At 63.8% G+C, this 56,306-nt stretch carries 51 protein-coding genes (2 of these 51 cut by a window edge); 22 read left to right on the top strand and 29 right to left on the bottom strand.

The features are described from left to right. Positions 1–1,317: the 5' portion of a nitrogenase cofactor biosynthesis protein NifB gene (nifB, locus tag HFRIS_RS09405; protein WP_006463072.1), read on the bottom strand. Its footprint begins 261 nt before the window's first position; only the first 1,317 of its 1,578 coding nucleotides appear in the window; its start codon is at positions 1,315–1,317; its stop codon lies beyond the left edge, outside the window. 23 nt (positions 1,318–1,340) lie between these two features. Between nifB and HFRIS_RS25220 the strand changes: the two genes are divergently transcribed. Further along, positions 1,341–1,754: a hypothetical protein gene (locus HFRIS_RS25220; protein WP_152486672.1), complete on the top strand. Its 414-nt coding sequence runs from the start codon at positions 1,341–1,343 to the stop codon at positions 1,752–1,754. Here the strand turns inward: HFRIS_RS25220 and nifA are convergent. After that, positions 1,712–3,340: a nif-specific transcriptional activator NifA gene (gene nifA, locus HFRIS_RS09400; protein WP_006463071.1), complete on the bottom strand. Its 1,629-nt coding sequence runs from the start codon at positions 3,338–3,340 to the stop codon at positions 1,712–1,714. The two genes, HFRIS_RS25220 and nifA, sit on opposite strands and share 43 nt — an antisense overlap. Before the next feature lie 18 nt (positions 3,341–3,358). Between nifA and HFRIS_RS26005 the strand changes: the two genes are divergently transcribed. The 3 genes from HFRIS_RS26005 to HFRIS_RS09385 all read left to right on the top strand — a co-directional run bounded on the left by HFRIS_RS26005 (position 3,359) and on the right by HFRIS_RS09385 (position 6,350). Next, positions 3,359–4,453 (top strand): globin family protein, encoded by a 1,095-nt coding sequence (locus tag HFRIS_RS26005; protein ID WP_338033733.1) that lies wholly within the window; start codon positions 3,359–3,361, stop codon positions 4,451–4,453. Between the two features lie 89 nt (positions 4,454–4,542). Beyond that, on the top strand, positions 4,543–5,544 hold the full coding sequence (locus HFRIS_RS09390; RefSeq protein ID WP_039875113.1) for an LLM class flavin-dependent oxidoreductase: 1,002 nt from the start codon (positions 4,543–4,545) through the stop codon (positions 5,542–5,544). After that, entirely contained in the window at positions 5,541–6,350 is an 810-nt protein-coding gene (locus HFRIS_RS09385; RefSeq protein WP_006463068.1) for a TOBE domain-containing protein, read from the top strand. The genes HFRIS_RS09390 and HFRIS_RS09385 overlap by 4 nt, the downstream gene beginning before the upstream one ends. Before the next feature lie 89 nt (positions 6,351–6,439). Here HFRIS_RS09385 and HFRIS_RS09380 read toward each other — a convergent pair whose 3' ends face one another. Genes HFRIS_RS09380 through HFRIS_RS09365 form a run of 4 tightly spaced genes read right to left on the bottom strand, consistent with a single transcriptional unit; the run spans position 6,440 to position 9,591 of the window. Continuing rightward, positions 6,440–6,898, bottom strand: coding sequence for a cupin domain-containing protein (locus HFRIS_RS09380; RefSeq protein WP_139347033.1), 459 nt, complete (start codon positions 6,896–6,898; stop codon positions 6,440–6,442). A gap of 23 nt (positions 6,899–6,921) precedes the next feature. After that, the gene (locus HFRIS_RS09375; RefSeq protein WP_006463066.1) at positions 6,922–7,770 is read right to left on the bottom strand and encodes an MBL fold metallo-hydrolase; all 849 of its coding nucleotides are present in this window, start codon (positions 7,768–7,770) and stop codon (positions 6,922–6,924) included. Between the two features lie 29 nt (positions 7,771–7,799). After that, positions 7,800–8,261, bottom strand: coding sequence for a RidA family protein (locus HFRIS_RS09370; protein WP_006463065.1), 462 nt, complete (start codon positions 8,259–8,261; stop codon positions 7,800–7,802). 13 nt (positions 8,262–8,274) lie between these two features. Further along, the gene (locus HFRIS_RS09365) at positions 8,275–9,591 is read right to left on the bottom strand and encodes an MFS transporter (RefSeq protein WP_006463064.1); all 1,317 of its coding nucleotides are present in this window, start codon (positions 9,589–9,591) and stop codon (positions 8,275–8,277) included. A 261-nt stretch (positions 9,592–9,852) separates the two neighbouring features. Here HFRIS_RS09365 and HFRIS_RS09360 point away from each other — a divergent pair, with 261 nt between their 5' ends. Both HFRIS_RS09360 and HFRIS_RS09355 read left to right on the top strand, forming a co-directional pair. Beyond that, positions 9,853–10,485: a DJ-1/PfpI family protein gene (locus HFRIS_RS09360; RefSeq protein WP_006463063.1), complete on the top strand. Its 633-nt coding sequence runs from the start codon at positions 9,853–9,855 to the stop codon at positions 10,483–10,485. Beyond that, positions 10,478–11,110, top strand: a complete 633-nt coding sequence (locus tag HFRIS_RS09355) for a helix-turn-helix domain-containing protein (RefSeq protein WP_006463062.1) — start codon at positions 10,478–10,480, stop codon at positions 11,108–11,110. The genes HFRIS_RS09360 and HFRIS_RS09355 overlap by 8 nt, the downstream gene beginning before the upstream one ends. A gap of 133 nt (positions 11,111–11,243) precedes the next feature. Here HFRIS_RS09355 and lpdA read toward each other — a convergent pair whose 3' ends face one another. From lpdA to HFRIS_RS09315, 8 genes are all read right to left on the bottom strand, one after another. Next, positions 11,244–12,668, bottom strand: a complete 1,425-nt coding sequence (gene lpdA, locus HFRIS_RS09350) for a dihydrolipoyl dehydrogenase (protein ID WP_006463061.1) — start codon at positions 12,666–12,668, stop codon at positions 11,244–11,246. A gap of 11 nt (positions 12,669–12,679) precedes the next feature. Then, positions 12,680–13,984, bottom strand: a complete 1,305-nt coding sequence (locus HFRIS_RS09345) for a pyruvate dehydrogenase complex dihydrolipoamide acetyltransferase (RefSeq protein ID WP_006463060.1) — start codon at positions 13,982–13,984, stop codon at positions 12,680–12,682. Between the two features lies 1 nt (position 13,985). After that, complete coding sequence (locus HFRIS_RS09340; protein WP_006463059.1) at positions 13,986–14,471, bottom strand: VOC family protein; 486 nt, start codon at positions 14,469–14,471, stop codon at positions 13,986–13,988. Positions 14,472–14,500: 29 nt separating this feature from the next. After that, positions 14,501–16,699 carry an alpha-ketoacid dehydrogenase subunit alpha/beta gene (locus HFRIS_RS09335; RefSeq protein WP_006463058.1) on the bottom strand — a complete coding sequence of 733 codons (2,199 nt, stop codon included), beginning with the start codon at positions 16,697–16,699 and terminating at the stop codon, positions 14,501–14,503. A 70-nt stretch (positions 16,700–16,769) separates the two neighbouring features. After that, positions 16,770–17,597 carry an SDR family NAD(P)-dependent oxidoreductase gene (locus tag HFRIS_RS09330; protein ID WP_006463057.1) on the bottom strand — a complete coding sequence of 276 codons (828 nt, stop codon included), beginning with the start codon at positions 17,595–17,597 and terminating at the stop codon, positions 16,770–16,772. 31 nt (positions 17,598–17,628) lie between these two features. Continuing rightward, complete coding sequence (locus HFRIS_RS09325) at positions 17,629–18,363, bottom strand: ABC transporter ATP-binding protein (RefSeq protein WP_006463056.1); 735 nt, start codon at positions 18,361–18,363, stop codon at positions 17,629–17,631. Then, positions 18,360–19,148: an ABC transporter ATP-binding protein gene (locus HFRIS_RS09320; RefSeq protein ID WP_006463055.1), complete on the bottom strand. Its 789-nt coding sequence runs from the start codon at positions 19,146–19,148 to the stop codon at positions 18,360–18,362. The genes HFRIS_RS09325 and HFRIS_RS09320 overlap by 4 nt, the downstream gene beginning before the upstream one ends. Continuing rightward, a complete protein-coding gene (locus HFRIS_RS09315; RefSeq protein WP_006463054.1) occupies positions 19,145–20,350 on the bottom strand; it encodes a branched-chain amino acid ABC transporter permease in 1,206 nt (401 codons plus the stop codon). The genes HFRIS_RS09320 and HFRIS_RS09315 overlap by 4 nt, the downstream gene beginning before the upstream one ends. Between HFRIS_RS09315 and HFRIS_RS25545 the strand changes: the two genes are divergently transcribed. Beyond that, entirely contained in the window at positions 20,268–20,504 is a 237-nt protein-coding gene (locus tag HFRIS_RS25545) for a hypothetical protein (RefSeq protein WP_167331820.1), read from the top strand. The two genes, HFRIS_RS09315 and HFRIS_RS25545, sit on opposite strands and share 83 nt — an antisense overlap. Before the next feature lies 1 nt (position 20,505). On the opposite strand, the gene HFRIS_RS09310 is transcribed toward HFRIS_RS25545, so the two are convergent. The 3 genes from HFRIS_RS09310 to HFRIS_RS09300 form a co-directional block, all read right to left on the bottom strand. Then, a complete protein-coding gene (locus HFRIS_RS09310; protein ID WP_039875110.1) occupies positions 20,506–21,447 on the bottom strand; it encodes a branched-chain amino acid ABC transporter permease in 942 nt (313 codons plus the stop codon). A gap of 106 nt (positions 21,448–21,553) precedes the next feature. After that, the gene (locus HFRIS_RS09305) at positions 21,554–22,834 is read right to left on the bottom strand and encodes a branched-chain amino acid ABC transporter substrate-binding protein (protein WP_006463052.1); all 1,281 of its coding nucleotides are present in this window, start codon (positions 22,832–22,834) and stop codon (positions 21,554–21,556) included. 110 nt (positions 22,835–22,944) lie between these two features. Beyond that, positions 22,945–23,820, bottom strand: coding sequence for a shikimate dehydrogenase family protein (locus HFRIS_RS09300; RefSeq protein ID WP_006463051.1), 876 nt, complete (start codon positions 23,818–23,820; stop codon positions 22,945–22,947). A 272-nt stretch (positions 23,821–24,092) separates the two neighbouring features. Between HFRIS_RS09300 and HFRIS_RS09295 the strand changes: the two genes are divergently transcribed. The 3 genes from HFRIS_RS09295 (at position 24,093) to HFRIS_RS09280 (ending at position 26,644) form a co-directional block, all read left to right on the top strand. Next, positions 24,093–24,836, top strand: a complete 744-nt coding sequence (locus tag HFRIS_RS09295) for an SDR family NAD(P)-dependent oxidoreductase (RefSeq protein WP_006463050.1) — start codon at positions 24,093–24,095, stop codon at positions 24,834–24,836. Between the two features lie 18 nt (positions 24,837–24,854). After that, positions 24,855–25,568, top strand: coding sequence for a FadR/GntR family transcriptional regulator (locus HFRIS_RS09290; RefSeq protein ID WP_006463049.1), 714 nt, complete (start codon positions 24,855–24,857; stop codon positions 25,566–25,568). 407 nt (positions 25,569–25,975) lie between these two features. After that, positions 25,976–26,644, top strand: coding sequence for a response regulator transcription factor (locus HFRIS_RS09280; protein ID WP_006463047.1), 669 nt, complete (start codon positions 25,976–25,978; stop codon positions 26,642–26,644). Positions 26,645–26,720: 76 nt separating this feature from the next. On the opposite strand, the gene HFRIS_RS09275 is transcribed toward HFRIS_RS09280, so the two are convergent. Beyond that, positions 26,721–27,656, bottom strand: coding sequence for a LysR family transcriptional regulator (locus tag HFRIS_RS09275; RefSeq protein WP_006463046.1), 936 nt, complete (start codon positions 27,654–27,656; stop codon positions 26,721–26,723). Between the two features lie 120 nt (positions 27,657–27,776). On the opposite strand from HFRIS_RS09275, the gene HFRIS_RS09270 reads away from it, so the two are divergent. The 7 genes from HFRIS_RS09270 to HFRIS_RS09240 all read left to right on the top strand — a co-directional run bounded on the left by HFRIS_RS09270 (position 27,777) and on the right by HFRIS_RS09240 (position 36,078). Next, positions 27,777–29,216, top strand: a complete 1,440-nt coding sequence (locus HFRIS_RS09270; protein ID WP_006463045.1) for an NAD-dependent succinate-semialdehyde dehydrogenase — start codon at positions 27,777–27,779, stop codon at positions 29,214–29,216. Positions 29,217–29,266: 50 nt separating this feature from the next. After that, on the top strand, positions 29,267–29,605 hold the full coding sequence (locus tag HFRIS_RS09265; RefSeq protein WP_006463044.1) for a carboxymuconolactone decarboxylase family protein: 339 nt from the start codon (positions 29,267–29,269) through the stop codon (positions 29,603–29,605). 77 nt (positions 29,606–29,682) lie between these two features. After that, complete coding sequence (locus HFRIS_RS09260) at positions 29,683–30,663, top strand: NAD(P)H-quinone oxidoreductase (RefSeq protein ID WP_006463043.1); 981 nt, start codon at positions 29,683–29,685, stop codon at positions 30,661–30,663. Between the two features lie 183 nt (positions 30,664–30,846). Next, positions 30,847–31,353 carry a (2Fe-2S)-binding protein gene (locus HFRIS_RS09255; protein ID WP_006463042.1) on the top strand — a complete coding sequence of 169 codons (507 nt, stop codon included), beginning with the start codon at positions 30,847–30,849 and terminating at the stop codon, positions 31,351–31,353. After that, a complete protein-coding gene (locus tag HFRIS_RS09250) occupies positions 31,350–33,614 on the top strand; it encodes a xanthine dehydrogenase family protein molybdopterin-binding subunit (RefSeq protein ID WP_006463041.1) in 2,265 nt (754 codons plus the stop codon). Before HFRIS_RS09255 ends, HFRIS_RS09250 begins: the two co-directional genes overlap by 4 nt. After that, positions 33,611–34,915: a c-type cytochrome gene (locus HFRIS_RS09245; protein ID WP_039875106.1), complete on the top strand. Its 1,305-nt coding sequence runs from the start codon at positions 33,611–33,613 to the stop codon at positions 34,913–34,915. The genes HFRIS_RS09250 and HFRIS_RS09245 overlap by 4 nt, the downstream gene beginning before the upstream one ends. Before the next feature lie 224 nt (positions 34,916–35,139). After that, positions 35,140–36,078 (top strand): LysR family transcriptional regulator, encoded by a 939-nt coding sequence (locus HFRIS_RS09240; protein ID WP_006463039.1) that lies wholly within the window; start codon positions 35,140–35,142, stop codon positions 36,076–36,078. A gap of 111 nt (positions 36,079–36,189) precedes the next feature. Here the strand turns inward: HFRIS_RS09240 and HFRIS_RS09235 are convergent, their stop codons facing one another. Further along, positions 36,190–36,708, bottom strand: coding sequence for a hypothetical protein (locus tag HFRIS_RS09235; protein WP_006463038.1), 519 nt, complete (start codon positions 36,706–36,708; stop codon positions 36,190–36,192). Between the two features lie 546 nt (positions 36,709–37,254). Between HFRIS_RS09235 and HFRIS_RS09230 the strand changes: the two genes are divergently transcribed. After that, a complete protein-coding gene (locus HFRIS_RS09230; RefSeq protein WP_006463037.1) occupies positions 37,255–37,659 on the top strand; it encodes a response regulator in 405 nt (134 codons plus the stop codon). A 3-nt stretch (positions 37,660–37,662) separates the two neighbouring features. On the opposite strand, the gene HFRIS_RS09225 is transcribed toward HFRIS_RS09230, so the two are convergent. Further along, on the bottom strand, positions 37,663–38,595 hold the full coding sequence (locus tag HFRIS_RS09225) for a LysR family transcriptional regulator (RefSeq protein WP_006463036.1): 933 nt from the start codon (positions 38,593–38,595) through the stop codon (positions 37,663–37,665). 112 nt (positions 38,596–38,707) lie between these two features. Here HFRIS_RS09225 and HFRIS_RS09220 point away from each other — a divergent pair, with 112 nt between their 5' ends. The 3 genes from HFRIS_RS09220 to HFRIS_RS09210 all read left to right on the top strand — a co-directional run bounded on the left by HFRIS_RS09220 (position 38,708) and on the right by HFRIS_RS09210 (position 44,257). Next, positions 38,708–39,826, top strand: coding sequence for an alkene reductase (locus HFRIS_RS09220; RefSeq protein ID WP_006463035.1), 1,119 nt, complete (start codon positions 38,708–38,710; stop codon positions 39,824–39,826). 85 nt (positions 39,827–39,911) lie between these two features. After that, positions 39,912–42,482 carry a putative bifunctional diguanylate cyclase/phosphodiesterase gene (locus HFRIS_RS09215; RefSeq protein ID WP_006463034.1) on the top strand — a complete coding sequence of 857 codons (2,571 nt, stop codon included), beginning with the start codon at positions 39,912–39,914 and terminating at the stop codon, positions 42,480–42,482. Positions 42,483–42,592: 110 nt separating this feature from the next. Further along, positions 42,593–44,257: a methyl-accepting chemotaxis protein gene (locus tag HFRIS_RS09210; protein WP_006463033.1), complete on the top strand. Its 1,665-nt coding sequence runs from the start codon at positions 42,593–42,595 to the stop codon at positions 44,255–44,257. 16 nt (positions 44,258–44,273) lie between these two features. On the opposite strand, the gene HFRIS_RS09205 is transcribed toward HFRIS_RS09210, so the two are convergent. From HFRIS_RS09205 to HFRIS_RS09180, 6 genes are all read right to left on the bottom strand, one after another. After that, positions 44,274–45,242: a LysR family transcriptional regulator gene (locus tag HFRIS_RS09205; protein WP_006463032.1), complete on the bottom strand. Its 969-nt coding sequence runs from the start codon at positions 45,240–45,242 to the stop codon at positions 44,274–44,276. Positions 45,243–45,455: 213 nt separating this feature from the next. Next, positions 45,456–46,643: an FAD binding domain-containing protein gene (locus tag HFRIS_RS09200; protein WP_244436281.1), complete on the bottom strand. Its 1,188-nt coding sequence runs from the start codon at positions 46,641–46,643 to the stop codon at positions 45,456–45,458. Between the two features lie 104 nt (positions 46,644–46,747). Then, positions 46,748–47,713 carry an XdhC family protein gene (locus HFRIS_RS09195; RefSeq protein ID WP_039875143.1) on the bottom strand — a complete coding sequence of 322 codons (966 nt, stop codon included), beginning with the start codon at positions 47,711–47,713 and terminating at the stop codon, positions 46,748–46,750. 11 nt (positions 47,714–47,724) lie between these two features. Beyond that, positions 47,725–48,279, bottom strand: a complete 555-nt coding sequence (locus tag HFRIS_RS09190) for a hypothetical protein (protein ID WP_006463029.1) — start codon at positions 48,277–48,279, stop codon at positions 47,725–47,727. Further along, entirely contained in the window at positions 48,276–48,731 is a 456-nt protein-coding gene (locus HFRIS_RS09185; protein WP_006463028.1) for a (2Fe-2S)-binding protein, read from the bottom strand. Before HFRIS_RS09185 ends, HFRIS_RS09190 begins: the two co-directional genes overlap by 4 nt. 11 nt (positions 48,732–48,742) lie before the next feature. Next, positions 48,743–50,896 carry a xanthine dehydrogenase family protein molybdopterin-binding subunit gene (locus HFRIS_RS09180; RefSeq protein WP_006463027.1) on the bottom strand — a complete coding sequence of 718 codons (2,154 nt, stop codon included), beginning with the start codon at positions 50,894–50,896 and terminating at the stop codon, positions 48,743–48,745. Between the two features lie 561 nt (positions 50,897–51,457). Between HFRIS_RS09180 and HFRIS_RS09175 the strand changes: the two genes are divergently transcribed. Further along, on the top strand, positions 51,458–52,402 hold the full coding sequence (locus HFRIS_RS09175) for a GlxA family transcriptional regulator (RefSeq protein ID WP_039875103.1): 945 nt from the start codon (positions 51,458–51,460) through the stop codon (positions 52,400–52,402). Between the two features lie 43 nt (positions 52,403–52,445). Here the strand turns inward: HFRIS_RS09175 and HFRIS_RS09170 are convergent, their stop codons facing one another. The 3 genes from HFRIS_RS09170 to HFRIS_RS09160 form a co-directional block, all read right to left on the bottom strand. Then, on the bottom strand, positions 52,446–53,387 hold the full coding sequence (locus HFRIS_RS09170; protein WP_006463025.1) for a GlxA family transcriptional regulator: 942 nt from the start codon (positions 53,385–53,387) through the stop codon (positions 52,446–52,448). A 70-nt stretch (positions 53,388–53,457) separates the two neighbouring features. Further along, complete coding sequence (locus HFRIS_RS09165) at positions 53,458–55,482, bottom strand: AMP-binding protein (protein WP_006463024.1); 2,025 nt, start codon at positions 55,480–55,482, stop codon at positions 53,458–53,460. Between the two features lie 17 nt (positions 55,483–55,499). Beyond that, on the bottom strand, positions 55,500–56,306 hold the 3' portion of the coding sequence (locus HFRIS_RS09160) for an MSMEG_0569 family flavin-dependent oxidoreductase (protein ID WP_006463023.1). Its footprint extends 495 nt past the window's final position; 807 of the gene's 1,302 nt are visible here — the last part of the coding sequence; its start codon lies off the right edge, out of view; its stop codon occupies positions 55,500–55,502.

Below are 56,306 nucleotides of genomic sequence, written 5' to 3'. Positions count from 1 at the left end.
CTCCAGCGCATCCTCCTCGCCATAGCCGCCCTGGCAGTACTGGTCCACGCGCCGGTGTCCGACGAACTTGCTGCCGGCGCTGCTGACTTCATAGATCTGGAATTCGCTGACGTGTCCGAAGTGTTCGTTGACGCGTCCCTGCCCCTTCGTCGCCACCGCCACCAGCAAGGACAGGCCGCTCTGGTCTGCCATCTGCGCCAGCTCCTGCTGCTCGGCGGCCTTGGCGGCCGATTTCGCTTGACGCTCCTGTTCCACCAGCTCCTGGTATGCCTTGCGGGTAGCGCCGTCATAGGCCACTTCCATCGCTTCGATCTTCTCGGTGGTGAATTCGGCGCTGCGGTCTTCACCCAACAGGCCGACCGCATCGGCGCGGCACTGGCGGCAGTGGCGCATCATGTTCATCTCGCCTTCACAGGCATCCTGCAAGGCCTTGAGCTCCTGGGCGCTGGGGCCGCGCTGGCCATTCAGGCCAAACACGGTGCCATGCTCGGGTGCCGAAATGAGCGGCATGATGTTGTGGAGGAAGGCACCGCGTGACTTGACCGCACGATTGACTTCCACCAGATGCTGGTCATTGATGCCCGGGATCATCACCGAGTTGACCTTGCACAGGATGCCGCGCGCAGTGAGCATCTCCAGTCCCAGCATCTGCCGTTCGTGCAGGATGCGGGCAGCATCGATACCGGTCCAGCGCTTGTTCTGGTAATAGATCCAGGGATAGATGTGCTGCCCGATCTCGGGATCGACCATATTGATGGTGATGGTGACGTGATCGACGTTGAAGGCGGCGATGGTGTCGATGTGGTCAGGCAAGGCCAGGCCATTGGTCGACAGGCACAGCTTGATATCGGGCGCGGTCTGCGAGATCAGCTCGAAGGTCTTGAAGGTCTTGGCCGGATTGGCCAGCGGGTCGCCAGGGCCGGCAATGCCCAGCACCGTCATCTGGGGAATGGTCGATGCCACCGCAAAGACCTTCTTGGCCGCCTGCTCGGGCGTGAGCTTTTCGCTGACCACGCCGGGACGCGACTCGTTGGCGCAATCGTATTTCCGGTTGCAGTAGTTGCACTGGATGTTGCAGGCTGGCGCCACCGCCACGTGCATACGCGCGTAGTGGTGGTGGGCCTCTTCGCTGTAGCACGGATGGTTCTTGACCTTCTCCCAAACCTCGGGGGCCATGTCGGCGGGACCATCGGATGAACCGCAACTGGCCTTGCCGCCTTCACTGCTGGTGCCACAGCCTTTGTGTTCGGCTACCTTGTCCAGCAAGGTGCCTAGCGATTTGATGTCCTGGATACCGACGTACTGTGTGGGCTGCATGGATAGTCCCTTTCAGGAAAGTGATGCCTGGACCTTCTCCTGAGGACATAGCCAAAACCGTGCCAGAGAAAATAATCAATAAATTCAATGGCATAGCGTTAAATCGCGTCACGTGGCGATGTGAGGATAGCGACAATCGGCAATACATTTTGGGTGGCGCTTGTCATGAACACGACAATGCAGCGCAGGCCGGCGCTTGGGATCGGCCAAGCCGCAATGAGGCTGACGCAGTGGGGGAGAAGGAGAAGGAGAATGCGAGGGCGTACCAGCCGGGGAATCCATCAGAACAACCGGCTGGAGCGACGCCGAGGAAACCTCGCACGCCGGACGAGGACGGTAATGAGAAAAAGACTTTTGATCTGGCAGCGTATTACGTCACGCTCGCTGACGAGTTTCAGAACTTCTTGACCTCGATATTGAATTTCTGCAGCGCATAGCCCATCTGGCGCGGCGAGATGTTGAGCGCACGGGCTGCCTTGGCCTGCACCCAGCCACATTGCTCCATGGCCCAGATCAGGCGTTCGCGTTCGGAAGTCGGCGGCGCACCGGCCAATGACTTGTCCTTGTCCATCCCGCTCGGCGAAGATGGCACCGTATGCGTGGCGATGCGCTCCAGCGGCACGACCACGACTGCTTGCTGCTCACCGGGTTCATGCAAGACCTTGGTCAGGCATTTGTTCTGCTGACAGGAGAAATGAACCTCGCTGATCAGATCGCCGCGCATCATGGTGGCAGTGCGCTCGACACAATTTTCCAGTTCCCGCACATTGCCCGGCCAGTAGCAATTCATCATGACCTTCATGGCCTGCGGCGACATGGCCACCATCGCACGCTGGTTCTCGATACGGAATTTTTCCAGGAAGTGTTCCACCAGGTAGGGAATGTCCTCACGCCGTTCACGCAGCGGCGGAATGAAAATGCTGACCACATTGATGCGGTAATACAGGTCGGCCCGGAACTCGCCCTTGGCCACGGCTTTCTCCAGGTCGCGGTTGGTGGCAGTGACCAGACGCACGTCCACCTTGATGGAGCGCGACCCGCCGACCCGTTCGAATTCACGCTCCTGCAATACCCGCAGCAGCTTGGCCTGGAATGCCGGCGAGATCTCGCCGATCTCGTCGAGGAACAAGGTGCCGCCATGGGCGAGTTCGAAACGCCCCTTGCGTTCGCCCTGGGCCCCGGTGAAGGCGCCCTTCTCGTGGCCAAACAATTCGGATTCCAGCAAGGTTTCCGACAAGGCCGCACAGTTGACCTTGATGAAGGGCCCATCCTTGCGCGGACTGAGATAGTGGATGGCACGCGCAATGACTTCCTTGCCGGTGCCGCTCTCGCCGCGCAGCAGCATGGTCGAGCGCGAGGGTGCAGACTGGTGTACCTGGGCGAAAACTTCCTGCATCGCCTTGGAAATGCCGATCACGTTATCAAGCTTGTACTTGCCCTGGAGTTGCCGGGACAGCTGGCGCTTTTCTTCCTGCAGTTGCTGGCGCTCGGCGGCCACGTTGCGATACAGCCGGACGGTTTGTCCGATCAGGTTGGCCACCATGGTCAGCAGCCGCACCTCATGATCGACGCTGCGCGAGGGCGACAGGCCTTCCCGGAACACACACAGCACGCCCAGTATTTCGCGGGCGGCCTTGATCGGCACGCCAACGAAGGAAACGACGCCGCCGTCTTGCGATTCACGCGGGCTGGTGCGGGCCAGGAACAAGGGCTCCTGGGCCAGATCGCGTACGACGATGGGAGTTTCAGTCTGGAAGATCGTACCGGTAATGCCCTCGCCGACCCGGTATCGGCCGCTCTGGAATTCCTCGTAGCTCAAACCGATGGCGCTGACCAGTTGCAGCTCGCCAGAGTCCTGCATCAGGCTCAACAAGACCCGTCGGGTTTCCAGGTGCGCAGAGAGGACGTTGAGGACTTCGCGCAAGGTCTTTGACAGATCCAGCGACGAACCCAAGATCTTGCTGATCTCGTAGATCGTGACGAGTTCCAAATTCACACTGCGGTCGTCAAGAATAGTGGCCATCGGACTCTCCATAGATGAATGCTGGAACCCAATGCGCTGCCTGAGAGCGCTCAAACCGACTGCGGACTCTGCCGTGAAGTTGAGATCCAGAAAATCGACAGAAAAAGCGCCGTGTCGTTACCGAATAGATACTGTGCCAGGCAAGCAAACTTCATGCCCAAGCATGTGGGCGAATCACGCTTGCCAAGCATGCCGCACAAGGACTGTCTTACCTTCACATCGCTTTGGCGGGTTGATGACAATCGTGTCGTCTTTGTCGGTTTTGCGACAAGCGTCGAAACAGCCACAACTGCCGTGAATATTCGCCATCTCTTTGATTTAAATGAGAATTCCGGTGTGGCACGGTTTTGGCTATCGAGGCAGGTCATGGCCATCGCCGGTTGGCATGAAGGATGGAGCAGCGCAAGCCGGCAGCCCAGCCAGCGTTATGTAGCGAGCTATACAAACCTCAGTCATCCACCATCGCTGATCATGAATCTGCCCTCAACCTCCGAGCCTGGTGCACCAAGCGCGTGCTGGACGCCCTGCTCTCAGGCCTGCTATCTGACCCTGAACTGGCCGGTCGCTGGCGCGGCCATGCTGCGTGGCCCGCAGCAGGCGATATGCGATCCGCCAGTGGTACCGCAACCGGCGCACCGGCTGCTTGCACTGTGCGAAGAATCCGGCTTGCGCAGACTGGTGCTACATCACATGCGGCGCCTGCGTCATTCCCCCCTGTTCGCACGTTCGCACCATTGCTTTGATTGCGTCACCTCGCGGACCGCCGACTTCGTGGTGGAGTCTTGCGGCGGCCCACTCTATTACAGCCGGCGCCATGCCCATCTGCAGGCGGGCGCCGGCTTGCCGTTGCTGTTGGATGAAGCGGGGCGCGAATTGTGGCTGGTACAGCTTTGGCACACCTTTGACGATATCGGTTTTCCGCCCGCGCTGCGTGCCGACTTCTGGGCCTGGGCCGAACCCTTGTCGCTTCATCTGCTGGTACGTCATGCGCTCATCGAACCGCCACGGCGCTACCCCTATGAGCTGGTACGCAGCTGGTTCCACTCGCCCGCCACCGATATGCTGCCGCCGATAGCGGATCTGATCCGGCCATCGGGAAGGTCCGAACCATGAACTGCTCCATCGGACATCGCTTCGCCCGCACTGGCTTCTCGATGAGGCCGGTCTGAGTGATGTCCAACTCTTTTTCCTGTGAACCCGCCATGCCGGAATATCAGCAACGATACGGTGTCTTCCTCAACGTCGAAAATCCCCACGGCAACGCGCGCGAAGCGCTGTTGCAAACCGTTGATCATGCCGTCGCAGCAGAGGCCCTGGGCTATCACGATGTCTGGGTCGCCGAGCATCATTACAGCAGCTTTGCCATCGGTAGCGCCTTGATGGTGCTGCTGGCCCAGATCGCCGCACGCACTTCGCGCATCCGCCTCGGTACGGGCGCGTCGTTGCTGGCAATCAATGATCCCTTGCGGGTTGCCGAGGACGTCGCCACGCTGGACCTGCTCAGCAATGGCCGGATGGAATTCGGCGTGGCACGCGGCGGTCCATTTCCCGAGCAATATCGTCACGCCGGCTTGAGCGGCGCCGATCAGGCACGCGCGCGCATGATTGAGGCGCTGGAGGTCATCCAGCGCACATGGCAAGGCGTGCCATTCAGTACCGAGGGACGATTTTTTCACTACGACAGGGTGCAGTTGCAACCGCAGCCGCTGCAACGGCCCATTCCGGTGTGGCTGGCCAGCATGAGCGGGGATTCGCTTGATCTGGCCGCGCGCCGTGGTTATGGACTGATGGCCACGCCGTCCGCCGACCTCGGGCAGGTGGTCACGCGCGTGGCTGCACAGCGCGCGCAGCGCGGCCCCTTCCCGTTTGCCATCGCCCGTTTTTTCCATTGCGAACCGGAGGCACACAAGGCGCTGGCGCACGGCCTGGTGGGCGTGCGCGCGTATCCGCGCATGATGCAAGTGCAATTCGCAGCCGGCGGCACCCCGCCCATGTTCCAGGCCGATGCCTCCGACCAGGTCATCCTGGCCAACGCCATCATCGGCGATCCGGCGCAATGCGTGGCACGCATTGGCCAGCTGCAAGAAAAACTGGGGCCACATCGCCTGCTACTCAAGCCTGCCAGCCATGATCCCCAGCAGGCGCGCGCAGCCCTGAGCTTGCTGGCGGGCGCGCTGGGACTGCAGCCATCGGCAAGGACATGAATACCTTGCCTGCCACCGATACCACCTTGTTGAGCAGCGAACTGAAACTGGTGCATCGCCTGGACCAGCGCTTCTTTGCCCTGCTCGACGCCATCGCGCAAACCGGCTCGATCAATCGCGCGGCCAGTACGGCGGGCTACAGCTACAAGGGCGCATGGATGCTGCTGGAGTCAGCCGGCAACCTGGTCAATGGCGCATTGATTGAAACCGTCACCGGCGGCAAAGGCGGCGGCGGCACCCGGCTCACGCCAGCCGCGGTCGAACTGCTGGCCGTGTGGCGCGAGCTGCAACGGCGCAATCTCGAATTCCTGCATCGGCAGGAGACATGGCTTAATCAACTGCCAGCTTTGGCTGGCCTGCTTCGGAGAATGGCAATGAAAACCAGCGCACGTAATCAGTTCGCCGGCGTCATCAGTGCGATCGATACCGGCCCTGTCACTACGCAAGTCACCGTCACCATCGCCGGCGCGCAAGAGATCGTGGCCACCATGACGACGACCGCCGCCAACCGGCTCAAACTCAGGATCGGCAGCAATGCGATTGCACTGATCAAGTCCTCGGCGGTGGTGCTGGTCACCGATTTTGCCGGCTTTGCCCTCTCGGCACGCAATCAATTCGAAGGCACAGTCTCGCGCCTGGAGCGTGGCGCGGTATCGTCGCTTGTGGTGCTGACCTTGCCTGGCGGCGCCTCTATGACCGCCAGCCTGACCAATGACGCCATCGAAGCGCTGTCGCTGGCGGTGGGGCAGACCGCTACCGCCGTCTTCAAGGCGTATGCAGTGATGGTGGCCGTGCAGCAGGATTGATTACATACTGCGGTCATGCTTCCTTCTGGGTCGCTGACGCTCATTGAGACTCAACAGCATGTCGGCACCCCAAGGGGGCCGACATTGCTTCATCGCGCCTGATGCGTACGCGGGGCGTGGTCCGTTGCAATACGTTGTTTGGCGGCAGCATCAAACCCGGCACTATTGCGGAAGATATTCGGTTTCCGGTAGATGGCCAGAATAGTGCAGCCTTCCGCGCTATGCGTTTCATGCAAGGAACCAGGCTTGCGCCAGACGAATTCGCCTGCGCGGCAAATGCCATCATGGTCCGAGAAGGAGCCTTCGATGACATAGCTTTGCTCGATCTCGGGATGCTTGTGAAACGGCAAGGTAGTACCTGGCTGCCATCGCAGCAGGCAAGTCATCTCGCCGATTTCCTTGTTCTCATAGAGCACTTTGATCTCGATGCCCTCAAATTGCGAGGGCTTCCAGTCCATTTCCTCGGGTTTCATATATACCGACCCACCTGGGGTCGGTTGAAGTTCACCACTCAGGCGATCATCAAAGCTCTTGTCCATTGCACCCATTTTTTCATCTCCTCTCGACGACATTAAGCAGCTTGATCCAGAACCGAGGTTACCAGGTTCTGGGGCACTTCCAGTTCAAAGCCCGGCTCGGCCACGTGGACGCGAATATGCGGGAAGCGACTTCTTACCGCGTCAGCGAATTCACTCCAGGGGCGGGAACTCACCTCCATCATTTCGTGGAACTTCTCATGAGGTGGATACAAGACCACCACCTGCGGCTTGAGCGCAGCCACGCCGCGAACCACATCCTGAATGAAATCAAGCTGCATGCCGGCCAGCAGGATGTCGGTCTTGAAGCGACGGCCCAGTGCTTCAATTTCAGCATCCGTCATCTTGCTGTTGAAGCCTTCGTTGTAATTCAGGATCGTGGTGCCGTCTGGCAGCTCGACATGAAATCCCGTGTAGGGAGAATAGAACGGAGCATTCGTGGCACTACTCCATGCCCAGGCCAGTTGCGTGGTGTTTCCCTTGAAGACTGCCTTGGTCAGCGCCTTGTACAAATTGATGTCGCGATGCTGCCAAGGCAGCGCCGTAATCTTGAATCCCGGTACGGAGACGCTATCGAAGGAAGCCGGCTCGATGGCACGCAGCTGCGCGGGCGTAAACTTGTGACGCCGCTGCATGAAGCGGGTCAGCGACGGCGCGCCGATCACGCAGGCGCCCGTTGCCTTTGCCACTTCCGGCACGTCCAGAAAATGCTCTTCGTGGCCATGCGTCACGCAGATGTACTTGGCATGCATGAAATCGTCCAGATGGAACCACTCGGCGCCACAATAGGGACGATAGAAAGGGTCAAAGAACAGCGCTCCGTGCGACGTCTCCAGAGCAATACTGGACCACCCGTAATACTTCAGCTTGGCTGCTACATTCATGATTTTCCTCTTTGGTTCAGGCAATAATTTCAGGCAATAATTTCGACAACTGCTTCGATCTCTACCGCAACATTCACGGGCAGCGAACTGACCCCAACCGCAGCTCTGGCATGGGCGCCAGCGGCGCCGAACAAACTTACGAACAGGTCAGATGCGCCGTTGACGACCTTGGGGGCATCAGCGAAGTCGGGAGTGCAACGTACGAAGCCACCAAGGCGGACCACCTGTACAACGCGGTCCCAGCGGCCATCGATCGCGGCCTTGATCTGCGCCAGCACATTGAGTGCGCATTGTTGTGCAGCCTCGTAACCCTGTTCCAAAGTCACGTCCTCACCCAGACGGCCGACCAAGGTGGGCCGGCCATCCTTCAATGGCAACTGACCAGAGATGAACAGGAGATTCCCGCTCTTCTTGTAGCCGACAAAACTTCCTGCCGCCGCACCCAGTTCCGGTAGTGCCAAATTCATCTCCGCGAGCCTGCTTTCCAACATGTCTGTCCTTTCGTTATTTAAGAAGTGCTTCGTTCTTGGTCTCACGCGCAAACATTGCTGCAACCAAGGTAATGAGCGCCAGCACGATGAGCATCACCGACACGCCGGCCGTTCCTCCCATATAGCCGGCCAATGCCGTTGCCAGCACCGGTGCGAAACCACCGCCCAGGGCTGCCGCCACCTGGAATCCAAACGATGCGCCGCTATAGCGCACATTGGCCCCGAACAGCTCCGGGAAATAGGTCGATTCGGGGGCAAACATCAGGCCATGCCCCAGACTCATCGCAACAACAATGGTGAGCATGACAATCTCGGGCGTCCTCATTTCCAATAGCCAGAACAGAGGAAATGCAAAGGCCAGGGTAAAGATCGCGCCAATGAAATACAGTGGACGGCGACCAATTCGGTCTGACAAAAATCCAAACAGAGGAATGGTGATGAGCTCGACCGCCGCCGCCACGAGGATGGCGTCCAGAATCATGGATTTGGGTAGCTTCAGCGTGCCTGTCGCGTAGACCACGACAAAGACCGTCAACATGTAGACCCAGGAAACTTCCGATATCTTCAAGCCGACAGCGACCAGGAAGCTCCTGGGATGCTTGAAGATGGCCTCTTTTACGGGATTGCTCACAATCTCCCGACGCGCCTTCATCTCCTCAAACACAGGCGACTCGCTCACGTTACTGCGGATGAACATGCCCAACAGGATCAACACGGCGCTGATCAGGAAGGGCACCCGCCATCCCCAGGCCAGGATGTCAGCCTCCGGCATTTTGGCGATCACGCCGAAGACCAGTGTTGCCACCACCAGACCGATGGGGAAGCCCACTTGCACCAGGCTGCCATAAAGCCCTCGATGCTCTTTTGGCGCGTGCTCCAGCACCATGACCGAGGCCCCGCCCCATTCTCCTCCCAGGCCAATGCCTTGAATGAAGCGCAAGGAGATCAGCAAGATGGGCGCCCAGATACCGATCTGGGCGTAGGTCGGCAGCACACCGATCAGGAAGGTGCCCAAGCCCATCATGACCAGCGTGAGCATCAGGATGGATTTTCGTCCCAGCCGATCGCCGAAGTATCCAAAAATCGCACCCCCTAATGGCCTGGCCAGAAAACCGACCGCATAGCTTCCTAACGCGGCCAACGTCCCCAGCAAAGGATCGATGCTTGGGAAGAACAGTTTGTTGAACACGAGTGCGGCGGCCATACCGTAGATCAGAAAGTCGTACCACTCGATGATAGTGCCGATCGTGCTGGCGAAAACCACGGAACGCAGGCTGCGCTGACTGCCTGCATCGTGCGCACGGGCGTGCAAGTCGTAACTGGTTGTCATGCTGATGTCCTTTCGAAAACGATGTTCGTTGAACTTCCGGGAAACCGCCGCCCACCAAAAATGGTCACATTAGGAAACCTTATTCACCATTTTGGAACGTCCCGCACAAGCATGAAACCCACCAAATCCTCAATATCATGCATAAATATGCGATTCAGGCCAGCTGAAGTCAAGCCTTGCATATTTCATGCCATGAAACATTTATCGTCAAAGTTTCATATAATGACCATACCCCCCCACATTCATCACGAAGAGGAAATCATGAAATTTGGCGTGTTTATCTATGAAGGGGTCGAACCAATTGACCTGGCCACCATCGGCGTGCTGTCCATGGCGCGTCGCATCGCGCCTGAGATCAGCTTTTGGACAGTAGCGGCAGCGGCGGGGCCGGTTCGGCTTGCCAATGGCTTGACGGTGATCGCCGACTACGGATTTGATGAATTGCCGCCCATCAATACGCTGATCGTCACGGGCGGCCCCGGATGGCAGCAATGCTGCGCAGACCAGGCTGCGCTGACGTTCTTGCAGAAGATGGCCGGACGCGCCACGCTGGCATCCGTTTGCACCGGCGCCATGATCCTGGCTGCTGCGGGCCTGCTGGAAGGTCAGGTCGCGACAACGAAGGTGGAGGTCGCAACCGGTGAACAAGTCCCATTGGAGATCATGAGATCGCAATACCCGGGGATTGACGTCAAGGCAGCCTTGCTGACTGATAATGGCAGTATCATTACGGGCGGCGGCGTGTCCAGATGCATCGACGCCACCCTCTACTTGCTGGAAAAATACTTGGGAAGTGACGTAGCGGACCAGACCGCCCGCATCATGGAGTACACCCATGCGCGTGCGGCCAACCTGGCGGCGGCCCCCATTATCAACAATGCGGCAAATGAATAGCGAAGAATATCCAGTCAAAGAAGAAAGCCCCACGGCCATCGAGCTGCAGCTCGGCAAGCGCATTTCAAAACTGCGCGCGGCCAGGGGGTTCACGCAGGATCAGCTGGCGGCGGCCACCGGCTTCACAAAGGGATATCTCTCTAAAATAGAGAACTCCAAGGTCATCCCTCCCATCGGCACCCTGATCAAAATTGCCCAGGTCCTGGAGACGGATGTGGCTGATCTGCTGGAGCCAGAAGAAGTTGACGATCAAAGCGACGCACTTTGCGTGGTTCGCTCCTGGCAGCGGGAGTCCGTCATCAAAGGTGGCAGCTCATTCGGCTACGATTACACCGCCCTGGCCCACAAGCGACACCACAAGCAGATGGAACCCTTCATCATGGTGTTTCCATCCAAGGTGGACCGCGATATCCGCTTTGAACACGAAGGTGAAGAATTCATGTTCATTCTGGAAGGAGAAGTCGAATTCGAAGCCACCATCGATAGCCGCAATAAAACCTGGCTACTCTCTCCTGGCGACAGCATCTACTTCGATTCGCGCATTCCTCATCGTGGGCGCAGCTTGAACGGCGAGGCACGTGCACTGGTCGTCATCTATCGCTCGCAAAGCAAAATCATCCCGTAGGACAAAAAGCTCGCTCATCCAAGAAACAGCGGCTGTTGAGTGACTCGACGGTCGCCCCTCTCGGCATTCGACCTGGCTTTCATTGCCTGCCGAAGGGGTCGGCTATCCAAACCCGCCACGCCATCCCGGCCGATCACCCATGCAAGCCCCGCTGATAAGCCGCCAACACCGCCTCATGCATCACCTCCGACTGCGTCGGATGAGGAAACACGGTCGCCATCAGTTCAGCCTCGCTGCTCTCCAGCTCACGCGCAATGGCATAGCCCTGGATCATTTCGGTGACTTCCTCGCCCACCATGTGAGCGCCCAGCAGTTCGCCGCTGCCTTCATCAAAAATCACCTTGGCAAAGCCCCCGGTAGCGCCCAGCGCAATGGCCTTGCCATTGACCGCAAACGGAAACTGTCCCACCCGGATACGGCGTCCAGCCTGGCGCGCAGCGGCTTCCGTCAGACCGACGCTGGCGACCTGCGGATGGCTGTACGTGCAAGCCGGGATCTTTGACGGGTCCAGTGCATGCGGATCGAGGCCGGCGATCTTCTCGACGCAGGCCACGCCTTCGTGACTTGCCTTGTGGGCCAGCCACGGCGGACCGGCAACATCACCGATGGCGTACACGCCCGGTTCGCCGGTGCGACCAAAGGCATCGGTCACGATGTGGCTGCGCTCCACCTTGACCGCCGTGCTCTCCAGGCCCAGGTCCTCGACGTTTCCGACGATGCCGGCTGCCACCAGGACCACGTCGGCCACCAGCGTGTCGGTATGCCGGCCTTCGAGCGTCACCTGCCACTCGACACCGGTGCTGGTAGCGCCATCACGCTTGACCGTCGAGGCGATGCGCGCGCCGGTGTAGAGGCGCATGCCGTCCTTGCGCAGCGCGTCGGCGACGTGGGCACTGATGTCTTCGTCCTCCACTGGCAGGATGCGCTCGGCTATCTCCACCACGCTGACCTCGGCACCCAGTGCGCGATAGAAGCTGGCGAACTCGATGCCGATCGCGCCTGCGCCGATCACCAGCAGGCGGCGCGGTGTCTGGCGCGGCATCAACGCTTCGCGATAGGACCAGACGCTCTCGCCATCGGGCTGCAGCCCCGGCAGCACCCGTGCACGCGCCCCCGTGGCCAGGATGATGTTGCTTGCCGTGATGACGGACTTCCCCTGCTTGCCGTCCTTGCCCTCGACCTCCAGGCGTCCGCGCCCGGCCAGGCGGGCCCTGCCCTCGACGACGGTGATCTTGTTCTTCTTCATCAGGTAGGCCACGCCCTTGGTCAGATGCGCGGCTACCGAACGCGAACGCGCCACCATGGTCTGCAGGTCGGTCTCGGGCTCGCCGACCTGCACGCCGAACCTGGCGGCGTCACGCACCAGGCGCAAGACATCGGCCGAGCGCAGCAGCGCCTTGGTGGGAATACATCCCCAGTTCAGGCAGACACCACCCAACTGGGCCTTCTCCACCAGGACGGTCTTCATGCCCAGCTGGGCGGCACGGATCGCCGCCACATAACCGCCCGGGCCGCCGCCAACGACGGCCAGGTCGAAATCAGTTTGCGCTGCCTTCATCACGTATCACCTCAAATCAATGCACTCAGGGGGTTCTCGATGCAACGCTGGAAGGCCGCCAGCCATTGCGCGGCCAGTGCACCATCCACGGCGCGGTGATCCACCGACAGCGTGACCTTCATGACCTGCGCCACGGCGAGTTGCCCATCGACCACGACCGGCTGCGACAGCGTGGCGCCCACGGCCAGGATCGCCGCCTGTGGGGGGTTGATGATGGCCGAGAATTCGCGCACACCGAACATGCCCAGATTGCTGACCGTAAAGCTGCCGCCCTGGTACTCGTTAGGCGCCAGCGCACCGGATCGCGCCCGCGCCGCAAGGTCCACTATCTCGCGACTGATGGCCGACAGGGTCTTGCCGCCCGCATTGCGCACCACCGGCGTGATCAGGCCGCCCTCGGTGGACACGGCCACCGAGATATCGGCCTGCTGGTACTTGCGCAGCGCGGCCTCGGTCCAGCTGACGTTCATGTCGGGCACGCTCTGCAGCGCCGCTGCCACTGCCTTGACGATGAAATCGTTGACCGAGATCTTGCGCGTGCCGGCAGCATTGATTTCCGCGCGCAGGGCCAGCAGCCTGTCCATGCGGCAGTCGGCACTGAGATAGAAGTGGGGAATGCTGGCCTTGCTCTCGCTGAGACGGCGTGCGATGGTGCGTCGCATGCCACTGTGAGGGATGTCGGTGAAGGCAGCACTGCCTTGCGCAGCGCTGGCGCTGGGGATGGCGATGGCTGGCGGCGTCGCATCGCTACCGGCAGCGGCCGTAGCATCAGCAGCCGTCGCAGGGGCAGCTTGCGCAGCCGCTTCCACGTCGCGCCTGACGATACGACCATGCGGCCCGCTGCCCGTCATTCCTGCCAGTTCCAGGCCACGCTCCTGCGCCAGGCGACGTGCCAGCGGGCTGGCAAAGATGCGCCCCGACGCCGCTGCGTCGGGTTCACATTCAGGTTCGGCTGCCCCCGTAGTTGTTGCTGCAGAGGCGCTGGCGGTGGCCGATGCAGTCGTGCCAGCGCCCGCTGGCGGCTCCACGGCAACGCCGGCCGCCGCCAGCAGTGCGGCAATATCGACCTCGGTTTCGCCCTCTTCGAACAGCACGGCGATCGGTGCGCCGACTTCCACCTCCTGGCCCGCCGCGGCCAGGATCTTGCCCAGCACGCAATTGCTGTCGGCGTCGTATTCGATGACGGCCTTGTCGGTTTCGATCTCTGCGAGGCACTCGCCGGCCTTGATGGCTTCGCCTTCCTTCCGGGACCACTGGACGATCACCGCCGAGGTCGCATTTGCGGCGATTTCCGGCATCTTGATCAGCTTTGCCATGTCATTGCCCCTCTTTCTTGAGATCGGGTCGATAGGCAGCGATGTCGCTGTACTGGACCAGTTCCAGCACATTGCCTTCCGGGTCGCGGCAGAACGCCAGATACACCCCGGGACGGGCCTCCACACGCTGCGCACCGGTCATGAACTCGATACCGGCAGCGCGCAGGGTGGCGATGGCGGCATCGATGTCGGCCACGATGAAGGTGAGATAGGCGGCGTTGGGGCGGTCCAGGATGTAGGCGGGAGGCGTCTCGGCGCGCAGTGGCGTGCGGGGTGCCAGCAGCTTGATCCGTTCGCCATAGGGGGTCTGCAGACGGACCACGGTGTAGCCGTCGGCAGACAGACCGGAGGCTGCCGACTTCTCGGCAGGGACGGTGATTTCACTCACAAAGCTGAAACCCATGATGGTTTCATAGAAGCGCCGCAGCGCCGGCAGGTCACGACAGGCGATGCCCACTTCCAGGGGGACGATCATCTCGATGCTCATGGCAAATCCTTTCGGTAATCAGGCGGTATTCAGCGAACCTCGGGGCGGGCGCCCTTGTCGCGCATCACCTGCTGCAGACCGGCGACGGTCTCCTCGGTGCGGGCGGCGGCGGCACGTTCCAACACCTTGGAGATGCTGGGCGAGGCCTCGCCACCTACCACCCGCTGCACCGGCTGGTCCAGCCAGTCAAAGAAGCGGCGCTGGATCTCGTCGGCCAGCCAGCCGCCATAGGAAGTACCCTGCGCGCCCTGCTCCACGATCAGTACATTGTTGGTCTTGCGGATGCTCTGGCCGATGGTGTCCCAGTCGAGGCTGGCGCGGTCCAGCCAGCGCAGGTCGATCACTTCGGCGTCGATGCCGGTCTGCTGTACGGCTTCCAGGGCATGCGCCACCATGGATAGATAGGTCAGCACCGTCATCTCCTGGCCGGCACGTCGCACAGCGGCGCGCCCGAAGGGCGTCTGGTAGTCGAAGTCGTCTACGGGCGCAGGACCGCTGCTGTTGTAGAGGTCCACATGTTCGATCACCAGTACCGGGTCCTTCAGCGCCAGCGCCGCGTTCATCAGGCCGACATAGTCGAAAGGCGTGGACGGCGCCACGATGCGCCATCCCGGGCTGGTGGCGAAGATGCCCGCCGGGTCCATGGAGTGCTGCGAACCATAGCCGGTCCCCATCGCCACCTTGGTACGGAGGACGAAAGGCACCTCGATATCGCCGCCGAACATGTGACGTGCCTTGCCGATCTGGTTGAACACCTGATCGGCCGCCACCCACATGAAGTCCGGGTACATGAACTCGACCACGGGACGGAAGCGGCCGTCCATGGCGATGCCGCCGCCCAGTCCGCAGAAGGCGTTTTCGCTGATGGGTGTGCCCAGCGTGCGCTCGGGATATTTGTCTTTCAGGCCACGGGTTGCGCCATTGGTGCCGCCCTTGAGGCGATGCACGTCTTCGCCCATGACCACCACCCGCTCGTCCACGGCCATGCGACGATCCATCACATCAGCCACCACGTCGATAAACTTGCGCTGCGCCAGCTTGCCGCCGAATCCGGCTTCTTCCTCGGTGCGCGCTCCCTCCAGTTCCGACAGATCGCCACGGATACCGACATCACGAAAATCCGGGCTGGGCCAGAGTTCCGGGCGGATGCGCTTCTTGCCGGCCCGGGCCGGATCGTCTTCCGTCAGCGCCTGTACCGCCCGCGCCATGGCGGCCTTGATGCGATTGCGCAGTGCCAGGATGCCGGCCTCGTCGATCAGGCCGCGTTCGCGCATGCGCTGGCCGACCAGGTCCAGCGGGTCCCGCTGACGCCAGCTCTGCTCTTCTTCCTTGCTGCGATAGCCGAAAGCACTACCGGGGAAGCCGCCGTTCTGGTGGAAGAAACGATAGACATCGGCCTCGATGATGGTCGGCCCCTTGCCGGCCCGCATGTGCTGCAAGGCCTCGCTCATGGCCAGGTGCACCGCCAGCGGGTCCATGCCGTTGACCTTCCAGCTGGGGATGTTGAAGGCGGCGCCGCGTGCCGACAGACGCGGTTCGGCCGTGGCCTCGTCCACCGTGGTGGAGACGGCGTAGCCATTGTTCTCGATGAAGAAGCAGAGCGGCAGCTTCCAGGCGGCGGCGATATTCATGGTCTCCAGCACCGAGCCGATGTTGACTGCACCATCGCCGAAATAGGTCACGGCGACATGCTCGGTTCCGGCATGCTTGTGCGCCCAGGCTGCACCCGCTGCCAGCGGCACCCCACCGCCGACGATGGCGTTGGTCCCCAGTACGCCCGCCTCTGCCCAGCGCAGGTGCATGGAGCCGCCACGTCCCTGGCAGAAGCCTTGCGCCAGGCCAAGGATTTCGGCCAGCGTCCGCTGCAGCAGCTGCTCGACCGCCGGGCTCAGTTCGGCCGTGGGCGCGATGCCCTCCGGCATGAGATAGGCCAATGCCTTGGCCAGGAAATGATGGTGCCCCCGGTGCGAGCCATTGACCTGGTCTGCCGCCAGCAGGGGCAGGATGGAACCGGCCGCCCCGCCCTCCTGACCGACGCTGGAATGGGCAGGGCCATGCACCAGGCCATCCATGGCCAGTTCCAGCACGGATTCTTCGAAGGCGCGGATGATATGCATGTGCGCCAGCAGGGAGCCCAGCAAGCCGGGATCGGCGGCATTCCAGTCGGCGTCGGTGGTGCGCAGTTCGACCCAGGGCGCGGCCGGGGCGAGTGCAATATGGTCAGACATGGGCTTACTCTCCAGAGAAGAAACTGATTCGGTGATAGCGGCCGCACCATCGGGGCGGCCGGAGAAAAGATCAGATATAGCTATAGGCCGACCAGCCGCCATCGGCCACGATGGCCTGGCCGTTGATGAAGGCGGCATGTTCGGAGGCCAGGAACAAGGCCAGGGTGGCGATCTCGTGCGGCTCACCCAGGCGACCGGCGGGCGTACGCTTCTTCAAGGCCGCCAGGTCCATGCGGCCGGTACTGACCAGTTCCTGCACCAGGGCCGTATGTACGTAGCCCGGCGCAAGCGCATTCACGCGCAGCCCCTTGGGCGCCCACTCCACCGCCAATACCTTGGTCAGCATCACCACCGCCGCCTTGCTGGCGCAGTAGGCCGCGCGCTCGGGCGCGGCCACCGTGCCATACATCGACGCGGTGTTGAGGATCACCCCGTGCCCCTGGGCCACCATGTGCCGGGCCACTGCCTGGGCGCAAAAGAAGACCCCGTTCAGATTGACGTCGATGGCATGGCGCCACTGCTGTGCAGGCAGTTCCAGGGTCGGCCGGTTGGCCGAGATGCCGGCATTGTTGAGCAGGATGTCGATGCGGCCGAAACGTGCATGGACGGCCGCCGTTGCCGCCTCCACCGCTGTTTCGTCGACGATGGAAGCGACCAGGCATTCGACTTCGATCTGCGGGAAGGTCCGGTGCAGTTCCGCCCGGGCACGCTCCAGCGATTCGATGTTGACATCCAGCAGGGCCAGATGGGTGCCATTGGCCGCGAAGGCATCGGCCATGGCACGGCCGATGCCGCTGCCGGCCCCAGTGATGAAGGCGACCTGGTTGGCCAGATCGGGAAACTGCTTGTATTTGGCGGTGGCATGCAGTGCATGCGCATCGATAGTCTGATCGCTCATGGTTTCTCTTGAAGTGAAGTCGCTTGCCGGCTCATACCGCCAGCCAATCCTTGAGCAACTGGGGATTCTCCCCAAGCTCGTCGGGCGTGCCGCTGAAGACGATCTGGCCATGACCGAGCAGGCAGACCCCGGTGGAAATCTTCATGGCGATGGTCAGCTTTTGCTCGATCAGGATCACGGATACGCCACGCCGATGGATTTCCTGGATGGCCTCGCCCACCACGGTCACGATCTTGGGCGCCAGGCCCTCGGTGGGCTCATCGATCAGGATCAGGCGCGGATTGCCCAGCAGCGAGCGGCAGATGGTCAGCATCTGTTGCTCACCCCCGGAAAGATTGCCGGCCCGGGTGTTGCGCCGCTCCTTCAGGCGCGGGAAGAAATCGAACATCTGCTCTACCGTCCATTGGGGCGCATCGTTGCGTGCGCGTTGCATGCCCATCTGCAGGTTCTCGTCGACGCTGAGGTTGGCGAAGACTTCGCGCTCCTCCGGGACGAAGGCGATCCCTGCCCGCGAAACCGCGAAGGGACGTTGCCCGGCCAGATCACGACCGTCCAGCAAGACCTGGCCGCCGGTGGGCGGTACCAGGCCCATGATCGCGCGGGCCGTGGTGGAGCGCCCCGAACCGTTGCGCCCCAGCAGACTGATCACGGCGTTGTGACCGACCTCGAAATTGACACCCTGCAGGATATGGCTCTTGCCGTAGTGCGCGTGCAGGTCGCGTACCTGCAGCAGCGGCGCCTGTGCCGGTGTGGCTGCTGTGCTCATGCTGCGACCTCCTTGCCCAGATAGGCTTCCTGTACTTGCGCATTGTTGCGAATCTCCTCGGGGGTGCCGGTTGCGACCACCTGGCCATAGACCAGGACACTGATGCGGTCGCACAGCGAAAACACCACATCCATGTCGTGCTCCACGATCATCAGGCTGCGGCCCACCGAAAGCTCGCGCAGGAGCTCGGCGGTGTAGTCGGTTTCTTCCCGCGACATGCCGGCCATGGGTTCATCCAGCAGCAAGACCTTGGGGTCGGAGGCCAGGGTCATGCCGATCTCCAGCGAACGTTGTTCCGAATAGGAAAGCTCCCCGCCCAGCGTGTCACGATGGCGGACCAGCCGGACCTGCTCCAGCAACTGCTCCGCCAATGCAGTGACCTTGCGATACTGCGAGATCGGGCGCCACAGCGTGTATTGCATGCCGAAGCGCTGCATCACGCCCAGACGCAGGTTCTCGAACACCGACAGGCGCGGGAAGATATTGGTGATCTGGAAGGAACGCGCCAGTCCCATGCGGTTGATGCGTTCCGGACTGAGCCCGCCGATGGGCAGTTCGCCCAGCAGGATATCCCCTGCGCTGGGCTTGAAGTTGCCCGAGATGAGATGGAACAGCGTCGACTTCCCCGCCCCATTGGGACCAATGAAGGCATGACGCTCGCCGCGCTGCAGTTCCAGGTCGACACCCCGGATGATGTGCGCCTCGCCGAAGGACTTGCTGACGTTGCGCAGGGTCAGTGCCGCCGGGCTGGTCCTGACGGGATGGATGGAGTTGACGGCGCTCATGCGGCCTCCTCTTCATTGAGTGCGTCCCAGGCACGCGTGACCCGGTTCAAGATCAGGCCACCGGCCACCAGCAGCAGCAGAGGCAACAGCCATGTGCTCACCGCGCCGGGTAGCCAGACACGGCCAAACAGGGTGATCGCCGGCCATGGCTGGGCATCCACCAGTTGCGACTGGTAATCCGAGCCCAGGGCGCGCTGCAACAGCTCCACCGAAAACACCACCGCCGCCGCACACGCCAGGGCGCCCAGTGACCAGCCCGCCGCATAGCGCGCCAGCACCGCGCTGCTACGCTGACTGCGCTGCCACCACAGCACCACGCCCGACAGGCCATTGGGCATGAACATCATCACCACCACGAAAATGAGACCCTGGTACAGCAACCAGGAGCGCGTCAGGTCCGAGACCGCATACCCGAAGAAGGTCATCACCGCCGCGCCCAGGGCCGGGCCGAAGAACACTCCGGTACCGCCGATGTAGGCATTGAGCACCACCTCGGAAGACAGGCGCACATCGAAGAGCACGTAGTTGCCGGCTTCATTGTTCATCGCCAGCAGACCACCGGCCACGCCCGCAAAGCTGGCCGAGATCATGAACACCATCACCCGGGCGGCATGCACGTCATAGCCCAGGAACTTCAGGCGCATGGCGTTTTCGCGCAGACCCAGCGTGAGCCGCCCCAGAGGGGTACGGGTGAAGAAGAACAAGGCGCCCAGCGAAGCCAGCACCCAGGCCAGGGTCAGGTAATAGACATGCATCGGCTCGCCAAAGGACAGGCCCCAGGCCGGCATGCGCATCGATGACACCCCTGCCTCGCCACCGAAGACGCTGGTCAGGTGCGGTGCCAGCGCGTGCAACAGTTCGGCCAGGGCCAGGGTGATCATCGAGAAATAGACACCGCTACGCTGCGTCGAAAACCAGCCCGCCACCAGGCCCAGCAGACAGCCGCCCAGTGCCCCGAATATCGGCAGCAGCGGCGTGGGCAGGAGCCCCGCACCGCCCAGCGCATTCATCGCATGCAGGGTGGCAAATGCACCGATACCGAAATAGGCCGCGTGGCCGAAGGAGAGCATGCCACCCTGCCCCGCCAGCACATTGAAGGCCGTTGCAAACAGTGCCGCGATGAGCATCTGGATAGCCGCATTCACCAGCGCCTGGGGCAAAACGAAGGGAGCGATGAGCAGTAACAGCAGCACCGACACCATCAGCAGACGCGAGGCCAGCGATACTGCAGCTGGCGATCGCAGTGACGTGGCTGGGGACGCGGTTGCGGACACGGTTGGTGACACGTCTGGTGGCATTTTTGCGGCCGACCCGGGCAGGCCTGGCAAGACCTTGTTTGTGGATTCGTTCATGTGACTCACTCCTTCTCACCCATCAGCCCGGAGGGGCGAACCAGCAATACCAGCAACATCAGCGCAAACGGAATGGTGGCGGCCAGCGACGAGACCTTCAGCGTCATCAAGCCCCCCAGGTCACGCGCCCATTGTCCTGCCCCGACATAGTCCAGCGCATCGGCCAGGCTGACATCCACGCCGACGGCAAAGGACGAGATCAGGCCGATCAGGATCGATGACAGCATTGCGCCCTCCAGCGAACCCAGGCCCCCGATGACCACCACCACGAAGACCAGCACACCCAGCTCCAGGGCCATGTTCGGATTGGTGGTATAGAACGCGCCGGCGATGGCGCCGGCCAGGCCGGCCAGCGCGGCCCCCACCCCGAAGACACCCATGAAGACCAGTGGCACGTTGTGGCCCAGGGTCTCCGCCATGGCCGGGCGATAGATCGCCGAGCGCACGACGATGCCGATGCGGGTGCGCGAGAGAAGCAGGTAGATCAGGCCGAACATGAGCAGCGAGACCAGGCCCATCATCAGGCGATAGAAGGGATAGTCCGTACCGAACAGGCGAAACGCGGCAAACGAGAGCGAAGCCGGCACCTGGTAGTTGACCGGGTAATTGCCGAAGAAGAGCTTGATGATCTCGGCAATGATGAAGGACAGGCCAAAGGTCAGCAGCAGTTCATGCGCATGACCGTAGCGATGCACGCGCCGCAGGAACCAGCGTTCCACGACCACGCCCAGCAGACCCACGATCAGGGGCGCAATGATCACGGCAGGCCAGAAGCCGATGAACTTCTGCAAGGTATAGGCCAGGTAGGCACCCACCATGTAGAAGGAGGTATGCGCGAAGTTGAGCACCCCCATCATGCCGAAGATGAGCGTCAACCCGGCCGAGACCATGAACAGCAACAGGCCGTAGATGGTGCCGTTGATCAGCGATACGGTAAAGAATTCCATAGCGTCTTCCAAGAAAACGGGACGACCGTCCCCCGCACGGGACGGCAAGGCCGCCCATGTCGATTCGGCGCCGTGCACAGGCACGGCGCCCGCTCAGCGAGTCAGATCAGGAGGGACGCTGCATCTTGCAGCTGGTCTGGACCGGGTTCACGGCGTCTTCGCCGCTGAACTTCTTGATGACCTTGAAGCCCATGTCGGTATCGTCGACCTTGTACTTGACGTTCTTTTCCACGCGGGACACGACGATGGGCAGCACCACCTGGTGGTCGGCGGCGCGAATCGAGGTCTCGCCCATCGGCGTCTCGATCCTGACCTTTTCCAGTGCCTTGGCCAGCTCGGTGACATTGATCTTGTCGCCGCTGGGCTTGACCTGCTTGAGGGCCTCGCCCAGCATCTGCATGCCGAACACGGTCTGCGGCTCGATGAAGGTCGGGAAGTGACCGGTCTTGGCCTTGTAGTCGGTGGCAAATTCCTCGGTGGCCTTGTTGGTCTCGATATTGAAGGCGTGCGAGATGAAGTGTCCCAGGGCCGTGTCGCCGGCATTGCCGATGTTGCCCGGCTGGTCCAGGAAGACGGTGCCGAAGCGGACCTTCAGGCCGGCAGCCCGTGTGGCCTTCATCAGTAACAGCAGATCGTTGGACCAGTTGCCGGTGAGGACTGTATCGGCCCCGCTGGCCTTGATCTTGGCGACATAGGGAGAGAAATCCTGGATCTTGTTGACATCGTGGAGGGTGCTCTCGACCACGGTGTAGCCACCGGCGGCGGCATCGTCCTTGATGGCCTTGTCCATGTCCATGCCCCAGGAATAGTTCTGGTTCATCGCATAGACCTTGCTCCCCAGTTCCTTGGCTTCCTTCATGGCCGGCACCAGCGTCTTGACGCGGATCACGGCGTTGGTGGTGAAGCGGAAATGATAGAAGTGGCACTTGTCGCCGGTCAACTCCAGCGCCTCGCCGCCCATGTTCATGAACAGGACTTCCTTGCCGGCATTGCGCAGGTTGTGCTTGCGCACGTCTTCGGTGATCTGGCCGGAGACAGCAGACGAAGAACCCTGGATGATGATCTGCGCACCGGCGGCAATGGCAGCCTTGACCTTGTCGGAAGCGCCGGCAGGTCCGCCCTGGTTGTCATACTCGGCCAGCTGCACGGCTTGCCCGTTCCATCCGCCGGCGGCGTTGATGCGATCCATCTCGTACTTCACTGCAGCGCGATAGAGCAGCCCGGTCGAGGCTTGCGGGCCGGACAGGGTTTCCACCAGCGCGATCTTCAGGGGCGCGGCGGCCTGGGCGGGACATGCGATGGCGGCCAGGACCAGGGCCGACAATGATGTCAGCGAGGACAGTGACGACAGCGACGACAGGGGCACTCCGATGTAATTCTTGCTCATACCTCATCTCCGTTATATTTGTAGGATTCCAGGTCTTGCACTGCCGGCGCCCGGGCTTCCGTGCGAGAGCCGCGCCGGTGCGGCTCCCTTCTCAAGGGGTGGCACGCCTCTCAGCGCAGCCCAAGGAACTGTTTCATGCTTTCAAGCTGGGCCTGCATCATGTAGCGGCCAAAGTGCAGCGCCAGTCCGCGCCTCTGGGCTGCCGCCAGTAACGGGGTCAACTCCACCTTCATGACCGCCTCCGCCACCAGCGCATCAGTGGGCAGGCCTTCCACGGCGAATGGCAAGGCATCGTCCGCGTTCAGCCCCAGCGAGGTGGAATTGATGGCCAGGGTGTAATGAGCGGGATGCGCCGTCGCCACGTGGGCATCCAGTTGCGGGTAGTAGCGACGCAGTTCGGCCACCAGATGTCCGGCACGTTCCGCACTGCGGTTGTACACGCCGATGGCACCCGAGCCGTGCGCCGCGAGGGCATGTGCAATGGCCTTACCGGCACCACCGGCACCGGCAAGATAGACCCGCCGCCCCACCAGCGCATGCCCCTGGGCCAGCAAGCCACCGACGAATCCCTCGCCATCCAGATTGCTGCCGACCAGGCGCATGCCTGCTTCGCCAGAGGCCTCTGCCTGTCCCGCCTCCGCCGCATCAAACCGCACGATGTTGACCGCACCGACCTGGCGCGCTGCATCGGTCAGTTCATGGCAGAGGGAGAGGATGCTTTCCTTGTGGGGAATGGTGACGATCAGGCCGGCCATGCTCCTGACCCTGGCCAGCGCTGCCACGACCGATGCAAGATCGTCTGGCGCCACCTGCAGCGGCACCACCACGGCATTGATTGCCTTGCTCGCCATCAGGGCATTGAAAGCCTGCGGGGTCCGCACATGGCCGATCGGATCGGCCAGGATACCGATGACCCGGGTATGTCCATTGATGATGGGGGACGCCATCTCCTGCGCACTGCGCTCCCCGGCTCCAGCCAGACTCACGGTATCTCCTTCGCAAGTGGCGCCTCGCAGCGCTCTTCTTTTCCGTCATCCCGCATTTTTTGCGGTGACATGATAGGTTTTTATGCACTTGTCTGATAAACTTTTAAGCCTGTCTGACAAGTTGTGCAGCGATTCTACAGAGCGGATTTTGTGATGTCAACAACCCCCGCCTCTGCATCCCGGACAGGTGAGCGACTTTGCATTACGCCTGGAAAGCCCCTCCCAGCAAGGCTTACAGGACGAAGCGCCAACACAGAACAACAGGAGACCCCATGATTGCATTCACCGACAAGACCTTTTTCATTACCGGTGCCGGCGGCGGCATCGCCCGTGCAACCGCCTTGCTGACTGCCCGGCATGGCGCCAACCTGGCCCTGGCCGACATCGACCTCCAGGCCCTGGCTTCGCTCAAGGAAGAGATTCTTGGCATCGCCCCCAGTGCGCAGATCAGCCTGCACCAGCTGGACGTGGCCGACGCCCAGGCCTGCCGCCAGGCGGCCGATGCCTGCGCCCGCACCCATGGCGGGATCGACCACCTGATCCACTCGGCCGGCATCTATCCCGAAAAGCGCGTGGCGGAAATGACAGAAGAAGAATGGCGGCGCCTCATGGCGATCAACCTGGACGGCACTTTCCATATCTGCCAGGCCGTCATCGCCCACCTGCGCGAGGACAGCTCGATCGTCAACCTCGCTTCGCTGGCCGCGCAGCGCGGCAGCTACGCGCATGCGCACTACGCGGCGGCCAAGGGCGCGGTGATCAGCTTCTCACGCAGCCTGGCGCTGGAGCTGGCCCCCAAAACCCGGGTCAACGCGGTATCTCCGGGTATCATTGCCACTCCGATGACCCGGGAACTGCTGGCCAGCAAGGGGCCGATGCTGCTGCAAAACACGCCCCTCGGCCGCCTGGGAACTGCGGAAGAAGTGGCCGGCTCGATTGCCTTCCTGTGCTCTCCCCTGGCCTCATTCATCACCGGAGAGACACTGCAGGTCAACGGCGGTCTGTACATCAATTAATCCAGCTGCAATCCACCCATGAAAACCGCGACACAGCGCTTGCCCACGCAATCCCTCACCGAAGAGATTGTTGAATGGATTAATGAAGAAATCCGCGAGCAGCGGCTCAAACCGGGCGACAAGCTGCCCAGCGAAAAACAGCTGGGCGAGCAATTCTCGGTGAGCCGCTCGGTCGTGCGCGAAGCCCTGTCCCAGCTGAAATCGGAAGGCATCGTCAATGCCCAGCAGGGACGCGGCGCCTTCGTCAACGAGCGCGGCTCACGCCAGGCCTTCCGCTTCGAGGCGGCGGCCCTCAACGATGCGGAGGGACTGGAACACGTCATCGAGCTGCTGGTGACGCTGGAGACCGCAGCCGCCCGCTATGCGGCCATCCGCCGCACGCCGGAAGACCTCAAGAAAATCAAGAAGGCCCTGGTCGGCATGGAGTACGCCATCATCAATGACAAGCTGGGGGACGAGGAGGATTTTGCGTTCCACCAGGCCATCGTCGACTCGACCAAGAATCCGCACTTCTGCATGCTCAACGAGTATCTGGAACAGCACGTCAGAAGACTGATCCGCCAGGCCCGCAGCAACACCGCGACGAACTACAACAATCTGATCCAGGCCGTGCAGGACGAGCACAAGGCCATCCTCCAGGCCATCGAAGACAAGGACCCGGTCGCCGCGGCAATCGCCGCCGAGACGCACCTGCGCAATGCGGCAAAGCGGCTGAATAAGTACCTGAGCTGAACCGGTTGGAAAGTCTGCGGCATCGCCGCATAAAAAAAGACCGCCCGTCGGAAATCACGACGGGCGGCTGAACGCCAGAGGGAGTACTGGCGGGAGTCGACAACAACAACAACAACAACAACAACAACAACAGGGAACGTCAGAGACCGGAGACTTCATCTCGGACAGGCATCAGTGTTGCAAATCTCCGCACCAGGCGTCTAGCTATACCAAAGGATGGGTCACCCCATACCAGCGATAGCCTCCCCCCCGCCGGGCGGGGCAGGCGCCCCGATTTGTGCGTCCCGCGCAAAACGGTTGATGGCCGCAGGCAGCTTATCGAAGTGCACCGCCTGTCTTAAGCTGCGCTCCAGATCAAGCCGCCACGCCAGGCGGCGCCTCCCCTCTTTCTCCCTCGCAGGTCGCCCGTGCGTCTGAACATCCATGTCATCGATGACGATGAAAAATCCCTCCGTGCCATCCGCTCTTCGCTCAAGGGCCAGGGGCAGCACTGGCAAGTCCATTTTCATGCGGACGAGACCGATTATCTGAACAGGCGCAAGGCCGACGCGCCCTCCTGCCTGATCCTGGAACTGAAGCTGGCCGGGGTCGACGGGCTGGACTTCCAGCAGCGTCTGCGCAGTGCCGGGGAGGCGCCGACCATCATCTTCCTGACGGCGCAGGGCAGCATTCCCACCGTGGTCCAGGCGATGAAACAGGGGGCGGTCGAATTCCTGACCAAGCCGGTCAGGCCCACGGAGCTGCGCGCCGCGGTACAGCAGGCAGAAAAGATCGAATCGATACGCTGGAAGCAGCGTGAGGAAATCCGGATGCGACGCCAGCAATTGGCGTCGTTGACCCGGCGCGAGCGGGAAGTCTTTGCGCTGGTGGTGGCCGGCTACATGAACAAGGTCACTGCCGCGCTGCTGGAAATCAACGAAGGCACGGTCAAGATCCATCGCCGCCATCTGATGCGCAAGTTCTCCACGACCAGGCTGACCGAGCTGGTGCGGATCGCGGCGATGCTGGGCATCAAGCGTTCGGATGAATCTACGGACGACGATACCCGGCCGGACAAACCGGGTAAGGCAGGCTGAGTCTGCGGTATTTCAGTGCAGCATCAACTGCCCTGGGGCTAGGCTGAGGCTGCGCTCAGGCAGCCTCACGCACGTGCTAGTCCGCCACGCTGGCATTCACGGCCCAGCTCGGCGGCAATCCTATATGGGCGCGCAGCGTATCGAGCAGGACCGTCACCCGCGCCGGCGGTTGCCGCAATGCGCGCAGGGCGTGGATGCCGGTCTGCGCGCAGGCTTGCGCCGACCACTCCGGGAACAGCTGCACCAGTAGCCCGGCCTTGATGTCGGGGCCCACCACCCAGTCCGGCAGATAGCCGATTCCCATTCCCTCCCCGACCGCCAGGCGCATCGCTTCGAAGTCGTCGCAGGCGAACACCGGCTGGGCGCTCGCCGCCCGGGCCGGCTGGCCGAGCACATCGGCCCATCGCAGCAGATCGGCACCATGCATCTTGTCGACCAGCCGATGGCAGGCCAGATCGGCAATGGAGGTCGGCGTGCCGGCACGAGCCAGGTATTGCGGGCTGGCGCAGAGGATACGGGTCTGGGTGGCGATGCGGGTGCCGATCAGGGTGCTGTCGGCCATGTCGCCGATGCGGATGACCAGGTCCAGTCGCTCCGCCACCGGGTCGGCCAGGCGTTCGGTCAAGTCCAGCTCAAGGCGCAGATCGGGATACTGGCGCGCCATCACCCCCATGGCGGGCAATACATAGCGCTTGCCGAAGGTCGGAAAACAGGCCACGCGCAAGGTTCCGGTCACCGCGCCCTTCATGGAGGCCAGCTCCTGTTGGGCATCCTCCAGCGAATCGAGGATCTGCCTGGCCCGCACCAGCAAGGCCTCGCCAGCATCGGTGAGCGTGAGCAGGCGGGTCGAGCGCAGGAACAGGGGCGTGTCGAGATAGGCCTCCAGGGTGTCGATCTGGCGCCCGATGGCAGATGGCGTGCGGCCACGACGACGACCGGCGCCGGAGAAGCTGCCCTCCCTTGCCACATCGGCGAAGACGCCGAGAAACTCCGCGAATTTTTCTGACTGCATTTGTGCGTTCCTTGCATAGCCATTGTGGGCCGGCTCGGTCTTATCAAGCACAGGCCCCGGTTTTAATCTTCTTCCTGCAGCAAGTCCACATGCTACCGAATCCCCTTCAGGAAGAACATCATGCAAAAGTTTAGTTACGACCCGCTCTACCTCTTCATCAACGGCAACTGGCTGGAAGCCGGCCAGCGCGATACCGCGCCCGTCATCAATCCCGCCACCGGTACCGCCCTGGGCCGCCTGCCCATGGCCGGCGCTGCCGACCTCGACCTGGCACTGGCCGCCGCCACTCCGGCCTTCGACGTCTGGCGCCGCACTGCACCCGAGCAGCGCGCACGGGTGCTCAAGGATGCCGCAGCGCTGATGCGCGAACGCAGCGAGCACATCGCCACCCTGATGACACTGGAAGAAGGCAAGGCCCTCACCGAAAGCCGCGACGAAGTCCTGCGCGCCGCCGACTACTTCGAATGGTTCGCCGAAGAGGCACGTCGCATCGATGGCCGGGTGGTGCCGGCCAACCGCCCGGGCGTGCAGCAGCTGGTCAAGCGCCAGGCCATCGGCCCGGTGGCAGCCTTCACTCCCTGGAATTTCCCGGCCATCACTCCGGCCCGCAAGCTGTCGGCCGCGCTGGCGGCCGGCTGCAGCGTGATCCTCAAGCCCGGCGAGGAAAGCCCGGCCACCGCACTGGCCCTGGCGCGCTGCCTGGACGACGCCGGTCTGCCCAAGGGCGTGCTGCAGATCGTGTTCGGCGTGCCGGACCAGGTGTCGGCGCATCTGATTGCCTCCCCTGTCATCCGCAAGGTGGCCTTCACCGGCTCGGTCCCGGTGGGGCGCCTGCTCTCGCAACGGGCGGCCGCCGGCGTCAAGCCCATCACCCTGGAACTGGGTGGTCATGGTCCGGTGCTGGTGTTCGAAGACGCCGACATCGATGCCGCCGCCGCAGGCGGTGCCGCCAACCGCTTCCGCGGGACCGGCCAGATCTGCATCTCCTCGACCCGCTTCCTGGTCCAGCGCAGCGTCTACGCACGCTTTGCCGAGCAATTCGTGGCGGCCACCCGCAAGCTGGTGGTGGGCGATGGCATGGACCCGACCACCCAGGTCGGCCCTCTGGCCAATCCGCGCCAGCTCGAAAAGATGGAAGCCCTGGTCGCCGATGCCGTGGCACAGGGCGCCAAGGTCTTGACCGGCGGCAAGCGCATCGACCGCCCTGGCTATTTCTTTGCACCCACGGTCCTGGCCGAGGTGCCGATGAGCGCCCGCGTCATGCACGAAGAGCCCTTCGGCCCGATCGCCGTGCTGCGCCCCTTCGAGCAGCTGAAGGACGCCCTGGCCGAAGCCAACCGTCTGCCCTATGCGCTCTCGGCCTATGCCTTTACCCGCGACGCCCGCACCGTGCTGGACGTCGGCGATGGCCTGGAAGCCGGCATGATCGGCATCAACCAGTACCGCATCATCGCCACCGAACTGCCCTTCGGCGGCATGAAGGAAAGCGGCCACGGCTCCGAAGGGGGTATCGAGGGCATCAACCATTACCTGACCAACAAGTTCATCAGCCAGGCCTGAAACCACAACGGATTCGCGAATCAGCGGATCAATACGACCAAGGAAGCATCATGCCCCCCATCGATTTCACCAGCCCCCGCGCTGCAGCCCGGGCCTTCACGCCGAAGCTGTCGGATCTGGTCGAGGCACCACTCTACGCCGAGGTCTGGAATGACAGCGACCTCGCCCCGCGCGACCGCAGTCTCATCACCATCGCCTGCCTGATCGCGATGAACCACGCCAACGAATTACCCGCCCACCTGCACCGGGGCATCCAGAACGGCCTGACCCGGACCGAGCTGAGCGCCGCCATCACGCATCTGGCCTTCTACGCCGGCTTCCCGGCAGCCATCACGGCATCGGCCTATGCCAATGCGGCCCTGTCCGGGCAGGACGACGCAAGCGCCTGAACCGGGTGATGCGCCGTGATGGATTCACGGCGCCACTTCCCACCTTTCCACTCCTGAACATAGAAAGAACCACCACCATGAAAGCCATCCTCTTTGAACAATTCGGCGCTGCCGACGTCCTGAAAATCGGCGATGCCCCCGACCCCGTGCTGCGCCCAACCGACCTGCTGGTGTGCACCCATGCCGCCGGCGTCAATCGCGCCGACCTGACCCACCGTCGCGGTGGCTATGGCTGGCCCGACTTCGGCGACTCCACCATCATGGGCCTGGAAATCGCCGGTGAAGTCGTCGCCGTGGGGAGTGAAGTGACGGGCTACCAGGTGGGCGACCGCGTCATGGGCATCGTCGGCGGTGGCGCCTATGCCGAGATGGCGCGCATCGATTACCGCATGGCCATGCCCATCCCCGAGGGCCTGGACTATGTCCAGGCGGCGGCCATCACCGAAGTCTTCGTCACGGCGCATGAAGCGCTCATCCACCTGGGCAAGCTGGAGCCGGGCGAAACCGTACTGGTGCATGCCGGCGCAGGCGGCGTGGGCGGCGCGGCAGTTCAGCTGGCCCATGCGGTGGGCGCCACCGTCATCACTACTGCCCAAGCCAGCGCCCACGCGCTGGTGCGCAAGATGGGGGCCGACCACGCCATCGACTACCAGACCGAAGACTTCGCCGAAGTGGTCGCCAGGCTGACCGACAATCGCGGCGTGAACCTCATCCTCGACTTCATCGGCGCGCCCTATTTCGAGCGCAACGTGAACTCCCTGGACTTTGGTGGACGCATGGTGCAGATCGGCATCATGGGCGGCATCGAAAATGCCCGCATTCCGCTGGATCGCCTGCTCTATCGTCACCTGCAGATCATCGGCACGGTCATGAAGTCACGTTCGCAAGAGGTCAAGCACGCCATGTCGCGCCGCTTCAAGGAGCGCTGGCTGTCGCAGTTCGGCAAGGACGGCCTGAACCCGGTCATCGACAGCGTCTATCCGCTGGCCCAGGCCGGTGCCGCCCAGCAGCGCATGGAAGATGGTCTGAACGTGGGCAAGATCGTGCTGACCATGTAAGGCGCCCCGGCCGCTGCGTGCATGCCGTCCTGCATTCACACACGTGGGCAGGTGTGCAGGTGTACAGGTGTACGCACACGCAGCGGCCGCAAGGCGGTTTAACACCTTTGTATAGTTATCGCCCTCTTCCATCGTTGCTACCCTGCGTAGCGGTCAGTCGGACCTATTTCCCGGAGTCTCCCCATGTCTTTTACGCTCAAGGTCAACGGCCACCCGCACACGGTGGACATCGCTGGCGACACCCCGCTGCTGTGGGTGCTCCGTGATGTGATCGGAATGACTGGCACCAAATTCGGATGCGGCATCGCCCAGTGTGGCGCCTGCACGGTCCACCTGGATGGCGACCCGGTGCGCTCCTGCGTGCTGCCGGTGTCTGCCGTCGGCGGCCGCCAGGTCACCACCATCGAAGCAATTGACCAGACTCCCACCGGCAAGCGCATCCAGGATGCCTGGCTGGCCGTGGACGTGGTCCAGTGCGGCTACTGCCAGTCCGGCCAGATCATGTCGGCGTCGGCGCTGCTGGCGCGCAATCCCGCGCCCACCGACGACGACATCGATGCCGCGATGTCCGGCAATATCTGCCGCTGCGCCACCTACGTGCGCATTCGCGCGGCCATCAAGCAAGCTGCCAGCGGCAAGATCGAGGTCACCCAGGCCATCCCCGTGAGCGCACCGGGAGGCCGCAAATGAGCCGCCCGAACAGCTTCTCGCCCAACCGTCGCCGCCTGCTCAAGGCGGCCGGCCTGTCGGTGGCCTTCAGCTGGCTGGGCGCGCCGCGTCAGGCGATGGCGCTGGTATCCCCGCATCGCCAGGCCGCCGATGCGGCGGCCGCGGTTGCCGACGGCGCCCCGGCCTTCGCCCCCAACGCCTTCATCCGCATCGACGCCGATGGCGCCATCCGCCTGGTCATGCCGATGGTCGAGATGGGCCAGGCCATCTACACCGGCTCCTGCATGCTGCTGGCTGAAGAACTGGATGTCGACCTGGACCAGATCCAGGTCGAACACGCGCCGCCCAGCGACGAACTCTATGGCATGAAGCTCCTCAAGGCGCAGATCACCGGCGGCTCCACCAGTACCCGCAGCACCTTTACCGAACTGCGCCAGGCCGGCGCCGTCGCCCGCACGCTGCTGGTGGCGGCTGCCGCCGCCAGATGGAAGGTGCAGCCGTCCTCCTGCGTGGTCGAACGGGGCGTCATCCACCACCCACCATCGGGCCGCAGCCTCCGCTACGCCCAGGTCGCACAGGCCGCCGCCCGCCTGCCGGACCCGGGTGAGGTCAAGCTCAAGGACCCGACGCAGTTCAGACTCATCGGCAAACCCATGGCGCGCCTGGATTCCGCTGACAAGGTCCGTGGCATCACGCGATTCGGCATCGACGTGGCCGTGCCTGGCATGCGCATCGCCACCGTCAAGGCCTGCCCGACCTTCGGCGGCAAACTGGTCGGCGTCGACGACCGCGCGACCCGCGCCATTGCGGACGTGATCGAGGTGCTTTGCATCGACAATGCGGTGGCGGTCGTGGCCACCAACTTCTGGGCCGCCAAACGGGGCATGGAAGCCCTGGACATCCAGTGGCAGCACGGCCCCAACGCCCGCCTCACCACCCGCGAACTGCGTGAAGACCTGGCCCGCAGCCAGGCCAACGGCCAGGCGATTGTCGGTCGTGAAGTGGGCAGCCGCCCCGCCGGCGAATTCATCCAGGCGACCTACAAGCTGCCCATGCTCGCGCATGCGACCATGGAACCACTGAATGCCACTGTACATGTACGCAGTGACCGCTGCGAGATCTGGGCCGGCACCCAGGTCCCCACCCGGGTGGTTGCCAACGCCGCCCGGATCACCGGGCTGCCGGTCGAACGGATCGTGTTGCACAGCCAGTATCTGGGAGGCGGTTTCGGCCGGCGTCTGGAGAGTGACTACGTCGACCAGGCTGTGAGCTTCGCCCGGCTGGTGCCCTATCCGCTGAAAATCGTCTGGACCCGTGAAGAAGATATCCGCCATGACATCGTGCGACCGATGTATCACGACGTCATTTCCGCCGTGGTGGACAAGAACGGCATGCCGCTCTGGTACGGCGACCGCGTCTGCAGCGGCACCGTCCTGGGCCGCTGGCGTCCCGGTGGCATGCGCAAGAACGGCATGGATGGGGACGCCATCGAATGCGTGGCCGAGCTCCCCTATGCGATCGCCAGCATGAAGGTCGAATGGGTGCGTCACGACATGCCACCAGGCCTCCTCGTGGGCTGGTGGCGCGGGGTGGGCGCGCTGCACAACATCTTCATCGTGGAGAGCTTCTTCGATGAACTGGCGCACCGCGCCAGGCGCGACCCCGTGGAATGGCGTCTGGCCCTGCTGAAGAACAACCCGCGTTCGACCGCGGTCCTGAAACTGGCCGCCGCCAAAATGGGCTGGGGCAGTTCGCAGCCCGTGCGGACCGCTTCTTCCAATCGTGCGGGCCGTGGCGTGGCCCTGGCCGAACCCTTCGGCACTCGGGTCTGTGCCATGGTCGATGTCGAGGTCACGCCGCAGGGCGAGGTGCAGTTGCGGCGCGCCGTGGTCGCGGTCGATTGCGGCATCGCCGTCAATACCGGCTCCATCGAGGCCCAGATCCAGGGCGGACTGCTGTTCGGACTGAGCGCCGCGCTGTTCAACGAAATCACCCTGCGCGACGGGGCCATCGAACAAGGCAATTTCAATGATTACCGCATGCTCCGCATGAACGAAACGCCCGCCGTCGAGGTTCACATCGTCAACAGTACCGAAGCACCTGGCGGCATCGGCGAAGTCGGCACGGCCATTGCTGCGCCGGCCCTGACCAATGCCATCTACGCCGCTACCGGGGTGCGCCTGCGCGAGTTGCCGGTGCGCCGCGCTCTGCTGGCCCGGCCGCAGCATACGCTGCTGAAAACCTTCGACCTTGCACCATCCAACCCGGAGGCAGCGGCATGAAACGACTTCTCATGAGCTCCGCCCTGGTCGTCGCCGCCATCGGTGCGGCCGCCTATGCCTGCCTGGCACGACCCGAAGCGCCCGCCGGCCCGGCGCCGGTGGTCTACGGTGCGCCGGCCGATGCCTCGCGCATCCAGCGTGGCCAGTACCTGGCCAAGGCCGCCGACTGCATCGCCTGCCACACGGTGGCGGGAGGCAAGCCCTTTGCCGGAGGCCTGGCCTTCCAGTTGCCGTTCGGCACGCTGTACTCCTCCAATATCACGGCCGACAAGACGACCGGCATCGGCAACTGGAGCGACGACGACTTCGTGCGCGCACTGCACGAGGGCGTCCGCAAGGATGGCCAGCACCTCTACCCGGCCTTCCCCTATACCTCCTATACCCAGCTGAGCCGCGACGATGTCCTGGCCATCAAGGCCTATCTCTTCAGCCTGCCCACGGTCACCCAGGAAACCCGCAAGCCGGAGCTCTCCTTTCCGTTCAATCAGCGCTGGGCCATGGGTTTCTGGAATGCCGCCTTCTTCCGTAGCGAGCGCTTCAAGCCGGCGCCAGACAAGTCGGCCCAATGGAACACCGGCGCCTACCTCGCCATCGCCCTGGCGCACTGCACGGAATGTCATACACCCCGCAATATCGGCTTCGCGCTCAACCAGGCCAGGGAACTCTCCGGTGCCGACGTCAACGGCTGGCACGCCCCAAATATCACTTCCGACCCGGTACACGGGATCGGCACCTGGACCGACGCACAGCTGTACCAGTACCTGCGATCCGGCCATGCCGACGGGCGCGGCTCGGCCGGTGGTCCGATGGGTGAAGCAGTGGAAAACAGCCTGCAGTATCTCGACCCCAAGGATATCCAGGCCATCATGAGCTATCTGCGCGGCGTCTCCCCGCAGGTCGGCGACAAGCCGACGTCCATCAACGCCAGGCCACCGGCGGTGACGACTTCGATGGCCTATTCTCCCTCGCCGCAGACGCCGTCCCATCTGCAAGCCGGATTGAAACTGTTCGAAGCAAGTTGCGCCAGCTGCCATCAGTGGAACGGCCAGGGTCCGCAAACGCATTACGCGGCCCTGCTCGGAGCGCGCTCGGTCAATGACCGCTCGGGACAGAACGTGGTACAGACCATCCTGCACGGCGCACGGATGCGGATAGGCGAACACGAGGTCTTCATGCCCGCCTTTGCTGCCGCACTCACTGACGACGAGGTTGCCCAGCTCAGCAACTACGTGATCTTCCAGTTTGGTGGCAAGCAGGGGATGGTCACTGCCGACATGGTCGCGCGCCAACGCCCGCACTGAGATCGCCTAGCCGCATCGGCTAGGGCTATCATCCCAAGGTCTTATTACCAAAGCCTGGCGCGCGTGGCACTCTCTGGCACAACTGCACCACCCACCGGAGCCAACCGCCATGCCCCTCTTCAGCCAGGTCCTGCTCAGCGCCAGTCTGTCCCTGCCGATCCTGCGCCGCTATGGTGTGCAGGCCGCCCTCTCCCTCGGCCTGCGCCGTCGCTGAGGGCCGCCATATGGACAAGCTGCTGGCCATGGAAGCTTTCGTTGCCGTCGTCGAGACCGGCAGCTTCGTCAGTGCCGTCGATGTGACGGGTCTGTCGAAACCCGCGGTGTCGCGCCACGTGTCGGAACTGGAGCAGTTCCTGGGCATACGTCTGCTTCACCGCACCACGCGCCGCCTCTCTCTCACTGAAGAAGGACGCGTCTACTTTGCCAAGAGCAAGGAGTTGCTGGGCGCCCTGCAGGATGTCGAGAACGAAGTCGGTCTGAGCTCGGACCAGGCGATCGGCCGGCTGCGGGTCTGCGCACCGCACGACTTCGGCGTCGAACAGCTGGCCCCGCTCTGGGGCAAGTTCGCCGAACAGTATCCCCGTATCGAACTCAACATCACCTTGTCCGACAAGACCACGGACCTGATCGAAGGTGGCTACGACATGGCCATCCGCATCGGCGCCATGGCTGACAGCCGGATGATCGCCAGGCCACTGGCGCCGGTGCGGATGAAGGTCTGTGCCTCGCCGGCATTGCTGCGGCAAGCCGGCGTGCCGTGCCACCCTTCCGACTTGCGCGAGTTCCCCTTCATTTCCTACAGCCTGCAATCCAACGGCGACGAATGGCAGTTCTGCAATGCGCAGGGAGAAACCGCCATCGCCCGCATGCGTTCCAGCATGCAAGTCAACAACGGCGCCACCTGCCGGGCGATGGCCATCGGTGGAAGAGGCGTTGCGATCCAGCCGGATTTCATCGTCAACGCTGCCCTGGCCTCGGGCGAACTGGTGGAACTGCTCCCCGACTGGTCCATCGGCCAGCACGACATGATGGCCCACGTCCTCTATCCGACGCGTGCCTATCTTCCTCCCAAGGTGCAGCGCCTGCGCGACTTCCTGATTGAGGAATTTCGCACACCTCCGTGGTGCCCCAAGGCGGCCCGTCTGCGACTGGTGGCGCACTAGACACTACCGCGCCCTTATCGCTCAGGGGTCTCCCCCGCGTTCCGGCGTCACGGCGCTCTGACCCTGAGGCATGGAGACCTTGAGACCGGAGAACTCTGAAGCGTTGGTATATCACTCCCGCGCAAACCGCTTCTGCCTGCTCCACAAGGCCGTCAGCAAGGCCTGCAAGGCTGGCCAGGGGTGGTTGGATGGATACAGGCAGCAAGTGGACACCCGGCCGTCGGAGGTTTCAATGCCGATATAGAGCCGCCGACCGTCGCGCAGATCGGCGCTGCGGTTGAACAGTCCCTCGTCGGAAAAGAACAGGATGTGCGAGCAGCGCGCCTCGATCACGATGCTGTCTGCTCCCCTGGCTCCCATGGCTTCCTTTGCACTGCCCCCGAAGCAGGTGATCTCCTTGACCTCCTGCGGTTGCAGCAGGCCTTCGGCCACGTAGATTCTCCAGCGGGTCAGCGCCAGCGGGCGGGCGCTCAGGTTGTGCAGGTAGATCTTGTTGCCCAGGCAGGACCCGCTTGATCTGCCCAGCCTGGCCACAAGGCGCCGACGCAGGCGCCAGAGCCCGGCCAGCCTGATCATGGCCATGATGATGGAAATCGCTGCCACCCACGCTGCGAGGGTATGGAGGTCCATAGTGCTCCGTTCGGAAGATGCATCTTGTTATTCTGTTTCACGACATCGCCCTGCGTTGACCTGCAGGCCGGCATCGCCGTGAACGCCCTGTATCCCCTGTCCCCCCCTTTACCCGAGGCTCAGGTTCCCGTCCGATCCGGCTCCTTAAAGACGCCGAATTGTCGCTGCACATTATGGCGTCCCCTCCCGCGACGCGATGTAGCACCATGGTATGGGAAAGCGCCCCCGTACGTCCCTGCGGCCAATGTGCATGCGTGCAAACTGACCCTGCCGACCGGTGCAGCAGTACCAGCGCGCCATTGCGAGCGGCCAGCAGCCCCCTTGGCGCTGGCGTCTTAACACCTTCGTATGATTAACGCCTCCACGCTTCATTGCTAATCTGCGCAGCATCAGGGCAGGTATCGGGCAGGCAGCGGTGGCACATCACCGATGGCCTTCTTTTTTCGTCCGCCACAAGCCTGTTCCGCTTTCTGCCACCTCGACCTTTGCAGGTCTCGAAAAGCGGTATCACACCTGCCTGTCTTTTTTTGATTGAGGAGCCTGGCAATGGAAAAAATGGAACAGCATTTCCTGGTCGTCGACGATCTTTCCACCATCCGCCGCATGGTCATGGGCATATTGAAAGATCTGGAATACACCCGCATGGTCGATGCCGACGACGGCAGTTCGGCCTGGAAGATCCTGGAAGCAGGACAAGTGCCGGTGTCCTTTGTCATCACCGACTGGAACATGCCGACCATGGACGGGCTGGCCCTGCTGCGCAAGATTCGTGAAGAACCCCGGCTGGCCAAGCTGCCGGTGCTGATGATCACGTCCGAAGCCAGGAAGGAGAGCGTGGTCAGCGCCGCCGAGGCCGGTGCCGATGGCTACATCATCAAGCCCTTCAATGCCGCCACACTCAATGACAAGATCCAGAAGATCGTGGCCCGGCGCGCACAGATGGCGGCCTGAGCCCTAAGCTTCCACCACCCCCGGGTGGGCCGACAACTGCTCCATCAGCAGGTCGATGAAAGCCTTGACCTTGACCGACCCGCGGCGGTTGGCCGGATACATGGCATGGATGCCGACCTCCATGGCACCGGGGTTGGCTTCGTAGTCCTCCAGCAGGGGAACCAGCCGACCGGCCCGGATATCCTCGCCCACTAGCCAACGCGCCAGCATGACCACTCCACGGCCGCTCAAGGCCGCCTGCCGCAGCATCTCGGCATTGTTGGCGAAGAAATTGCCCTGCACGTTGATTTCCTCGATGTTGCCCTCGGCGTCGCCACGGCGACGAAAACGCCAGCCCCGGCGTGGCCCGTCGTAACTGAACTGCAGACAGGTATGCGCCAGCAGGTCGACCGGGCGCAGTACCGGGCCATGCCGGCCCAGATACTGCGGACTGGCGCAGATCACACGCGCGTGCGTGGCCAGGCGGCGCGCGATCACGTTGGGCTGGTCGCCCACCGCACCGATGCGCACGGCCACGTCGATGGACTCGTCGATCATGTTGCTCACGCCATCGCTCAATTGCAGCTCCAGCTGCAGCAGCGGGTAGCGGCGATGCAGCTCGCGGCAGACCGGCGCCAGGTAGAGCGTGCTGAAGGTGACCGGCGCGGTGACCTTCAATACGCCCTGCGGCTCCTGCTCCAGGGCGGCTGCGGCGAGGTCGGCCGATTCCAGGCGCTGCAGGATATCCACCACCCGTTCATAGAAGTCGCGGCCGCCTTCGGTCAGGGTCACACTGCGGGTGCTGCGCTGGAGCAGCTTGACCCCCAGCCGCTCTTCCAGCGCATCGACCAGCCTGAGCACGGACGACGGCGCCAGGTCCAACTGCCGTGCCGCCGCAGAAAACCCGGAAGTGTCGGCCACCGCCACAAATGCTTGCATTTCGGAAAATTTGTTCATGAGCACCTTTGCGTTTTGCGCAAGAGCCTTCGCTAATCCCGGCATATTATCAGCGCCGGGCCGCAACGTTACAGTGGGCGCTCCTTACATCGCAATCCCATCGGGGCTCACCATGAACGCACTTCTCCAGCCACTCAGCATCGGCCCGCTACACCTGTCCAACCGTATCGCCATGGCCCCGGTCACGCGCGCCAGGGCTGGCGCCAATGGCGTGCCCACCGCGCTCAATGCGCACTACTACCGCCAGCGCGCCTCGGCCGGCCTGATCATCGCCGAAGCCACCAATGTCTCGCCGATGTCGGCCGCCTTTGAGGATGCGCCGGGCATCCATCATCCCGACCAGGTGGCCGGCTGGAAGAACGTGGCCAGTGCGGTACACGAAGCCGGTGGCAAACTCTTCGTCCAGTTGTGGCATGGCGGTCGCATCAGCACCTATGCCCTGCTCGATGGCGCCGCGCCACTCTCGCCGTCAGGGATGAACGACGACCTTGGCCTGCTACAGGTCTACGGCGCCCTGCGCAACGGCTACTACACCCGCATCGCCGCCTCTCCTTCGCGGGCCATGAGCGTCGAAGAAATCCACGCCACCGTGCAGGAATTCCGCACCGCTGCGCGACATGCGGTACTGGCCGGCATCGACGGCGTGGAAATCCATGCCGCCAATGGCTACCTGCCGCAGCAGTTCCTGTCTTCCCACGTCAATCGACGGCAAGACCAGTTCGGCGGCAGCATCGAAAACCGCGCGCGCTTCCTGCGCCTGATCATCGAAGCCGTGCTGCAGGAAATGCCGGCCGCGCAGGTCGGGGTAAGGCTCTCGCCCTTCGCGTTGTACAACAACGCCATCGATGCCGACGCGGATGGCCCTGGCGACAGCGATACCCGCGCCACCTATGCCTACGTCGCGCAAATGCTCAATGGCTACGGCATCGGCTATCTGCATGCGGCCGATACCAATGCCTGGAGCGGCAACAAGGACATGCCGCGGATACTGGAAATCCTGCGTCCGCATTTCAAGGGCGTGCTGATCGCCAACGGTGGCCTGTCCTTCGAGGAAGCCGAGCAGCTGGTAGTCGCCGGCCAGGCCGACATGGTGGCCTTCGGCCGCCAGTACATCGCCAATCCCGATCTGGCCGCACGCATTGCGCAGGGCGGGCCGTTCAACGAGCCAGACCCCTTCACCTTCTATGGTGGCGACGACATCGGCTACACCGATTACCCCGCCCTGAGCTGATCCGCGCCGCTGTAGCTGGCAGGCGCCGGTCTTCCCGCCGCCTGCGTCCAGCGTCGCCCCTTCCATCCTCGTCGGAGATGCCCCAATGAACCGCAACGCCCGCTGGCGCATGCAGAGCGCCCCGATTGCCCACACCATCGGCGCCACCGCCACCCACGCCGAGCAAGCGGCCCCCGCCAGTGCGGGCGGCAAGCTGCGCAAACCCAGGGGGCGCCCCTGGCTCAAGAAGATCAGCCGCAATGTGCGCGCCGCCAGGCTGGGGATTGCATCAGGTACGAGCTCGGGCGTGACTGAGGATGGCGACCATGGCGCGCTGGCGCGGCTGCGACTGTCCCTGCAGCAGGCCGACACGGCGCAACCGCATCTGGCGCTGGCACACGTGGAAGATTGCCGGGGCTACCTGCGTGAGCTGATGCCGACCCTGCAGCAGCTGAGGGTGCGTCATCAGGGCAAGACCATCGAATTCCTCAACACCATCCTGACCCAGGCCCTGCACGACGTGGCCAGCATCATCGACGCCAGCATCGCGGCCGACCGCCGCCTGCTGGACCGCTACCGCAACTATGCCGAGCATATCTTCAACTACACGCCCAATGGCCTGTTGGTGATGGATGGACAATGCCGCATCCGCACCGCCAATCCGGTGATGCGGCGCATTCTCGGCCTGGGGGCCGACGTGCCGGTCGACGGCATGGCCTTGCCGGCCTTGTTCAAGGTGCCGGCGCTGTACGCCGCAGCCGGCGAAGTGCTTGCCAGCGGCGTGCCACACCAGGGTATCAACCTGATTGATGACGCGGGCCATGAACGCTGCGGCCACTATCAGTTCGGACTCTCGCGCTTCGACGATGGCGATGAAGCACTCCTGCTGCTGGTGGCCCATGACATCGCCCGCGTGCTGGAAGCCAAGGCCGCCCTGGCCGACAGCGAAGAACGCTTTCGCCTGTCCTTCCACCAGGCGGCCGTAGGACTGGTCCACTTCGATGCCGCCGGCCGTATCCTGCGCAGCAACCGCAAGCTGCAGCAGGTGCTGGGCTACGATGCCAACGAGATGCAGCGCCTGAACCTGTGCGACCTGGCCGACCCGGATGAGGAGTGTGACCACGACCACATGACGCAACGCATCCTCAACGGTGAAATCCAGGATTACGTCAGCGAAAAGCGCTACGTGCGCAAGGATGGACAGTCGATCTGGGGCCAGGTGACGGTATCGTCCATGCGCGAGAGCAATGGTGAAGTCCACTTCATTGCCGCCATCGAAGACATCACCGAGCGCAAGGCCACCGAGTACCGCATGCGCCATCTGGCCAACCACGACCACCTCACCGGCCTGCCCAACCGCAGCCTGATGATGGACCGCCTGGACCTGGCCATCGCCCAGGCCCGCCTGGCCTCTGCGCCGCTCTCGTCCTCGCCCTCCTCCTCACCCCGGCACACGCTGGCGGTGCTGTTCATCGACCTGGACCGCTTCAAGACCATCAACGACAGCCTCGGCCACGACATCGGCGACCAGGTCATCGTCGAAGTGGCGCACCGGCTACTGGCCTGTGTGCGCCCCGGCGACACGGTGGCGCGCCTGGGTGGCGACGAATTCGTGGTGGTGCTGGCCAACGCCGGCCAGCAGCGGCACATCGCTGCCGTCGCCGACCGCATCCTCGAAGCCATCTGCCAGCCCATGCTGCTGAACGGCCATGAGCTGTTCCTCGGCGGCAGCATCGGCATCAGCCTGTATGACCGCGATGGCAGCGATAGCGCCACCCTGCTCAAGAATGCCGACACCGCGATGTATCAGGCCAAGCAGGGCGGCAAGCGCCGCTATGTCTTCTACGCCAACGAAATGAGCAAGGACGCCCTGCAGTTCCTGCGCATGGATGCCGCCCTGCGGCGCGCGCTGGAGCGCCGGGAATTCCATCTGGTATACCAGCCGCAGGTGAGCATCGCCAGTGGTCGCATCATCGGCTTCGAGGCCCTGCTGCGCTGGCAGCCGCCGGGCGAGGCGGTGATTGCCCCGGACCAGTTCATCGGTCTGGCCGAAGAGACCGGACTCATCGTGCAGATCGGCGAATGGGTGCTGGAAACCGCCTGTCGCCAGCTGGTCGCGTGGCAACGCGCCGGGCTTTGCCCGCAGGACATCAAGATGTCGGTCAATCTCTCGGCTACCCAGTTCCGGCAGGACGACATGGTCGCGACCGTGCAGCGCGTACTGGCCGCCACCCAATGCCCGCCACACTGCCTGGTGCTGGAAATCACCGAGAGCGTCATCATGGATTCGCCCGAATCGACGGTGCAGATCCTCAATGCCCTGAGCGCCTTCGGCGTGCAGCTGGCGATCGACGATTTCGGTACCGGCTATTCCAGCCTCAGCTACCTGAAGCGCTTCCCCATCCATACCCTGAAGATCGACCGCAGCTTCATCCGCGATATCTCCATCGACGGCAACGATGCCGAGATCGTCAAGGCCGTCATCGCCCTGGCCCATGCCATGAACCGCAACATCGTGGCCGAAGGCGTGGAAGACAGCGTGCAGCTGGATTTCCTGCGCGACCACGGCTGCGACCAGGCCCAGGGCTACTTCTTCGGCAAAGGCATCGCACACGAGGAAGCCGCCGCCCTGCTGTCGCGCCAGCAGTTGCCGCTACATAGCGTGCGCGTGGCCTGACCGGACCAGCACCCGCTTGTCGCTTCCCCCCGTCCGTCCCCTTGCCCCTTGCAGGCCGACAGAACGGCCTGCCGCATCCACCCTTTCATCTCACAACGGGAGTAAATCTCATGGCCCTGCTGTCCTTTCAGAAAAAACTCTGGCTGCCCCTCATTGCCAGTCTCGGCTGCCTGTGCGCAGTGTCCCTGCTGCACATCGTGGAAGCACGCCACCAGCGCTACGAAGAACGGCAAACTGACCTGGCCAACCTGGACAAGGCGGCGCTGAAGATCGTCGAAGGCTTCGCCGACCAGGTGCGCGCCGGCACCCTCGACAGCGAGGAAGCCAAGCGCCAGGCGAAGGCCGTGCTCAAGACCATCCGCTATGGCGAGGACGGCTACATCGCCATCCTGGGTATGGACGCCACCGCCATCCAGAACCCGGGACGACCGGAAAACGATGGCAAGGACATGAGCGCCTTCAAGGACCCGGCCGGCTTTCCGGTCTTCCTGGAGATAGCACGGCTGGCCGCCTCGCCGTCTGGCGAAGGCTTCATGCGCTACCTCTGGCTGCGTCCCGGCACCCAGGTGCCGTCCACCAAGCTGGCGCGCATCGTCAGCTACAAGCCCTGGGGCTGGGCCCTGGTGGCCGGGGTGTATGTGGATGACATCGAAGATGCCTTCTACGCATCGCTCAGGAAGAGCGGTGCCGTCCTGGCGGTGGTGAGCCTGCTATTGGCCGGCATCGTGGTCGTGATCAACCGCAGCCTGAACCGCACCCTGGGCGGCAGCCCCGAGTACGCGGTGGCGGTTGCCATGCAGATCGCCGAACAGGACCTGAGCCGGCCGGTGCAACTGCGCGCGGGCGACAACAGCAGCCTGTTGGCCGCCATGGCGCTGATGCAGGCCAGGCTGGCAGCCATGATCGCCGCCATTCGAGGCAGTGCCGAAACCATCGCCGCAGCCTCCTCGCAGATCGCCAGCGGCAACCTGGATCTGTCGGCCCGTACTGAAAGCCAGGCCGGCTCGCTGGAGGAGACGGCCGCCTCCATGGAACAGCTGACCCAGACCGTGGCCTCCAATGCCCAGCATGCGCTACAGGCCAATCACCTCGCGCTGGCCACTTCCGAGCTGGCACAACGAGGGGGCGCCGCCATGCAGAACGTGAGCCAGACCATGGACGCGATCAGCAACAGCGCAGGCCGTATCGAGGCCATCATTTCCTCCATCGACGGCATCGCCTTCCAGACCAATATCCTGGCGCTCAATGCGGCCGTGGAAGCGGCCCGCGCCGGCGAACAGGGGCGCGGCTTCGCCGTGGTAGCCTCGGAGGTACGGGTACTGGCCCAGCGCAGCGCGGCCGCAGCCAAGGAGATCAAGAGCCTGATCGATGCATCCTCGACCAGCATTGCTACCGGCGCCGGCATTGTCAGCGAAGCCGGCGGCACCATCAGCGAGGTGGTACAGAGCGTCAATGAAGTGGCATCCATGATCTCGGCCATCACCGCCTCCTCAAGCGAACAGCGCACCGGCATTGGTCACGTCAACGTGGCCATCACGGAAATGGATGGCGTCACCCAGCAGAACGCTGCCCTGGTGGAAGAAGCCGCCGCCTCGGCCGCCAGCCTGCGCGACCAGGCCGCCGCACTGGCCGAGATGGTCAGTCACTTCAAGTTGGGTGAGATGAGGCTGGCCAAGGATGATGCCGTTGCCGTGCCGTCGACCACCATCAGCACCACCGCAGAAACCCGTCAAGCCACCACGCGGGGCCGGCGCCTGGCACTGGGTCAGGCCTGAGGTCTAGTCCTGCGGTCTAGTCCTGAACCGGCGCCGCCGGCTGCGGCAATACCGGCAGCGCCGTGGCCAGGTGCTGTTCCAGCACGTCGATGAAGACCTTTACCTTCAGGGCGGTCTCGCGGTTGGAGGGATAGACGGCATAGATGCTGACGTCCATGGCACCGGGGTTGGCTTCGTAGGCGGGCAGCGCCCACACCAGCCGCCCGGCCTGGACGTCATCCATCACCAGCCACACCGGCAGCATGGCCACGCCATACCCGCCCAGGCAGGCCTGGCGCAGCATCTCGGAATTATTCACCGACAGCGAGCCGCTCACCTCCACCGTCTGGATAGGCTCGGCTGGCGTGGCCGGCCCAGCGGGTGCCGCCAGCGGACGAAAGCGCCACTGGCGTGACTGGCTGGCATAGGAAAAGCTGAGGCAATCGTGCAGGCGCAGGTCGGCCGGAACCAGCGGCATGCCGACCGCCTTGAAGTACTCGGGACTGGCGCAGATGATGCGCCGCTGGTCGGCCAGCCAGCGCGTATGAAGCTCGGCTTGCGGCACCGGCTTGCCGATGCGGATGGCAACATCCACCGAATCTTCGGCCAGATCGCTGATGCCGTCACTGAGATTAAGATGTACGGCCAGCTTGGGATAGGTCTGCTGCAACTGGCACAGGGCCGGCGCCAGGTAGAGCGTGCTGAAGGTGACCGGTGCCGAAATCTTCAGCCGCCCCTGCGGTACGCCTTCCTGGGAAGCCAGGTTCTCGGCTTCCTCGATCTGTTCCAGGATGACCAGCACGCTCTCGTAGTACAGGCGCCCGCTGTCGGTGAGCGTCACCGTGCGGGTAGAGCGATTGAGCAGCCTGGCGCCGACGCGCCGCTCCAGCGCATCGATGAGACGCACCACCGATGAAGGCGCAATGCCCAGGTTGCGTGCAGCGGCCGAAAAGCCGCCGGTGCTGGCCACCACCGAGAATGCCTTGAGCTCTGAAAACCGGTCCATGATCGTTGCGCCATGTTCGTTGAAAAACCCGCTGCGATGCGGATCAGGCGCGCCCCCCGCTGGCATGGCGCCTGTTGTGGAGCCACATTGTACCGACCCGGAGGATCGGCAACAGCGGGAGATCGACAGTGACCGGGAAAGTCCCGCCACGCGGGACTAGGGCCTGTTCACATTTACTCTGCGAGAGATTAAATGTGAACAGGCCCTGGCCCATCAGGGATGATGGAACAGCAGCAACTGGCCCGCTTCCACACCCTGGCGCAGCAACTGCTGGCCCAGGGCCACCTGGCGCGGTTCCCAGCGCGCCAGGGCAGCATCGATATCGTCCGGGCTGGCCTGCAATGCATCGGCCAGGCTCAGTGCATTGGCGGCAGCCTTCAGGGTACTGGCTGCGGTATGCGGGCGTGGAATGGAGGCCGCATCGCCCAGGATCAGCACCCGACCGCTGACCATCTGTTCCACTGCCAGGTCGCGGATGGCCTGGACGAAGGGGGCATCGGTGGCCAGCACTGCATCACGGAAGGGCGGCGGCAACAGCTGCGGCGCTTCCTCGCGCAGGTGCTGGCGCCAGCGGGGGGCCAGCAGGCCTTCCGGCACCGAATAGGCGCGCTGGCGGCCATCGCGATCCAGCATCACCTGTTCCAGCATGGCCTCACTGGCCACGCGGTACCAGACCCAGTTGTAGAGACGCTGCTCGGGCCAGATGCTGTTGCCCTCCCCTGGTACCAGGTAACCCAGGATGTGCGAGCCGGTATGGTTGGCAAAGCCGAAGTCGCCATGCAGCACAGCGCGGGTGGTGGCCGGCATATCGGCCTCGGGCAGCAGCCCACGCCAGGCCAGGTAGCCGGCATAGCCGGGCCGCTGCGCCGGCCAGAATTGGCTGCGCACGCGGGAATCCCCGCCGTCGGCGCCGATCAGCAGGTCGCCGCTGGCGCGGCTGCCATCCTCGAAGCACGCCGTCACGCGGGCGCTGTCCGGGTCCTGCTCCACATGCGACAGCACCCGGCCCTGATGGTAGTGCTCGCTGCCGAAGACCGACTTCAGCGTGCTATAGATCAGGGACCAGGAAGTCTGGGTCTGCGGCGCCGGTCGCCGTACCCGCACGCTGCCATCCTTGTCGAGAACGACGCGGTTGATCGAGGGCACGCCCAGTGCCTGGCGGCGGATATCGACGCCAATGCGGCGGAACACCTCCAGCACCTCCGGTTGCAACACAATGCCGCCGCCCCGACTGTCGAGATCGCTGGCCGAGCGCTCGTAGATGTCAACGTCCCAGCCGATCTGGCGCAGCATGGTGCCGGCAAACAGACTGCCGAGCGAGCCACCGATGATGACGGCGTGTCGCGGGCGGGATGGCGATGGGGAGGAAACAGCGGAAGAGGAAGGCAAGGAAGTGGACACGATCTGACCCCGATATTGGACTGTCCCCACTATGCCCTGACTGCCCATGGGTGGGAATGCATCCCGGATCGCAAGGCCTTTTGCGCTGGGCGCAATGGACAGGATCAGTACGCCGGCATGGCCGCTTCCCTGGTTCCGCCACGGACCTGGATCATCTGCGCCATGATGGAGATGGCAATCTCGTGCGGCGTGCGGCTGCCGATGTCCAGCCCGACCGGGCCGTGCAGCTTGGCGATCTGATCGGCATCGAGGTCCAGCTGCAGCAGACGTTCACGGCGCCGTGACTGGTTCAGCCGCGAGCCGATGGCGCCGATGTAGAAGGCGTCGGTCTTGAGCGCTTCCATCAGGGCCATGTCGTCCAGGCGCGGATCATGGGTCAGAGCCACCACGGCGCTGCGGTGGTCCAGCCGCATCTCCAGCACCAGATCATCGGGCATGGCATGCACCACCGCCACGCCCGGCAATGACCATGCCAACCGGTGTTCTTCACGCGGATCGCAGACGGTGACCTGGTAATCGAGGGCAGTGGCAATCTGGGCCAGGAACTGCGAGAGCTGGCCGGCGCCGATGATCAATAGCCGCAGCCGGGGGCCATGGAGTGTCGTCAGGCTATGCGTGTCGAGCTGCAACGGTGCGTCTTCGCCGGCATCTTCCAGCAGGACCGTGCCACTGGCCAGGTCCAGTCGGCGTCGGGTCAGCACCCGGCGCTGCAGGCGCGCCAGCAAGGCGGCCATCTGGCTGTGCGGCCCCAGGGGTTCGACCAGCAGTTCCAACGTGCCGCCGCAAGGCAGCCCGAAGCGGTGCGCCTCATCGGCGGAAATGCCATAACTGAGCCGTTGCGGCGTGCGCCGCGTCATGCCGTCAGCGCGGGCATGGGCGATCAGGTCATCCTCGATGCAACCGCCCGAGACTGAACCGACCACCACGCCATCGGCACGGATGGCCATGGTGGAGCCCGGTGGCCGGGGACTGGAGCCCCAGGTCCGCACCACCGTGACATATTCGCAGGCATGCCCCTGCTGCAACCATTGCACGCAGGCCTGCAAAACCTGCAGATCGATACTGTCCATGCGGCCGCGAATCAACCCGGGCAGGGCATGCCGGCAGCCGACCACATCCCCAGCATCTGCACGAACTGCGCATGCGACATCGGCGGGATGGTGCGGTCGGCACCGGGCGACCAGGCCCACAGCACCAGTGGATCGGTCTTCATATGTTCGATGACCTGGGCACCGGTCTTGCGGTTGCCGTTGCGGGCCGGGTCACGCATCTGCTCACATACGCCCTTCTTGTCCAGACCCTGCCAGCGCATGGAGAGCGGTGCCAGGTGCCAGTTGGGCGCGCCGGGGACCTTGCCCTGGGCAGTGTTGGTGGCCTGGTGGCAGGCCGCACATTGCAGCACGGCCGAGCCATGACCATCCTTGCCGCGCACCACCTGCTGGGCATGCAGCACGCCCATGTCTTTCTGGTGCGGAGCTTCGGCCTGGTGGCAGTTCAGGCAGCGCGGCGACATCACTACGCTGGCAATCGGTTCGAAGAGCGTCCCATCATCCCGGGCCGGCTTGCCCTTGCCTTGCGCCTGCGCCTGGGTGAGCGAACACAGGGCCAGCAGCATCACCATCAGTGCGCGCATCATGACTGCCCCGCCGCTTTGTGGATCGCCGCGCGGATGCGCGGATAGGTCCCGCAGCGGCAGATGTTGCCGGACATGGCCTGGTCGATGTCCTTGTCGCTAGGCTTGGGGATGGCGCGCAACAAGGCCACTGCCGCCATGATCTGGCCCGACTGGCAGTAACCGCATTGCGGCACGTCGATCTCGGCCCAGGCCGCCTGCACCCGCTGTCCCACCGGGGTGGCGCCGATGGCTTCGATGGTGGTGAGCTTCTTTCCCACCGCCGCCGAGGCCGGCATGACGCAGGCACGTGCCGGCTGGCCGTCGACATGCACGGTGCAGGCGCCGCACAGGGCCGCACCGCACCCGTATTTGGTGCCGGCCATCTGCAGTTCATCGCGCAGTACCCACAACAGGGGCGTATCCGGCTCGGCCTCGACCTTGACCACCTTGCCGTTGATGTTCAGAGAAATCATGTGTGCTCCTGTCAGCTTGCTTGCAAGGCGGCCACGATGGGCAGCTTGCGGATTCGTGTTCCCGTGGCCGCATGCACGGCGTTAGCCAGTGCCGGCATGACACCGGAGGTACCTGGTTCGCCCATGCCGCCAGGGGCTTCCTGGCTGGCCACGATGTGGGTCTGGATACGCGGGGTCTCGAACATGCGCATGACGCGATAATCGTCGAAGTTGCCCTGCTCCACCTGGCCATTGCGCAGCGTGATGTTGCCCCACAATGCGCCGGACAGACCAAAGATCACCGCCCCTTCGACCTGGGCCTGCACGGTATCGGGATTGACCACCACGCCGCAGTCCAGCGCGCAGACCACGCGCTGCACCCTGACCTCGCCCTGCTCCACCTCGACATCGACCACCATGGCCATGTAGGTGCCGAAGGCGAACTGCACCGACAGGCCGCGTCCGGTCTTGCCTTCACGCGGACCATGCCAGCCGGCCTCGCGGGCCGCCACCTCCAGCACCTTGCGAGCGCGCGGATTGTCCCCCAGCAGGGAGAGCCGGTACTGCAGCGGATCGATGCCGGCCGCAAAGGCCAGTTCGTCGATGAAGCTTTCCACCACGAAGACATTGTGGGTCGGCCCCACGCCGCGCCAGAAGGCAGTCGGCAACTGCGGTTCGTGGCGGGTGTAATCGACCTGGATGGCCGGGAAGGCATACGGCGGGCGCTCGGCGCCATCCAGGGTCTCCTCGTCATAGCCATTCTTGAAGGCCGGTGGCAGGAATCGCCCCAGCACCGACGAACCGGTCAGGTGATGGAACCAGGCCACTGGCTGGCCCTGGGCATCGATGCCGGCGCGCAGGCGGTCGAACCAGTAGGGGCGGTACATGTCGTGGCGGATATCGTCCTGGCGACTGTAGATCACCTTGACCGGGTGCTTGACCTGGGTGGCGATGCGCACGGCACGCTCGACGCCGTCGATTTCGAGACGACGACCGAAGCCGCCACCCAGCAAGAAGTTGTGCACCGTCACGCGGTCCTGTGGCAGCCCGGTGACCTTGGCGGCCACAGCCCGCGCCAGCGTCATCACCTGGGTGCCGGTCCATACCTCGCAGTGGTCGGGGGTGACATGCACGGTACAGTTCATCGGCTCCATGGCGGCGTGCGCCAGGAAGGGTAATTCGTAGGTCGCCTCCAGCACCTTGGCCGCCCCGGCGATGCGAGCCTCGGGGTCCCCCTCGCTGCGCACGCGGGCGGCCGCGCTCTGGCTGGCGCGTCGCATGTCGGAAACGATGTCCTCGGTGGACAGACTCGCATGCGAGCCGGCATGCCAGGTCGGACGAGCCGCCAGCAAACCCTTTTGCGCGGCGCCATAGTGGTCGGCGATGACCGCCACGCAGTCGTCCAGACGTACCACCTGGCGCACTCCGCGCACGCGCAGTGCGGCTGCTTCGTCCACGCTGTCCAGGCGTCCCCCGATGGTAGGGGTGATGGCCAGTGCGGCTACCTTCATACCGGGCAGTTGCACGTCCATTCCGTAGCGGGCCGAACCATCCAGCTTGCCGGCAGTGTCCAGGCGACGGGCTGGCTTGCCGATCAGGCGAAAATCGGCCGGCTGCTTGAGCACGATGCTGGCCGGTGCAGGCAGCGGCATGGCAGCGGCCGCCTCGACCAGTTCACCGTAGCCCAGCTTGCGGCCACTGGCGGGATGCATCACGGTTCCACTGCGTGCCAGGCAGCTGGCGGGGTCGACCTGCCAGCGTTGCGCGGCCGCCTGCACCAGCAACATGCGGGCGGCGGCGCCGGCCTGGCGCATCGGCATCCACGCTGCGCGCATGGTGGTGGAACCACCGGTGACCTGGAAGCCCAGGGCCGGGTTCATGTAGCGCTTGTCATCGGCGCCGGCATGTTCCAGGACGACGTCGTGGAGATCGATCTCCAGTTCTTCGGCAATCAGCATGGGGACCGAGGTATAGGTCCCCTGCCCCATTTCCACATAAGGCATGGTCATGGTGACCCGGCCATCACTGGCGATGCGCAGTACGGCACTGGGCTCCCAGCTGCTGCCGGTGTCCGCAGCGCCAGGCTTGGTACGGGCGTGCGCACCGGCCTGGGGCAACAGCACCCCCAGCATCAGGCCACCGCCGCCGGCAGCCAGGGTTTTGAGAAAAAGTCGACGGTCGGTCATGGGCGATCCTGGCGTGTCAATGCTGCAGCCATCCCTGTCACGGGAGTGCCACGTCAAGGCTGGTTGGAAAGAGTCCCGCGGACATCGGTCTCGGTCATCGATCAACGGTCATGACCTGGCCTGACACCCGTGGCGGAGAATGGACAGTCCGGGCAAGGAAGATGTGGCATACCACAGTGCGTTCTTGCGCTTGGGACCAGGCAAATTATACGGAGCCAACCATCCTGCAACAGTCAGGAAAGCATGCAAAACCGGCCATCAAGATGAGCTTGCATCGGCCACGGAAAGCGCCATGCCGATGGCAGGAATCACCTGTTTTCCTGTCCTTCGCAAGGTCCTGGCCGGTGCTATATTCAGCCGTCCCGCTCGCTCGTACCGGACGCGCGCTGCGTCTGGAGAGGCGGCGTTCCTGTTGCTTGCCGTATCGAAAGAATCACTGGCCGGCCTCGCTGTCATGGCTGCTCCCACCACCGGGGGCGGCCGCTGCATGGATGAGGTCTTGTTGCCAAGAGAGTGCGCTTGTATGCTGGCGGGACCTGTTTTCTACGTTCGTGAGGTCCCGTGGTTGCCCGTGTCGCGTTGCTTGTCTATCCCGGATTCCATATCCTGGATCTCTCCGTTCTCACCATCCTGGGAATCGCCAACCACTTTGCGCCGGGCAGCTATGCCGTGGACATCGTCTCCATGCGGGGCGGCAACATCGAGACCCGCTCCGGGGTCCCCATCGGCACCCAGGCCATTGACGACACCCCCTACGACACCCTGCTGGTGGCCAGCACACCGGCCGTACCCACGCCCTGCCCGGGCCTGCTGGATCGCCTGCGCCAGGCCGAGCGGGATAGTCGTCGCATCGCCGGTATCTGTACCGCCGCCTTCCTGCTGGCCGAAGCCGGCCTGCTCGACGGCCGCGCCGTGACCACTCATTGGAGTTTCGCTGACACGCTGGCGACGCGGTTCCCGCAGCTGCGGGTACAGCCGGACCAGATCTACGTGCGCGATGGCAAGTTCTGGAGTTCGGCCGGCATGACGGCCGGCATCGATATGGTGCTGGGTCTGGTGGAGTCCGATCTCGGCCACGAGGTCACGCGGGCCATCTGCAAGACCATGGTGCTCAGTCATCGTCGTCCGGGAGGCACCAGCCAGTTCTCGGTACTGGCCGAGATCGATCCCAAGCAGGAACGCATCCAGCGCGTGCTCAGTTTCATCCGGGAAAACCTGCGCGAACCACTGACCATCCAGCAGTTGGCAGACCAGGTCAACTGGAGTGCGCGCCACTTCAGCCGTACTTTCCAGGCCGAGACTGGCCTGTCCCCCGCCAAGGCCATCGAAAAATTGCGTGTGCAGGCTGCGCAGTCACTGATGGAAAGCGGTCACTCCACCCCGTCCCGCATTGCAGTGCAGACCGGCTTTGGCGATGACGAGCGGATGCGGCGCGCCTTTGCCCGCGTGCTGGGGGAATCTCCGCAAAAGATCCTGCGCGACATCCGCACCCGCAAGCAGGCCTGAGCAGGCCGGTACGGGGTGCCTGGGGCCTGGATCAGGCCCCCCTTCAGGCCCTGACTTCCCGCCGCATCGATTGCGGCGGCACGCCATAACCACGCATGAAGACCTCTCGCATGTGGCGACGGTCGCGAAAACCCGTTTCGCGGGCGATCACTTCCAGCGGATGGCGGCTCTGCTCGATCATCAGGCGCGCCGCTTCCAGACGCAGACCTTCGATCGCCTTGGAGGGCGACAAGCCGGTCTCGGCGGTGAAGACGCGGCTGAACTGGCGCGGGCTGAGATTGGCCTCCTCGGCCAGTTCTTCCACCGTGAGCGGTCGCATCAGGTTCTTGCGGGCGTAGTTGAGGGCATTCTGGATGCGGTCGGTCTTGGGGGCCAGGGAGAGCATTTCAGAATGCTGGGTCTGACCGCCGGTGCGATGCTGATGCATCACCAGGTTGTGCGCCACACCGCGTGCCACGTCCTCGCCCAGGTCCTTGCCGACCATGGCCAGCGCCATGTCCAGCCCGGCGGTCATGCCGGCCGAGGTCCAGATGGCGCCGTCGACGATGTAGATGCGGTCGTCCTCGACCTGGATGTCCGGGAAGCGCGCCTGCATGTCGCGAGCGAAAAACCAGTGGGTGGTGGCACGGCGCTTGGACAACAGGCCCGATTCGGCCAACACGAAACCACCGGTACAGATGGCCGCAATGCGTCGGGCACGCTGGCCGGTGGTCTGCAGGAAACTGCGTTCCTCCTGGCTGGAGGGCGACTCCAGCGGATTGCCCACGCCGCAGACCATCCAGCTGTCGATGTGATCGGCCTGCTCCACCGGGAGCGTGGCGATGGACATGCCCAGCGAGGAGCGCACATCGCCACCAGCTACCGAGAAATTGCGCAGGGCATAGAAGTCCTCGCCGGCCACCTTGTTGGCGTACTCGAAGACGGTCTGCGTCGCCAGCCCCATGACCTGGAAACCGTCGGTGAGCAAGTAGCCGATGTGATGCATGCTGATTCCTTCCCGTTTCCCCGTTGTGCAAGCCAGCACGATAGCCGCCCGCCTGCGTTCGTGCAAGCGCTCAGGCTGGGAGCGGTACTACCTCCGCGCCCGCAGAGAGGTGCAGGCCGGCTTCGGGCAACTTCTGCGGCGCGCCGGCCAGCAGCGTGTGCAAGGCCGCCAGTTCCGGCGGGCAGGCGGCGTCCTGCAGTTCGCCATTGACCATCTCGCGCATCAGACGGCGCAGGACCTTGCCCGAGCGCGTGCGCGGCAAGCTCTCCACCAGCACGATGCGACGCGGCCGCGCCCAGGCACCGATGGCCGACACCACGGCTTCCCCCAGCCGGTGTTCCAGCAGGCTGGGCAGGTATTGGATACCGGCACGCGGCACCACCACCGCCATCGGCACCTGCCCGCGCAGGCGATGCGGCATGCCGATCACGGCCACCTCGGCCACGGCATCGTCGGCCAGCAGGACTTCCTCCACCTCGCGCGTTCCCAGGCGCTTGCCGGCCACGTTGATGACGTCGTCGGCCCGGCCCAGTACGCGCAGATGACCATCCGGCCCGGCCACCGCCACGTCGAAGGTGGCATAGCGCCACTGGCCCTGCTCACGCCGCCAGTAGGTGCTCAGGAATTGTTCATCACGCTGCCACAGCGTAGTCAGGCAACCGGGCGGCAAGACGCCGCTGGCGACCAGCAAACCCTTGTCACCGGGGGCGCAGGGCTGGCCGCCCTGCCCTCCCTGCCCCTCCAGCACGGCCAGCCGGTAGCCGGCCGCCGGCATTCCCGGCGAACCCCGCTGGCGTCGTAACGGAGTGTGACCATCGAGATCGGTCAGCGGCAGGCCGATCATGGGCGAGCCGGTCTCGGTCTGCCAGTAGTGATCGATGACGGGCTTGCCCAGCGCCTCTTCCAGCCAGTCGGCGGTCGGTTCGTCCAGCGGTTCGCCGGCCAGGAACAGGCAACGCAAGGACGACAGGTCGGCGCTGCGAAAGGCGCGGCGCCCGCCTCGCTTGAGCAGCCGCATCGCCGTGGCCGAGGACAGCATCAGATCCACGCCATGCCGCTCCACCAGCCGCCACCAGGCACTGGCATCGGGCCGCAGCGGCGAGCCTTCGTAGAGCACGCTGCGCATGCCCAGCAGCAAAGGACCATACAACCCATAGCTGTGACCGACCACCCATCCCAGGTCGGAGGTGGTGAACAGGGTCTGCCCGGGCCGGGCCTGGAACAACAGGTCCATCGAAGTCGCCAGCGCCACCGCGTGGCCGCCGGTATCGCGCTGCACGCCCTTGGGCTGGCCCGTGGTGCCGGAGGTGTAGAGCAGATAGCTGGGTTCGTTCGATTCCAGCCAGACACAGGGCACGTCGGCCTGCAGATGGCGCTCGCGCAGCGCCGCGTAGTCGTGGTCGCGCCCGACCACCCTCGTCCAGGGCAACACGCCGCGATCCACCACCAGCACCGGGCAGGCATGAACGGCGATCTCCAGGGCCTGATCGACCCAGGCCTTGTAGCCTACCGCCACGCCATTCTGGAAACCGGCATCGGCACACACCACCAGCGCCGGGCGCGCATCGACGATGCGGCTCGCCAGGCTGGCCGGTGCGAAGCCGCCGAACACCACCGCGTGCACCGCGCCAATGCGGGCGCAGGCCAGCATGGCGATGGCGGCCTCGGCCACCATGGGCAGATATATCAGCACCCGGTCACCGCGCCGCACCCCGCGTTCCAGCAGGATGGCGGCCATCGCATTGACCTCGCGATGCAGCTGGCGATAGCTCAATACCCGCTCGTGGCCGCCGTCCTGCTGCGCCTTCGGCTCGCCCTGCATCTCGTTAGAAATGCAGATCAGGGCCGCCTGCTCAGCCCGCGCCGGCAGATGGCGGTCCACGGCGTTATGGCAGAGATTGGTCAGCCCGCCTACGAACCAGCGCGCAAACGGCGCCCGGCTGTCGTCGAGGACCTGATCAAATTCGCGTTGCCAGCTGATACGGCCGGCCTGCTCGCGCCAGAAGCCCTCGGGGTCCTGCTGCGAGCGGCGCATCAGGCGGCCATAGGCGGAACTGGCGGCGTCGACGGGCGAAAGTACGGCTTGCTGCGGCATGGGAAACTCCCTTGGGCTCAGGCGGCCTGTGACAGCGCCGATGGTGTCGATTCAGTGGACGACGTCGCCCCGGCACGCAAGGCGCTGATGTGGTCGAACAGGTAGCGCGCATCGCGGTCGATGCCGGAGAAGCGACCCGAGCCCCAGGTGTATTGCCACGGCAGGCCCAGGAAGTAGAGGCCGGGAGCCGCCGTCACACCACGCTCGTGACCGGGATAGCCACGGCCGTCGAAGATGGGTTCGTTGATCCAGCTGAAATCGGTACGGAAGCCGATGCACCAGACCACCGCCGAAATGCCCGAGGCGCGCAGGTCCAGCGCCCGCGCCGTATCCGAAGGCGGCTGCCAGACCGGCACATAGCGGGCTTCGGTCGGCGCCTCGATGCCGTTGGCGTCGATGAAGCGGTCGATGCTGTCCTTGATGCTCTCGGAGACAGCGTCGGCCTCGTCCAGGTAACCCTTCACGCCGCCGCCGAAGTGCGCCACCTCGCCCTCCAGGCTCTCGAACTTGCCATAGAGCTGCATGCCTTCCAGGGCGAACTTGCGCAGGTCGATATCGCGCCCGCCATCACGGCCGGTGACGTAGTGGTTGGTTTTTTCGCGTACGCCCGTGCCCAGCGGATGCTTGTCCACCGGCAGGTCGTAATACTTCATCTTGTCCAGCCACTCGACCACATCCTTGCCCCGGTAGGTGCGCGCCACGCGAGGCGCGTCACCCACGCCCAGGTGCACGCGACGGCCGGCCAGGTGCAGGTCTTCGGCGATCTGGCAACCGGACTGGCCGGTGCCCACCACCAGCACCTCGCCCTCCGGCAGCGATTGCGG

Origin of the sequence: Herbaspirillum frisingense GSF30 (genome assembly GCF_000300975.2) — a bacterium.
Taxonomy (GTDB): domain Bacteria; phylum Pseudomonadota; class Gammaproteobacteria; order Burkholderiales; family Burkholderiaceae_D; genus Herbaspirillum; species Herbaspirillum frisingense.
The sequence above is the reverse complement of the archived record's forward strand: the minus strand, read 5'-3'. Positions and strand labels throughout refer to the sequence as shown.

Bases quoted from the DNA above. Each gene is read 5' to 3' on its own strand.
- HFRIS_RS25220 (WP_152486672.1), top strand. From the start codon at position 1,341: ATGCCTGGACCTTCTCCTGAGGACATAGCCAAAACCGTGCCAGAGAAA.
- nifA (WP_006463071.1), bottom strand. From the start codon at position 3,340: ATGGCCACTATTCTTGACGACCGCAGTGTGAATTTGGAACTCGTCACG.
- HFRIS_RS26005 (WP_338033733.1), top strand. From the start codon at position 3,359: ATGCTGGAACCCAATGCGCTGCCTGAGAGCGCTCAAACCGACTGCGGA.
- HFRIS_RS09390 (WP_039875113.1), top strand. From the start codon at position 4,543: ATGCCGGAATATCAGCAACGATACGGTGTCTTCCTCAACGTCGAAAAT.
- HFRIS_RS09385 (WP_006463068.1), top strand. From the start codon at position 5,541: ATGAATACCTTGCCTGCCACCGATACCACCTTGTTGAGCAGCGAACTG.
- HFRIS_RS09380 (WP_139347033.1), bottom strand. From the start codon at position 6,898: ATGGGTGCAATGGACAAGAGCTTTGATGATCGCCTGAGTGGTGAACTT.
- HFRIS_RS09375 (WP_006463066.1), bottom strand. From the start codon at position 7,770: ATGAATGTAGCAGCCAAGCTGAAGTATTACGGGTGGTCCAGTATTGCT.
- HFRIS_RS09370 (WP_006463065.1), bottom strand. From the start codon at position 8,261: ATGTTGGAAAGCAGGCTCGCGGAGATGAATTTGGCACTACCGGAACTG.
- HFRIS_RS09365 (WP_006463064.1), bottom strand. From the start codon at position 9,591: ATGACAACCAGTTACGACTTGCACGCCCGTGCGCACGATGCAGGCAGT.
- HFRIS_RS09360 (WP_006463063.1), top strand. From the start codon at position 9,853: ATGAAATTTGGCGTGTTTATCTATGAAGGGGTCGAACCAATTGACCTG.
- HFRIS_RS09355 (WP_006463062.1), top strand. From the start codon at position 10,478: ATGAATAGCGAAGAATATCCAGTCAAAGAAGAAAGCCCCACGGCCATC.
- lpdA (WP_006463061.1), bottom strand. From the start codon at position 12,668: ATGAAGGCAGCGCAAACTGATTTCGACCTGGCCGTCGTTGGCGGCGGC.
- HFRIS_RS09345 (WP_006463060.1), bottom strand. From the start codon at position 13,984: ATGGCAAAGCTGATCAAGATGCCGGAAATCGCCGCAAATGCGACCTCG.
- HFRIS_RS09340 (WP_006463059.1), bottom strand. From the start codon at position 14,471: ATGAGCATCGAGATGATCGTCCCCCTGGAAGTGGGCATCGCCTGTCGT.
- HFRIS_RS09335 (WP_006463058.1), bottom strand. From the start codon at position 16,699: ATGTCTGACCATATTGCACTCGCCCCGGCCGCGCCCTGGGTCGAACTG.
- HFRIS_RS09330 (WP_006463057.1), bottom strand. From the start codon at position 17,597: ATGAGCGATCAGACTATCGATGCGCATGCACTGCATGCCACCGCCAAA.
- HFRIS_RS09325 (WP_006463056.1), bottom strand. From the start codon at position 18,363: ATGAGCACAGCAGCCACACCGGCACAGGCGCCGCTGCTGCAGGTACGC.
- HFRIS_RS09320 (WP_006463055.1), bottom strand. From the start codon at position 19,148: ATGAGCGCCGTCAACTCCATCCATCCCGTCAGGACCAGCCCGGCGGCA.
- HFRIS_RS25545 (WP_167331820.1), top strand. From the start codon at position 20,268: ATGAGCATCTGGATAGCCGCATTCACCAGCGCCTGGGGCAAAACGAAG.
- HFRIS_RS09315 (WP_006463054.1), bottom strand. From the start codon at position 20,350: ATGGTGTCGGTGCTGCTGTTACTGCTCATCGCTCCCTTCGTTTTGCCC.
- HFRIS_RS09310 (WP_039875110.1), bottom strand. From the start codon at position 21,447: ATGGAATTCTTTACCGTATCGCTGATCAACGGCACCATCTACGGCCTG.
- HFRIS_RS09305 (WP_006463052.1), bottom strand. From the start codon at position 22,834: ATGAGCAAGAATTACATCGGAGTGCCCCTGTCGTCGCTGTCGTCACTG.
- HFRIS_RS09295 (WP_006463050.1), top strand. From the start codon at position 24,093: ATGATTGCATTCACCGACAAGACCTTTTTCATTACCGGTGCCGGCGGC.
- HFRIS_RS09290 (WP_006463049.1), top strand. From the start codon at position 24,855: ATGAAAACCGCGACACAGCGCTTGCCCACGCAATCCCTCACCGAAGAG.
- HFRIS_RS09275 (WP_006463046.1), bottom strand. From the start codon at position 27,656: ATGCAGTCAGAAAAATTCGCGGAGTTTCTCGGCGTCTTCGCCGATGTG.
- HFRIS_RS09270 (WP_006463045.1), top strand. From the start codon at position 27,777: ATGCAAAAGTTTAGTTACGACCCGCTCTACCTCTTCATCAACGGCAAC.
- HFRIS_RS09265 (WP_006463044.1), top strand. From the start codon at position 29,267: ATGCCCCCCATCGATTTCACCAGCCCCCGCGCTGCAGCCCGGGCCTTC.
- HFRIS_RS09260 (WP_006463043.1), top strand. From the start codon at position 29,683: ATGAAAGCCATCCTCTTTGAACAATTCGGCGCTGCCGACGTCCTGAAA.
- HFRIS_RS09255 (WP_006463042.1), top strand. From the start codon at position 30,847: ATGTCTTTTACGCTCAAGGTCAACGGCCACCCGCACACGGTGGACATC.
- HFRIS_RS09250 (WP_006463041.1), top strand. From the start codon at position 31,350: ATGAGCCGCCCGAACAGCTTCTCGCCCAACCGTCGCCGCCTGCTCAAG.
- HFRIS_RS09245 (WP_039875106.1), top strand. From the start codon at position 33,611: ATGAAACGACTTCTCATGAGCTCCGCCCTGGTCGTCGCCGCCATCGGT.
- HFRIS_RS09240 (WP_006463039.1), top strand. From the start codon at position 35,140: ATGGACAAGCTGCTGGCCATGGAAGCTTTCGTTGCCGTCGTCGAGACC.
- HFRIS_RS09235 (WP_006463038.1), bottom strand. From the start codon at position 36,708: ATGGACCTCCATACCCTCGCAGCGTGGGTGGCAGCGATTTCCATCATC.
- HFRIS_RS09230 (WP_006463037.1), top strand. From the start codon at position 37,255: ATGGAAAAAATGGAACAGCATTTCCTGGTCGTCGACGATCTTTCCACC.
- HFRIS_RS09225 (WP_006463036.1), bottom strand. From the start codon at position 38,595: ATGAACAAATTTTCCGAAATGCAAGCATTTGTGGCGGTGGCCGACACT.
- HFRIS_RS09220 (WP_006463035.1), top strand. From the start codon at position 38,708: ATGAACGCACTTCTCCAGCCACTCAGCATCGGCCCGCTACACCTGTCC.
- HFRIS_RS09215 (WP_006463034.1), top strand. From the start codon at position 39,912: ATGAACCGCAACGCCCGCTGGCGCATGCAGAGCGCCCCGATTGCCCAC.
- HFRIS_RS09210 (WP_006463033.1), top strand. From the start codon at position 42,593: ATGGCCCTGCTGTCCTTTCAGAAAAAACTCTGGCTGCCCCTCATTGCC.
- HFRIS_RS09205 (WP_006463032.1), bottom strand. From the start codon at position 45,242: ATGGACCGGTTTTCAGAGCTCAAGGCATTCTCGGTGGTGGCCAGCACC.
- HFRIS_RS09195 (WP_039875143.1), bottom strand. From the start codon at position 47,713: ATGGACAGTATCGATCTGCAGGTTTTGCAGGCCTGCGTGCAATGGTTG.
- HFRIS_RS09190 (WP_006463029.1), bottom strand. From the start codon at position 48,279: ATGATGCGCGCACTGATGGTGATGCTGCTGGCCCTGTGTTCGCTCACC.
- HFRIS_RS09185 (WP_006463028.1), bottom strand. From the start codon at position 48,731: ATGATTTCTCTGAACATCAACGGCAAGGTGGTCAAGGTCGAGGCCGAG.
- HFRIS_RS09180 (WP_006463027.1), bottom strand. From the start codon at position 50,896: ATGACCGACCGTCGACTTTTTCTCAAAACCCTGGCTGCCGGCGGCGGT.
- HFRIS_RS09170 (WP_006463025.1), bottom strand. From the start codon at position 53,387: ATGCATCACATCGGCTACTTGCTCACCGACGGTTTCCAGGTCATGGGG.
- HFRIS_RS09165 (WP_006463024.1), bottom strand. From the start codon at position 55,482: ATGCCGCAGCAAGCCGTACTTTCGCCCGTCGACGCCGCCAGTTCCGCC.